Source organism: Streptococcus sp. HMSC062B01 (assembly GCF_001811085.1).
GTDB classification, from domain to species: Bacteria; Bacillota; Bacilli; order Lactobacillales; family Streptococcaceae; genus Streptococcus; species Streptococcus gordonii.
Map to the genome: position 1 here is coordinate 1 of NZ_KZ672807.1, position 57,249 is coordinate 57,249.

A 57,249-nucleotide genomic window follows, 5' to 3' on the forward strand; every position below is an offset into this window, starting at 1 on the left:
CATGTGTCGGCGGTTCGATTCCGTCTCGCGCCATTTTATTAATATGATTTTGGAAGGGTAGCGAAGAGGCTAAACGCGGCGGACTGTAAATCCGCTCCTTCGGGTTCGGGGGTTCGAATCCCTCCCCTTCCATAAACCTTTACGGGCATAGTTTAAAGGTAGAACTAAGGTCTCCAAAACCTTCAGTGTGGGTTCAATTCCTACTGCCCGTGTTTGATAATATGGCGGGTGTGGTGAAGTGGTTAACACACCAGATTGTGGCTCTGGCATGCGTGGGTTCGATCCCCATCACTCGCCTATTTATTAATATTGGGGTATAGCCAAGCGGTAAGGCAAGGGACTTTGACTCCCTCATGCGTTGGTTCGAATCCAGCTACCCCAGTTAAACTTGAGCCGGCGTGGCGGAATTGGCAGACGCGCTGGACTCAAAATCCAGTGTCCTCACGGACGTGCCGGTTCGACCCCGGCCGCCGGTATAGCTTAAGTTTACTAAAGAGATAAGGTTTTTGGACCTTGTCTTTTTTTTTTATTTTGGTTTTTTTAACTTTGTATTCTTTTAAATTTCTTATACTTTAAAACTTATCTATTTAATCTGTCAATTTTTTATTATTTAGATATATGTGTTAGTGGAAATTTGTAGTTCCATTTATAGAGGCGTAATTTATTCTTTCAAGATAGTTATTTGTTTCTTGATTTAATATTAGTGTATCGTTTGTATCCCAGAGATCATTATTTCTTTTTTTTTAGAATCATTAGATGAGGTTAGTATTTGAAAAATAAAAATGAGTTACTAATAAGAAGCTAGATGCTGAAAAAGGCCTTTTTTTGTAAAAAAACAAATGTTCTAAAAGTCTATTAAATCAACATGCTGCTACTTAGCAAGAATAGGGCTTGAAATCTATTGTCTTCATGGATGTGCCTCCGCCGTCAGTATAGCTTAAGTTTATTGGACTTTTTAACTCTTTTTTATTGTGTTTACTTTGTTGATTTTAAAGTAAATGATTTAGTTTGTATTAATTTTTTGATTCTAGTTTAACTTTTTATTTGATTCTTTTTTTAATTGTGTTATAATTAACCAGTGAAACATTAACCGGTTAAGTAAAAAGGGGAGGAAAATCATGTCACAGTTAGCTCATAAAATTGATTCTTTTTTAAATGAGATTATATTAAAGGCTGAGAACCAACATGAGATTTTAGTTGGTTCATGTACTAGTAATGTATCTTTAACGAATACGCAAGAACATATTTTGATGTTGTTAGCTGAAGAGATGTTGACCAATTCTGATTTAGCTAAAAAATTGAATGTAAGTCAGGCCGCTGTGACCAAGGCTGTTAAGTCATTAATAAATCAAGGGATGTTGGAGACTTTTAAAGATAAGAAGGATGCTAGAGTAACTTTTTATCGCTTAACTGAATTAGCACAGCCAATTGCTGATGAACATGAGCATCACCATGCTCATACCTTGGAAACTTATCAAAGTTTATTGGATAAATTTTCTCAAGATGAACAGCAAGCGATTGAAAAATTTTTGGAGGCCTTAGTGGGAGAAATTGGGAAATGAGATATATAACAGTGGAAAATTTATCTTTCTACTATGATAAAGAACCTGTTCTAGAGCATATTCATTATTTTTTGGATAGTGGAGAGTTTGTTACTCTGACAGGGGAGAATGGTGCTGCTAAGACGACACTTATCAAGGCTAGTTTGGGAATTTTACGACCTAAGAATGGGGAGGTTAAGATTTCTAAGACAAATACTCAAGGAAAGAAACTGCGGATTGCTTATCTACCTCAGCAGATTGCTAGTTTTAATGCTGGTTTTCCTAGTACGGTATATGAATTTGTCAAGTCAGGTCGTTATCCGCGTAAAGGCTGGTTTCGTCATTTGAATGAGCACGATGAGGAACACATCAAGGTAAGTCTTGAATCTGTAGGGATGTGGGAACATCGGGACAAGCGGATTGGTTCTCTTTCTGGCGGGCAAAAGCAGAGGGCTGTGATTGCTCGGATGTTTGCTTCAGACCCAGATATATTTGTCCTAGATGAGCCGACAACAGGGATGGATGCAGGCAGTAAGGATGAATTTTACAAGCTCATGCATCATAGTGCTCATAAGCATGGAAAAGCAGTTCTGATGATCACACACGATCCGGAAGAAGTCAAAAAGTATGCCGACCGTAATATTCATCTGGTTCGTAATCAGGACTCGCCTTGGCGCTGTTTCAATGTGCATGAAAGCGACAATGGACAGGAGGTGAGCCATGCTTAATCTATTTTCCTATGATTTTATGCAACGAGCCTTTTTGGCGGTTATTGCCATGAGTCTCTTCTCGCCGATTCTGGGGACTTTCCTGATTTTACGTCGGCAGAGTCTTATGAGTGATACGCTCAGTCACGTTTCACTGGCAGGTGTTGCTTTTGGCTTAGTTCTTGGTTTGTCACCAACTTTGACAACGGTGATTGTGGTCATGATAGCGGCAGTATTTTTAGAGTACTTGCGGACTATCTATAAGAATTTTATGGAAATCGGGACGGCTATTCTCATGTCTACGGGCTTAGCTATTTCTCTGATTGTTATGAGCAAAGGGAAGAGTTCTAGTTCCATGAGTCTGGATCAGTATCTATTTGGTTCCATTGTGACTATTAGTATGGAGCAGGTGATTTCTCTCTTTGTCATTGTTGCTGTGGTGCTCGTCTTGACCTTCCTCTTCATTCGTCCCATGTACATCTTGACCTTTGATGAGGATACGGCCTTTGTGGATGGACTTCCGGTGCGGACCATGTCTATTCTCTTCAATATCGTGACGGGTGTTGCAATAGCCCTCATGATTCCGGCTGCGGGAGCTTTGCTGGTTTCGACCATTATGGTCTTGCCGGCCAGTATTGCTCTGCGGATTGGGAAAAACTTTAAATCGGTTATTTTGCTAGCAAATATCATCGGTTTCTTTGGTATGATTGCTGGTCTGTATATTTCTTACTATGCAGAGACGCCAGCAAGCGCTAGTATTACAATTATTTTCGTTAGTCTGTTTTTAGTGGTCAATTTGATCAAAAAATTTGTGAAATAGGAGAAAAAAATGAAGAAAATTAGCTTACTATTAGTTGGTTTACTGAGTGTATTCTTGGTGGCTTGTTCCAATCAGAAAAAAGCGGATGGCAAGTTGAACATTGTCACGACTTTTTATCCCGTTTATGAGTTTACCAAGCAGGTGGCTGGAGATGAAGCCAACGTTGATCTTCTAATTGGTGCTGGAACAGAGCCACATGATTATGAACCTTCTGCAAAGGCGGTTGCGACGATTCAGGACGCGGATGCTTTTGTTTATGAAAATGAAAATATGGAGACTTGGGTTCCAGATTTGCTAAAAACATTGAAAAATAAGAAGGAAACAGTAATCAAGGCGACTGGAAAAATGCTCTTACTTCCTGGAGGAGAAGAGGAGGAAGACCATGAACATGGCGAAGAGGGACACCATCATGACTATGATCCCCATGTTTGGCTGTCTCCAAAGCGGGCCATTCAAATGGTGGAGCACATCCGTGATAGCTTGAGCAAAGCTTATCCTGAAAAGAAAGCTGCTTTTGAGAAAAATGCTGCAGCTTATATCAAGAAGCTGGAAGCCTTGGATAAGGAATTCGAAGCTGGCTTGGCTAACGCCAAACAAAAGAGCTTTGTTACTCAACACGCTGCCTTTAACTATCTGGCATTGGACTATGGCTTGAAGCAGGTTCCAATTTCTGGACTTTCACCAGACAGTGAGCCATCGGCTTCACGCTTGGCTGAATTGACCGAGTATATCAAGAAAAATAAAATCAAGTATATCTACTTTGAAGAAAATGCTTCTCAGGCATTGGCTTCCACTTTGGCTAAGGAAACAGGGGTAGAGCTTGATGTCTTGAATCCATTGGAAAGCTTGACTGAAGAACAGACCAAGGATGGGGCAAACTATATTTCAATCATGCAGGCTAATCTAAAAGCTCTTAAGAAAACGACAGACCAAGAGGGGGCAGAGATTGCGGCTGAGAAAGAAGAAGATACTAAGACTGTTCAAAATGGCTACTTTGAAGACAGTGCCGTCAAGGATCGGACCTTGTCTGACTATGCTGGTGAGTGGCAGTCTGTATACCCTTATCTGAAGGATGGTACCTTGGACCAAGTCTTTGACTACAAGGCTAAGCTGACTGGGAAAATGACAGCAGCTGAATACAAGGACTACTATGATAAAGGCTACAAGACAGATGTTTCCAATATCAATATCACAGATAAAACTATGGAATTTGTGGTAGATGGAAAATCCAAGAAATATACTTATAAATACGTTGGTAAGCATACTCTGACTTACTCTAAGGGAAATCGTGGAGTACGATTTATGTTTGAAGCGACAGATAAAGATGCTGGTCAATACAAGTATGTTCAGTTTAGCGACCACAACATTGCACCAACTAAGGCGGCTCATTTCCATATCTTCTATGGCGGTGAGAGTCAGGAAGCACTCTTTGACGAGCTGGAAAACTGGCCAACCTACTATCCAAGTAAATTGACCGGTCAAGAAATTGCCCAAGAGATGTTGACGCATTAATATGGACAAACTTGAGAAGACGGGATTATCCCGCCTTCTTTTTTGTATATCGGAAAATGACGATAAAAATACTTGACAAATTACGATTACAAATGTAAACTAATAAAGTATTGAATTACAAATGTAAATAATAAGGAAGTGTTAAACAATGGAACAGCAAAATATTAGCCAAGCAGAATGGCAAGTTATGCGCGTGTTATGGGCGTATCCGCATAGCCGTAGCACAGAGATTATAGCGCGTTTGGAGGCAGACTTCTCATGGAAGCCGGCAACTATCAAAACACTTTTGAATCGTCTCAAAACCAAAGAATTTATAGCTATGGAAAAAATAGAGGGTAAGTTCTACTATGATGCTCGTATTTTAGAATCAGATCATCTGGAAAGTACTTTGCAGGCTCTCTTTGATAATATCTGTAACACCAAGCATGGAGAGCTTTTAATTTCGATGATTGAGAGAAGTCAGTTCAGCCAAGGAGATTTGCAACTGCTTAGTCAGGCCATTGATAAGAAAAGGGCTTCAGCCCCACTAGAAATTGAATGCCATTGTCCGCAAGGTCAGTGTCGCTGTGGTCGTAGATAAGGAGATTATGATGGAGAAAAAAGAATACAAGCTATCAGGAATGACCTGTGCATCTTGCGCTATGACAGTTGAGATGGCGGTCAAGGATTTAGAAACGGTCGAGGATGTTAATGTCAATCTAGCCACAGAACGTCTCAGTTTAGTCCCTAAGGCGGGATTTGATAGTCAGCAAGTGCTAGATGCGGTAGCTGAGGCCGGTTATCAGGCAGAAGAAAAAGGCATAGCCAAACCGTCTGACGTAAACGAAGAGGCTGTAGCTAGAGTGCAAATTTTACGAAGAAAGAAACAAGAACTACTGATTCTTTTGATTACCGCTTTGCCCTTGCTTTATATCTCTATGGGTAGTATGGTCGGCCTTCCTCAGCCTAGCTTCTTGGACCATATGAAGCATCCCTTGCTCTTCGTCCTTTCTCAACTACTTTTAACGTTGCCTGCTGTGTGGATCGGTCGTGGTTTTTATCAGAGAGGATTTCGTAATCTTATCAAGCGACATCCCAATATGGATAGTTTAATTGCGGTGGGGACTAGCGCAGCATTTTTCTACAGTCTCTACTCGGTTAGTCAGGTTTTTCTAGGTCATCATCCCTTTGTTCATCAGCTCTATTTTGAGTCTGTAGCAGTGATTATTACCTTGGTTCTTCTGGGCAAATATCTGGAGAGTTCAGCTAAGGGGAGAACGTCTCAGGCGATTCAATCTCTGCTTGAGTTAGTGCCTAGTCAGGCGACAGTGATTCGTTATGGTGAGGCTGTGACCATTGATACAGAGGATATCCGAGTTGGAGACATTATCCGTATCAAACCAGGAGAGCGTATGCCGGTAGATGGCCTTGTGACAGACGGGCAGACCTTTGTGGATGAGTCCATGATGACTGGTGAAAGTGTCCCGATTGAAAAGAAGGTCGGCGACACTATTACTAGTGCAACGATCAATCAAAATGGTAGTATTGACTATCAAGCAACTAGGGTGGGTTCGGATACGACCTTAGCCCAGATTGTTAGATTGGTGGAGGAAGCGCAGGGGTCTAAGGCGCCGATAGCGGCTTTGGCCGATAAGATTTCGCTTTATTTTGTCCCAATAGTGCTGAGCTTGGCTACTTTGTCTGCGCTTTGCTGGTATTTTCTAGCTAGTGAGAGTCTTAGCTTTTCTCTATCAATCTTTATCGCAGTTCTGGTCATTGCCTGCCCTTGTGCGCTGGGGTTAGCCACTCCGACAGCCATCATGGTCGGGACTGGTAAAGGGGCTGAAAATGGCATTCTGATTAAGTCTGGACAAGCTTTGGAAGCGGCCTATCAGCTGGACACCATAGTTCTTGATAAGACTGGGACGATTACGGTTGGTAAGCCTAGTCTGACAGATCTGCTACCCTTGGGCGATTTGAATAGGTCTGACTTGTTGCAGCTAATAGCTAGTGCTGAGCAGCATTCTGAACATCCTTTGGCTCAGGCTATCTTAGAAGCTGCTAAAGAGGAGGGACTTGACTTGCTGCCTGTCAGTCATTTTGAGGCTATGGTTGGACGAGGCTTGGCAGCTCAGGTCGAGGGCAGACGTCTTCTGGTTGGAAATGAGTCTTTGATGAAAGAAAAGAACATTGACAGCAGTGCTTTTCAAGAACAGTTGTTGGAGCTTTCCCAAGAAGGAAAGACAGCTATGTTTGTCGCAATAGATGGACAGCTGGCTGGTATTCTAGCGGTAGCAGATGAAATGAAGTCCAGCAGCCTGTCGGCGGTGAGTGAACTCCAGTCTATGGGGCTGGAAGTTATCATGCTGACAGGAGATCGTGAAGAAACAGCGAAAGCTATTGCCCAGAAAGCTGGCATCCAAAAAGTTATCGCAGGTGTATTGCCAGATGGTAAGGCCACTGCTATCAAGGACTTGCAGGAAGCTGATAAAAAACTGGCCATGGTCGGAGACGGTATCAATGACGCACCAGCTCTGGTCCAGGCAGATGTGGGAATTGCCATCGGTTCAGGCGCCGATGTGGCTATTGAGTCTGCAGATGTAGTGCTCATGCATAGTGATTTGCAGGATGTGGTCAAGGCCATCAAGCTTAGCCAGGCGACCATTCGTAATATCAAGGAAAATCTCTTCTGGGCCTTTGCCTACAATACACTAGGCATCCCGATTGCAATGGGCCTATTGCATCTTTTTGGCGGTCCCTTGCTCAATCCGATGCTGGCTGGTCTGGCCATGAGCTTGAGCTCAGTATCAGTTGTCGTCAATGCTCTGCGTCTAGGACGCTTTAAAATGAACTAAATATACGGAGGAATGAATCTATGAAACAAACAGTCCAATTAGAAAACTTATCTTGTCAAAATTGTGTCAAACACGTCACCCAGCACTTCCTATCTATGGAGGGGGTGTCAGATGTGGTTGTGGACTTAGAAAAACAGACCGCTCAAGTGACAACGGATAAACTTTATAGTGTATCTGACTATGAAGCGGCTTTAGCTAAAACGATTTATAAGGTCTTATCAGTTGATTAATGCTTAATTTAAGATAAGATCTCACTTCCTTTTGAACCTGTTTGGTCTTTCATTGTAATATTTTGTAAAACATCTTGACTTAATGTTACAATTCTATTACAATGAAATAAAGAACCAGTTAAGGGGAGGAAATTATATGAGTAAGAAGCTACTTATTGGCTTAATCACAGCATTGTTTATCGTTATAGCAGTCGTGTTTATTTATTTTAAATTTTTTACCATTTCTGAAAATAAACCTTCCTCAACAACTTCACAGTCCAGAATTAGCACAAGTCAGTCTAGCCAAAGCTCAACCAAGAAGGAATCAAGTGAGGATTCTAGTAGCGTAACGACTAATTCGACCTCAGAGAAACCTTCAAATGAGACTGGAAAACCGAGTGACCAAGCAGAAGGTAAGGAGCAAATAAAGGCTCGTTCAACTGTATTTGATTTTAATGCGATGACTCATGGGAATTTTACAAGCGTAAAAGGGACATGGAAGAATGCTGAAGGTCAGACAATTACCTTTGATGAGAAGGGTATAGTGGCTGATGAAACTAGCATTTCTTCTTTCAACTATGATGCTGCAGGCAATTTGATCGTAAATGTTCAAACGGGATTAACGGGTTATTCAATCTGGTTTGTGATGAAGGGAAATGCCATTGTACCAGAAGGAGATGCTTCTGATACAAATCGTGATAGAATTTTTGCAGGCCAAGGAATGCCAGAAGATATCGCAAGTGCAGCTTACTATCGGGTTGATCAATAAGGGCGGTTGCTAAATCAATAGAAAAAAGATACAATAAGTCCTATACTAGAAAATAGAAAAGGGCTTTTTTTAAGCCTGACAATGAGGAAAAATATGAAAAAAAGAATATTGTTAATGACTATTTTAATAGCTTTAGGAGGAGGACTAGTCTTGTCAGGATGTTCTGGAAAAGGAGAAACAAAAGAGAGCTCAGCTTCTTCAAGTCAAATGGCATCTTCGAAGAGTTCAGCAACTTCGGCCAGCTCTGAATCCAGTAAGACTTCAGAAAGTTCTACAAGCCCTAGTCAGGAAGCGGATAAAAAAATGAACATTAGTGAATTGGCTGATGGAAATTTTGCAAGCATTCAAGGCACATGGCAAAATGATAAAGGGGAACAACTTGTATTTGATGAAAACGGTCTAGTTTCAGCTGAATATGAATTTGGTGGTGCTTCCTTAACCGACTACGGAACAGCAGCTGGCGGTGTATATGGTGGCCAAACAGGAGGTTTCTTGCTAGAATTTATTCCAAGTGGTGTCAAGCTTGCTGATACAGAAAACTTTAAAGATAGCTCTGATATTAGTCGTGACCGCCTTTGGACTGGGGTTGGTATCCAGTCCTTTGGTGAACAAGGTAGTTTTTACTATCGTATTAAATAAGAGAAGATTTTAAAAAGACAAGCATTTAAAGCTTGCCTTTTTTGCTTTTTCCAATCAGAATGGTAGCAGAAATGGTAATTTCTGTGAGATCAGACCAATCAATTTCTTCCTGTTTAATATGAAAGAGGAGGGGGGTCATGCCAATGAGAGCTTCCTTTTGGATTTCATTGATTGGATAGGTGACAGTAACCTCTTTTTGTTCAAGAATTTCAAATGAAGTCTTAAAATGGTCTAGTATATCCTGGTTAGAATAATCTTGCTTTTGCAGCTGCCCGGCAACCTTTTTGCGGATTTCCTGAACATGTTGACTGGTAGGAATGACCTTGATCAGGAGTCCTTGTTTAGTCAATACACGTTGGAATTCCTGGTAGTTTGCAGGAGAAAAAATATCTAAAATAAGATCAATACTATGATTCTTGATAGGAAGTTTGGCCAAATCTCCCACAAACCAATTGATAGAAAGGCTAGTATCAGTTTTGCTGGCTAGTTGGATGGAGTCTTTGGAAATATCAAAAGCATAAAAATCTTTGTCTGGGAATACTTTTTGCAATTCCAGACTATAGTATCCTTGGCCACAACCAACATCTAAAATAGTTTTAGTATCAGGTGATTGTTGCAAAAAAACTTCAATTTCCTGTAAAATATGTTGGTAAAAGCCGGCCTCTAAGATGATTTGGCGCTGAATAAAGTTGTCTTTATCATAGTCTTTTGATTGTCTTATCTGGGGTGCTAAGTTTACGTAACCGTATTTTGCAATGTCAAAAGAATGTCTGTTTGTGCAGACTAGGCTATGGTCCTGAAATTTGAGTGCTTCCTTACATAGAGGACAAGCAAAAGTTGAGGCTCTAGCAAATCGAGCGATTTTTGGTTTCATGAGTCGTTTCTTTCTGTGAAAATAGAAGATCTTGTTGAAGAAGATATGGAAAAGGAAACCCGTCTGTCTTTCGAGTTTCCTTTAGGTTTAATAAGTCAAGACAAAGTATTTTTTCTTACCACGGCGGATAACGGTCAATTCATTTTCTAATTTGTCTGCATCGCTCAGAGTATAGTCGAGGTCTTGGATGCGGTCTCCATTGATGTAGATAGCTCCGTTTTGGACATCTTCACGCGCCTGACGTTTGGAATTAACAACTCCAGCTGTAACAAGTAAATCAACAATGTTGAGGTTGTCTTCTGCTTGGACTTGATAATTTGGAACACCACGGAGTCCTTGTTTCAGCTCTTTAACAGAAAGGTTCTTAATATTTCCTGCAAATAGCTGTTCTGTAATATTTAAGGCTTCTTGGTAAGCTTTTTCGCCATGAACTAGAGTGACCACTTCACGTGCTAAGATTTTCTGAGCCAAACGTTCATGTGGTGCTGCCTCAAACTGCTTGCGGATCTCTTCAATTTCATCTAAGCTTAGGAAGGTGAAAATTTTAAGGAAACGAACGGCATCATCGTCCATGACATTCATCCAGAATTGGTACATTTCATATGGGCTTGTCTTGTCAGCGTTCAGCCAAACAGCATTTCCTTCTGATTTACCAAATTTCTTACCGCTAGCATCGGTGATAAGAGGAACAGTAATGACATGTCCAGTCTTGTCAGCTTTACGACGCAAGAGTTCTGTTCCAGCAGTCATATTTCCCCACTGATCAGAACCTCCGATTTGTAAAGTCACACCATGTTTTTGATTTAAGATGAAAAAGTCGTATCCTTGCATGATTTGGTAGGCAAATTCAGTATATGAAATCCCTGTTTCAATCCGTTTTTTAACAGATTCTTTACTCATCATGTAGTTGACTGTGAAGTATTTTCCAATGTCACGTAGGAAATCGATAAAACTGATATCTGAAAACCAGTCGTAGTTATTAACCATTTCAGCTTTGTTCTGACCGTTTTCAAAGTCAAGCAAGCCTGCAAGCTGCCCTTGGATACTTTTAACCCAGCCTTCTACGGTTTCTTTGGTTTGTAAACTGCGTTCAGCATCCTTAAAAGATGGGTCGCCAATAAGACCAGTTGCTCCTCCAACTAAGGCGTAAGGTTTGTGTCCAGCCAACTGTAGGCGACGGCTTGTTAAGATGGCTACAAGGTGACCAAGGTGCAGGCTGTCTGCTGTTGGGTCATATCCAGTATAATAAGAGACTTGACCTTCTTCTAGTTCTTGGCGCAGGGCTTCTTCATCAGTAGTTTGAAAAATCAACCCACGTTCTTTGAGCTCATCAAAAATGTGCATGTCTGTCTCTCCTTTTCAAAGTTTTAAATTCATTCTCCCATTGTATCACAAACCAGGAAAAGAGTGTAATAAAATTGCAAAAAAACTAGTAAAAAATCTCCCCAAGCTCTTGTAAATCGCGCTGTTCTTGTCATATGGACGAAGATTTTGATATAATAGGCAATACGAGGATATAATATGTTGGAACAAAAAGTAAAAAAGTTTCTTGAAATTTTAAAACCATTTATTAAAAAAATTCAGATCCTATGGAAAAAAGTGGCTGAAAAATCTCGCATTTTCTTTGGGAAAATTGGGAAGTGGCTGGAGTCTAAGCTGCAAACTGATGGAGAACCTTGGTCCCCTATGGATATTGGGGCTACTGTCTTGCGAACAATCAAGCTTCTTTCGAATACCCTGTTCGTCCTTCTGTTTCTGGGATTTTTATTTGGTGCGGGAATCGCGACAGGCTATGCCTTAAATTTATTTAATAATGTAGCAGTTCCGGAAAAAGATACTTTGATTCAGAAAGTTCAAGATATATCAGCTATTTCAGAATTAACGTATGCTGATGGTAGCCTGATTTCGACAATAGATAGTGACTTGATAAGGGTTACGGTGGATAGCTCGGCGATTTCTGAAAATGTTAAGAAGGCTGTAATTGCAACAGAAGATGAGAACTTCATGAGCCATAAGGGAGTCGTTCCTAAGGCTGTTTTACGGGCCACTCTGGGGTCAGTAGTTGGAATTGGTTCTGCTAGTGGTGGTTCCACTATTACGCAGCAGGTTATCAAACAGCAAGTTGTTGGAGATGCTCCTACCTTTAATCGTAAAGCAACAGAAATCATTGACTCCTTAGCATTAGAGCGCTATATGAGTAAGGATGAAATACTGACAACCTATCTCAATGTATCACCTTTTGGTAGAAATAATAAAGGCCAAAATATAGCTGGTGTTGAAGAGGCTGCTAAGGGAATTTTTGGTGTTAGCGCAAGTAAATTAACAGTGCCTCAAGCAGCTTTTATTGCGGGATTGCCTCAAAGTCCAATTGTATACTCTCCCTACACGGCAAAGGGGACTTTGAAAGATTCAAAGGACATGGCCTATGGTTTGGAGAGGGCTAAGGACGTTCTTTATAATATGTACCGGACAGGTGCTTTAAGCCAAGATGAGTACAATCTTTATAAAGATTATGATTTGACCAAAGATTTTTTACCTGCTGGAAATGTTGAAACGGCATCACGTGGCTATCTATATTATCAAGCCAAGTCTGAAGCTGAGGATGCCATGTATCAGTATCTCATCAAGAGAGATAATGTTTCCCAGCAAGATCTGAAAAATACAGCCACTGTTAAGGCTTATAAGGAATTAGCAGCAAAAGAACTAAGTGAAGGTGGCTATACCGTTAAAACCACAATTAATAAGGCAGTTCATAACGCCATGCAAAATGCCGTTGCTGCATATGGTGGAATCCTAGATGATGGAACTGGACAGGTTCAAGTTGGGAATGTTCTTTTAAATAACCAGACCGGTGCTATCCTAGGGTTTATCGGTGGGAGGAATTATGCCGAGAATCAAAATAATCACGCTTTTGATACGGAGCGTTCACCTGGTTCGACCATCAAGCCGATTTTAGCCTACGGGATTGCAATTGACCAGGGGCTGATGGGAAGTGCAAGTGTCCTATCTAATTATCCGACAACCTTCTCAAGCGGAGACCCTATCATGCATGCGGACAGTCGAGGGACGGGTATGATGGATTTGCAAGAAGCCCTGAATACTTCTTGGAATATTCCTGCCTACTGGACCTATAAGCTCCTGCGTGAGAAAGGAGTCAATGTCAAAGGCTACATGGATAAAATGGGCTATTCAATTCCTGACTATACAATTGAGAGTCTGCCATTGGGAGGAGGGATTGAAGTCTCTGTTGCCCAGCATACCAATGGTTTCCAGGCGCTAGCTAATAATGGGACTTATCAGAAGCGCTATATGATTGAAAAGATCAGTGATAGATCAGGTAAAGTTATTTATGAACATAAGGCTAGTCCAGTCCAGGTCTATACACCAGCGACAGCGACTATTATGCAAAGCTTAATGCGAGGAGTCTTGGAATCTGGGTCTACAACGACTTTTAAATCACGACTAGCGCAAGTAAATGGTGGTTTGTTGAGTGCTGACTGGATTGGGAAAACAGGAACTACCAATGTCAATGGTGATATGTGGCTGATGCTTTCAACGCCAAAGGTAACTTTGGGAGGCTGGATAGGACACGATGACAATACCTCAATGGGAGCTTTGACGGGTTATAATAACAATGCAAGCTACATGGCCAATCTTGTAAATGCCATCTATCAAGCCGATCCAAACGTCTTTGGTATTAGCGATCGATTTAACCTAGATTCTAGTGTTATCAGTTCGGAAGTTTTAAAAGCTACTGGTACAAAACCTGGTCGTACGACCGTTAATGGCCGTGATATTTCGTTGGGTGGTCAAACAGTCACTAGCTACTGGGCTAAGAATGGAGCGCCAGCTCTATCTTATCGCTTTGCTATCGGTGGTACAGATAGTGATTTACAGCAGGCCTGGGCGGCACTTGCTGGCAACCAAACTTCCGACCGTAGGGTTAGAGAAGACAAAGAAAAAGAGAGCGAGACAAGAAACGAAAAAGAGGAAAAAGAAACGAGCAGTTCGAGTAAAAAACAAGAAGATTCCTCTACAGATAAAAATTCTAGTCAAAGCCAGACAAATTAAAATAAAAAGGCTTTCATAATGCCGATAATCTTGCATTTTCAGGCAAAATAAGGTACAATATTATTAATAATTTGTCGTCTGCTTTTTTGAAATATTGTCCAAAAGAGCTTACAGCAGTTAAATCAAACTTTCATAAGTCAGATTTAGCTGCTCTTTTTGTGTCTATTTTTAGGAAAAATGAATCATGTAATCATAATTTAATTTTTCTGAAAATTAAACAAGAGGGACTGATTGTAGCTGTTTTGCAGTTTGACAAAACAGAATAGAGGAATTGCCTCTGAAAAGATTTAATTGAACTCGCCCTAAAAGAGCTGGTAAGAAGTTCCTGGTTAGAAAAGATTCATTTCTTTATCAATTCAAAATCTGGAATTTCTTTAAGCTTTGTTGATGGGCTATGTATCTTACTATAAAGGAGTAAAAACTTGGCAGGACATGACGTTCAATACGGGAAACATCGTACCCGTCGTAGTTTTTCAAGAATTAAGGAAGTTCTTGATTTACCTAACTTAATTGAGATTCAAACAGATTCTTTTAAAGACTTCTTGGATCATGGTTTGAAGGAAGTTTTTGAAGATGTACTTCCAATTTCAAACTTTACCGACACTATGGAGCTGGAATTTGTTGGTTATGAAATTAGGGAACCAAAATATACGCTGGAAGAAGCACGGATTCATGATGCTAGCTACTCAGCGCCAATTTTTGTGACTTTCCGTCTGATTAACAAGGAAACTGGTGAAATCAAGACACAAGAAGTCTTCTTTGGTGATTTCCCTATTATGACTGAAATGGGAACCTTCATCATCAATGGTGGTGAGCGGATTATCGTATCTCAGTTGGTACGTTCTCCAGGTGATTACTTCAACGATAAAGTCGATAAAAACGGGAAAATCGGCTATGGATCAACTGTTATTCCTAACCGTGGAGCATGGTTGGAGCTGGAAACAGATTCAAAAGACATTGCCTATACTCGTATTGACCGGACGCGTAAAATTCCATTTACGACTTTGGTTCGTGCGCTTGGTTTCTCAGGTGATGATGAAATCTTTGACATTTTTGGTGATAGCGACTTAGTGCGCAATACTATCGAAAAAGATATTCACAAAAATCCTATGGATTCCCGTACAGATGAAGCTCTGAAAGAAATCTATGAGCGTCTCCGTCCAGGTGAACCTAAAACTGCTGAGAGTTCTCGTTCACTTCTTGTAGCTCGCTTCTTTGATCCACATCGTTATGACTTGGCAGCTGTTGGACGTTACAAGATTAATAAGAAGCTCAACATCAAGACTCGTTTGCTGAACCAAACAATTGCTGAGCCTCTTGTGGATGCTGAAACAGGTGAAATCCTTGTTGAAGCGGGAACTCTTATGACTCGCAGTGTGATTGACAGTATTGCAGAGCAGTTGGACAATGGTTTGAACAAAATCACATATATTCCAAATGATTCAGCTGTTTTGACAGAGCCTGTAGAGCTTCAAAAGTTCAAAGTTGTGGCACCAAATGACCCAGACCGTGTTGTGACCATTATTGGGAACGCGAATCCATCTGACAAGGTTCGGACTGTAACCCCTGCTGACATTTTGGCTGAGATGAGCTACTTCCTCAACTTGGCAGAAGGTATCGGTCGTGTGGACGATATTGACCATTTGGGGAACCGTCGTATTCGTGCGGTTGGTGAGCTTTTGGCTAACCAAGTTCGTCTGGGACTTTCTCGAATGGAGCGTAACGTTCGTGAACGGATGTCTGTTCAGGATAATGAAGTTCTCACACCGCAACAAATCATTAATATTCGTCCAGTAACTGCGGCAATTAAAGAATTCTTTGGTTCTTCACAGTTGTCACAGTTCATGGACCAACACAATCCGCTGTCTGAGCTTTCTCACAAGCGTCGTCTGTCTGCCTTAGGACCTGGTGGTTTGACACGTGACCGCGCTGGTTATGAAGTGCGGGACGTGCACTATACTCACTATGGTCGTATGTGTCCGATTGAAACACCTGAAGGACCAAACATCGGTTTGATCAATAACTTGTCTTCTTATGGACACCTTAACAAATATGGATTTATTCAAACGCCATACCGCAAGGTAGATCGTGAAGCTGGTGTCGTAACCAACGAAATCGTTTGGTTGACAGCTGATGAAGAAGATGAGTTTATCGTAGCTCAGGCAAACTCTAAGCTTAATGAAGAAGGTGGTTTTGCAGAGCCTATCGTTATGGGACGCCACCAAGGTAACAACCAAGAATTCCCATCAGATCAAGTAGATTACATGGATGTATCGCCTAAGCAGGTAGTTGCCGTAGCGACAGCATGTATTCCTTTCTTGGAAAATGACGACTCCAACCGTGCCCTCATGGGTGCTAACATGCAACGTCAGGCCGTGCCTTTGATTGATCCAAAAGCGCCTTATGTTGGTACTGGTATGGAATACCAAGCGGCTCACGATTCTGGTGCTGCAGTCATTGCCCAGCATGATGGTAAGGTCACTTATGCAGATGCCGATAAGGTTGAAGTTCGTCGTGAAGATGGATCACTTGATGTTTATCATATTCAAAAATTCCGTCGTTCTAACTCAGGAACTGCATACAACCAACGTACCCTTGTTAAAGTTGGCGATGTCGTAGAAAAAGGTGACTTTATCGCCGACGGACCTTCTATGGAAAATGGAGAAATGGCCTTGGGACAAAACCCAATCGTTGCCTACATGACATGGGAAGGTTACAACTTCGAGGATGCGGTTATCATGAGCGAGCGTCTGGTGAAAGACGATGTCTACACCTCAGTTCACTTGGAAGAATACGAATCAGAAACACGTGATACAAAGCTTGGGCCTGAAGAAATTACCCGCGAAATTCCAAACGTAGGGGAAGATGCCCTACGCAATTTGGATGAAATGGGTATTATCCGTATCGGAGCGGAAGTTAAAGAAGGCGACATCCTAGTCGGAAAAGTAACTCCGAAGGGTGAAAAAGACCTTTCTGCTGAAGAGCGCCTCTTGCACGCTATCTTTGGAGACAAGTCTCGTGAAGTTCGTGATACTTCGCTTCGTGTACCTCACGGTGCTGACGGTGTCGTTCGTGATGTGAAGATCTTTACCCGTGCAAATGGTGATGAGCTACAATCTGGTGTTAATATGCTGGTTCGTGTCTACATCGCTCAAAAACGTAAGATCAAGGTCGGAGATAAGATGGCCGGTCGTCACGGAAACAAAGGGGTTGTATCCCGTATCGTTCCTGTGGAAGACATGCCATACTTGCCAGATGGAACACCAGTAGATATCATGTTGAACCCACTCGGGGTACCATCTCGTATGAACATTGGTCAGGTTATGGAGCTCCACCTTGGTATGGCGGCACGTAATTTGGGTATTCACATTGCAACTCCAGTCTTTGACGGAGCTAGCTCAGATGATCTTTGGGATACTGTTCGTGAAGCTGGTATGGATAGTGATGCTAAGACCGTTCTTTATGATGGTCGTACAGGTGAGCCATTTGACAACCGTGTATCTGTCGGTGTCATGTACATGATCAAGCTCCACCACATGGTAGATGACAAACTCCACGCCCGCTCAGTAGGACCTTACTCAATGGTTACCCAACAACCACTCGGAGGTAAAGCTCAGTTTGGTGGACAACGTTTTGGTGAGATGGAAGTTTGGGCCTTGGAAGCTTACGGTGCTTCGAACGTTCTGCAAGAAATCCTGACTTACAAGTCAGATGATGTCAACGGCCGTTTGAAAGCTTATGAAGCTATCACTAAAGGTAAACCAATTCCAAAACCAGGTGTGCCAGAATCCTTCCGTGTCCTTGTTAAAGAATTGCAATCTCTTGGTCTGGACATGCGCGTTCTCGACGAAGATGATAATGAAGTAGAACTGCGCGACCTAGACGAAGGAGAAGACGATGACGTGATTCACGTTGACGATCTTGAAAAAGCGCGCGAAAAAGCAGCTCAAGAAGCGAAAGCAGCCTTTGAAGCTGAAGGAAAAGAATAAGAATTCACACTGACTAGAAAATGAAGAAAGGTAAGAAATAGTGGTTGATGTAAATCGTTTTAAAAGTATGCAAATCACCCTAGCTTCTCCGAACAAGGTCCGTTCATGGTCTTATGGGGAAGTGAAGAAACCTGAAACAATCAATTACCGCACACTTAAACCAGAACGCGAAGGCCTCTTTGATGAAGTTATTTTTGGTCCAACCAAAGATTGGGAATGTGCTTGTGGTAAGTACAAACGGATTCGTTACAAGGGAATTATTTGTGACCGCTGTGGTGTTGAAGTAACCCGCGCTAAAGTTCGTCGTGAACGTATGGGGCACATCGAATTGAAGGCACCTGTTTCACATATTTGGTACTTTAAAGGAATTCCAAGCCGCATGGGACTCACTTTGGATATGAGTCCTCGTGCTTTGGAAGAAGTCATTTATTTTGCGGCTTATGTGGTCATTGATCCTAAGGATACACCGCTAGAGCATAAGTCAATTATGACTGAACGTGAGTACCGTGAACGTTTGCGTGAGTACGGTGCAGGCTCATTTGTAGCGAAAATGGGAGCGGAGGCTATTCAAGATCTCTTGAAACAAGTAGATTTGGAAGCTGAAATTGCTGTTCTCAAAGAAGAATTAAAAACTGCGACTGGACAAAAACGTGTGAAGGCAGTTCGTCGCTTGGACGTTTTGGACGCCTTCTACAAGTCTGGTAATAAACCAGAATGGATGGTTCTCAATATCCTGCCAGTCATTCCGCCAGATTTGCGTCCGATGGTTCAGCTGGATGGTGGTCGTTTTGCGGCTTCTGACCTTAATGACCTCTATCGCCGTGTTATCAACCGGAACAATCGTTTGGCACGCTTGCTTGAGTTGAATGCACCTGGTATCATCGTGCAAAATGAGAAGCGTATGCTTCAAGAAGCAGTTGACGCTCTGATTGACAATGGTCGTCGTGGTCGTCCGATCACAGGACCAGGTAGCCGTCCACTTAAATCATTGAGCCACATGCTTAAAGGGAAACAAGGACGCTTCCGTCAAAACTTGCTCGGTAAACGGGTTGACTTCTCAGGACGTTCTGTTATCGCCGTTGGACCAACTCTAAAGATGTACCAATGTGGTGTGCCACGTGAAATGGCGATCGAGCTCTTTAAACCATTTGTGATGCGTGAAATCGTTGCGCGTGATATCGTTCAAAACGTAAAAGCTGCTAAACGCTTGGTGGAACGTGGAGATGAGCGTATCTGGGATATCCTGGAAGAAGTAATCAAGGAACACCCAGTGCTCTTGAACCGCGCACCGACCCTTCACCGTTTGGGAATCCAGGCCTTCGAGCCAGTTCTAATTGACGGTAAAGCTTTGCGTCTGCATCCATTGGTCTGTGAAGCCTACAATGCCGACTTTGATGGTGACCAAATGGCTATCCACGTACCATTGTCAGAGGAAGCGCAAGCTGAAGCTCGTATCCTCATGCTAGCAGCTGAGCATATCTTGAACCCTAAAGATGGTAAGCCAGTTGTAACGCCATCTCAGGATATGGTCCTAGGTAACTACTACCTGACAATGGAAGAAGCAGGTCGCGAAGGCGAAGGTATGGTCTTCAAAGATATGGATGAAGCTGTCATGGCTCTTCGTAATGGTTATGTGCACTTGCATACTCGTGTAGGTATTACAACAGATAGCCTGGCGAAACCATGGACTGAGTCGCAAAAACATAAAATTTTGATGACCACAGTTGGTAAAATTCTCTTTAATGCGATTATGCCGGAAGAATTGCCATATCTGCAAGAGCCAACCAATGCTAACTTGACTGAAGGTGTTCCAGATAAGTATTTCTTAGAATCAGGAAAAGATATCAAAGAAGCCATCCAAGCTCTTGAATTGAATGTACCATTTAAGAAGAAAAATCTTGGGAATATTATCGCTGAAATCTTCAAACGCTTCCGTACAACAGAAACATCTGCCCTGCTTGACCGCTTGAAGAACTTGGGTTACCACCATTCTACTCTGGCTGGTTTGACAGTGGGTATTGCTGATATTCCGGTTGTCGAAGACAAGGCTGAGATTATCGAAGAATCTCACAAACGTGTAGAACAAATCACTAAACAATTCCGCCGTGGTATGATCACAGACGACGAACGCTACAATGCTGTCACTGCTGAATGGCGTGCTGCCCGTGAAAAACTTGAAAAACGTTTGGTTGCCAACCAAGATCCGAAGAACCCTATCGTTATGATGATGGACTCTGGAGCGCGTGGTAACATCTCAAACTTCTCACAGCTTGCCGGTATGCGTGGTTTGATGGCTGCGCCAAACGGACGTATCATGGAATTGCCAATCTTGTCTAACTTCCGTGAAGGTTTGTCAGTACTCGAAATGTTCTTCTCAACTCACGGAGCTCGTAAAGGTATGACGGATACGGCCCTTAAGACAGCCGACTCTGGTTACCTGACACGTCGTTTGGTTGACGTTGCTCAAGACGTTATCATCCGTGAAGACGACTGTGGAACAGATCGTGGACTCCTTATTACTTCTATCACAGATGGTAAGGAAATGATCGAACCTCTTGAAGAGCGTTTGGTTGGTCGTTATACTAAGAAATCTATTAAACATCCTGAGACAGGAGAAGTCCTAGTTCCTGCTGATGTTCTTGTAACTGAGGATATGGCACGTCAAGTGGTTAATGCTGGTGTGACGGAAGTCACAATCCGCAGCGTTCTAACATGTAACACTCGTCACGGTGTCTGCCGTCACTGTTATGGTATTAACTTGGCAACTGGTGATGCGGTTGAAGTGGGTGAAGCAGTCGGAACCATCGCTGCTCAATCTATCGGGGAACCTGGTACTCAGTTGACTATGCGTACCTTCCACACGGGTGGTGTTGCTTCAAGTTCAGATATCACGCAAGGTCTTCCTCGTGTCCAAGAAATCTTTGAAGCCCGTAATCCGAAAGGGGAAGCGGTCATCACTGAAGTCAAGGGTGAGGTTACAGCTATCGAAGAAGATGCATCTACTCGTACCAAGAAGGTCTTTGTTAAAGGTCAAACTGGTGAAGGTGAGTATGTGGTGCCATTTACAGCTCGAATGAAAGTTGAAGTGGGTGACCAAGTGTCTCGTGGTGCGGCTTTGACCGAAGGTTCTATCCAACCTAAGCACTTGCTGGCTGTCCGTGATGTCTTGTCTGTTGAAACTTACCTGCTTGCCGAGGTACAAAAAGTTTACCGTAGCCAAGGGGTAGAAATCGGAGACAAACACATCGAAGTAATGGTTCGTCAAATGATTCGCAAGGTTCGTGTCATGGATCCAGGTGATACAGATCTTCTCATGGGAACTCTTATGGATATTACAGACTTTACAGATGCTAACCGTGATGTAGTTATCTCAGGTGGTGTACCGGCGACAGCTCGTCCAGTCCTCATGGGAATTACCAAAGCTTCCCTTGAGACAAACAGCTTCCTGTCTGCAGCTTCCTTCCAGGAAACAACTCGTGTCTTGACTGATGCGGCTATCCGTGGTAAGAAAGACCATCTACTTGGTCTTAAGGAAAATGTTATCATCGGTAAGATTATCCCTGCTGGTACTGGTATGGCTCGCTACCGTAACTTGGAACCACAAGCTATCAATGAAGTAGAAATTATTGATGAAGTTGTGGTGACTCCAGAAGAAGTAGAGTCTACTGAAACACTAGTAACAGAATAAGATGAAAGAAACTCGTTTTAAAAACGGGTTTCTTTTTATGTAGAAGATAAGCTTGGTTGATCTCTAAAAGATCAGATTTTGGTATTGGCAAGATGAGAGCATGTAACCCATTTTAGCTGAATTGATTGACAATAGAGTATAAAATAAAGCATCTCCATTGATTTTGTCTAAAATATAGAACTAACCATGAGCAAATTAGTTTCATTATCAAAGGATTTCATATATAATATACGATACAAAGGAAGAAAATATGTACCGAGTAGTAGAAATGTATGGGGACTTTGAACCCTGGTGGTTTTTAGATGGTTGGGAAAATGATATTATTCAAGAACAGCGGTTTGAAAAGTACTATGATGCTTTGAAATTTTATAAAATTCAATGGCTAAAATTAGAAACAGAATTTAAAGAATATAAGAGTCGCAGTGATTTGATGACCGTTTTTTGGAATGAAAAGGATCAGAGATGGTGTGAAGAATGTGACGAATACGTTCAGCAATATAGATCAATTATCTTGTTGGAAGATGAAAAGGTCATCCCAAAAAGCAAATACCGTCCAGGTTATGCCAAACAAAACGGGCCTGATAAGCATCGATCATGCCGAATAAAAGAAAGAAAATAAAAAACCGATAAATTTAATCGGTTTTTTATTGTGTTTACGAATAAATAGTTGAAGAAAGGCTTGAAAAAAACTTTTCGACAAAATTTATTTAAGGGAGGTCTTATGGTTCAAGAAATTGCCCAGGCGATTGTCCGGCAAGCTAAGGAAGAGTGTGCTCAGGATATTTATTTTGTACCCAAGGATGATTGCTATGAACTTTATATGAGGATTGGCGATGAGCGACGCTTCATACAGACTTATGATTTTGACCAGCTAGCTGCTGTAATTAGTCATTTTAAATTTTTAGCTGGGATGAATGTAGGAGAAAAACGTCGCAGTCAGCTGGGGTCCTGTGATTATCGTTATGATGATAAGGAAACGTCGATTCGCCTATCGACAGTAGGCGATTATCGCGGTTATGAAAGTTTAGTTATTCGACTTCTGCATGACGAAGAGACAGAATTGAAGTTTTGGTTTACTCATTTTCCTGAATTGAGAGAGAAGTTTAAGGACCGAGGGCTGTATCTTTTTTCGGGACCAGTAGGGAGTGGCAAGACCACTCTCATGCATCAATTAGGTCAACTAAAATTTAAGGGTCAGCAGGTTATGTCCATTGAAGATCCTGTTGAAATCAAGCAAGAGGATATGCTTCAGCTTCAGCTGAATGAAACGATTGGTCTGACCTATGAAAGTCTGATTAAGCTTTCCCTGCGTCACCGTCCTGACTTGCTGATTATTGGAGAAATTCGGGATAGTGAAACCGCTAGAGCAGTGGTTCGAGCTAGCTTGACGGGAGCTACAGTTTTTTCAACGATTCACGCTAAGAGCATTCCTGGTGTTTACGAGCGTTTGTTGGAGCTGGGTGTCAGCGAAGAGGAGTTGAAAATTGTTTTACAGGGTATTTGCTATCAGCGCTTGATTGGGGGAGGAGGTGTGATAGACTTTGCGAGCGACGACTACCAAGAACACGAGCCGACCGTCTGGAATCAGCAGATTGATCAGCTTCTTGCAGCAGGACATATCCATCCTGAGCAAGCAGAAGCAGAAAAAATTAGGAACTAGCAAGCAAAAGCAGGTCATTGAACTGTTTAATAATTTATTCTCTAGTGGTTTTCATTTGGCTGAGACTGTGGATTTTTTAGGACGAAGCGCTCTTTTGGAGCAAAACTATGTTCAGCAAATGCGTCATGGCCTAGCTAATGGACAAGCATTTTCAGAGATTATGGCTGGACTTGGTTTTTCTGACGCAGTAGTAACCCAGCTGTCATTGGCTGAGTTACATGGGAATTTATCGCTTGCTTTGCTAAAAATAGAGGAATATCTGGATAATCTTGCTAAGGTAAAAAAGAAGCTAATTGAAGTAGCGACCTATCCCATGATGCTTCTTAGCTTTTTGGTATTAATTATGATGGGCTTGAGAAATTACCTTTTACCCCAACTTAGCAGTCAAAATTTTGCAACTCAACTCATTGGCCATTTGCCGACTATTTTTCTACTAACCGTCTTAATGTTACTTGGATTAACAGGAGCGATTTATCTGATTTTCAAAGGCCAGAAACGGATCCCTGTATACTCTTTCTTGGCTCGCCTGCCTTTTGTTGGATCCTTTGTAAGGATTTACCTAACCGCCTATTATGCGCGTGAATGGGGCAATATGATTGGGCAAGGCTTGGAGCTCAGTCAGATTTTTCAGATTATGCAAGAGCAACGCTCGGTTTTATTTCAGGAAATTGGTCAAGATTTAGGTCAAGCTTTACAAAACGGTCAAGAATTTTCAGATAAAATTGCTTCGTATCCTTTTTTCAAAAAGGAATTGTCTCTAATCATCGAATACGGGGAAGTCAAATCTAAGCTGGGAAGCGAACTAGAAATCTATGCTCTTAAGACTTGGGAAGAATTTTTTGGTAGGGTCAATCGGACCATGAATCTGATTCAGCCCCTAGTCTTTGTCTTTGTAGCCTTGATGATTGTCTTATTGTATGCGGCAATGCTATTGCCCCTTTATCAAAATATGGAGGTTCATCTATGAACAAATTAAAAAAATTACGTGTGAAAGCTTTTACTTTGGTGGAAATGTTAGTCGTCCTTCTGATCATCAGTGTCCTTATGCTCTTATTCGTCCCTAATCTAACCAAGCAAAAAGAGGCTGTTTCGGATACTGGAAATGCTGCGGTGGTTAAGGTAGTTGAGAGCCAGGCTGAGCTCTATGAACTCAAAAATACAGGAGATCAAGCAACCCTCAGCAAACTAGTCGCAGCTGGGAACATTAGTCAAAAGCAAGCAGACTCTTACAAGGCTTATTATGGTAAGAACAATAGTGAGACTCAGGCAGTTGCCAATTAAGGCCTTTACAGTTTTGGAAAGCCTCTTGGTCCTGATGATTAGCAGTTTTATCTTGCTGGCTTTATCAAGCTCTGTTCAAGCTACTTTTGAGCAGATTCAGGCAAAGATCTTCTTTTTAGAATTTGAGCATTTTTATCAGGAAAGTCAGAAGATTAGCGTATCTTCTCAGAGAAAGCTGGTGCTAGAAATCTCAAACCAAGAGATTTCAAACGGCTATGCTCGTCTTCCAATTCCTAAAGGAATCCAAGCACCTGAATCTACACAGATCTATTTTGATAAGGCTGGAGGTAATTCTTCACTCAGTAAAGTTCAGTTTCAAACCAAGGAAGGACTGGTGACCTATCAACTCTATATTGGAAATGGCAAATTTAAGAAAACGACAAATTAAAGGGACTATCTTACTGGAAGCCTTACTAGCTTTGGGAGTTTTTGCTGTAATTGCAAGTTTGCTACTAGGTCAAATCACGCAATCACGCAAAGAAGCAGCTGTCATTTTACAAAAAGAAGAGGTCCTGCGGGTGGCCCAAATGGCCCTCCAAACAGGGCAGGACCATCTTTCTTTAAATGGCATTGAAATTCGGATTCAGAGAACAAAGGATCAGATTCGAGTGTTCCATCAGGGGGAGGAATTGATTGATGTTGAAAAAAGGTAAACTAGCAGCCTTTACCCTGCTGGAAGCCTTAGTGGCCCTCTTGGTCATCAGTGGTGGCCTCTTGGTTTTCCAGGCAATGACCAAGCTTCTAGCTAGTGAGATTCAGTATCAAGAGCAAACTAAGGCCAAGGAATGGCTCTTGTTTGCGGACCAGTTAGATGCAGAATTATCCCGGAGCCATTTTGAAAAAGTCGAGCAAAATAGGCTCTATGTCAAACAAGATGGCAAGTCGATTGCATTTGGTAAGTCTAAAAGCGATGATTTTAGAAAAACAGATGCGAATGGCCGTGGTTATCAGCCCATGATTTATGGACTAGAAGCTGCTCAAATACATAAAGAAGGTCAGATAGTTCATTTGCTTCTGCAGTTTAGAGATGGCCTAGAAAGAGAGTACATCTATCGTGTTGAAGAAGAACATTAGGGCTGGAGTCATGCTTTATGCCCTGCTTATGGCTGCCGTTTTTAGTCTGCTGTTGCAGTTTTATCTCAATCGTCAGACGGCTCATCAGCGTAATCTTTTTGCCCAGCAAGAAAGACAGGAAGCTTACGCTATAGCCTTGCTGACAAAAGAACAGAAGCTAGCTGATAGTGGACAATTTTCTTTTAATAAAGGCCAAAGTCAATACCAGAAAGAAAAGGACCAGTTGGTTGTCAATGTAGTGATCTCTGACCGGACTTACGATTTTACCTTTGCTATCAAGGAGCCATCAGTCAGGTTGGATAAGGATCAGGATAAAGATAAAAAGTCTGAACTGGAAAAAGAAGAAAAGAAAGAAGCAGAGCCTGCCCGTGAAAAAGAGGAAGCCAAAGACGATAATGGCAAAAAAGATTAAATTTTGATAAGATAAGGAGCGGAGGAAACTATGAATTTTGAAAAAATTGAAGAAGCCTATACGCTCCTTTTAGAAAATGTCCAAGTCATTCAAAACAAGCTTTCAACTAATTTTTATGATGCCTTAATCGAGCAAAACGGTATCTATTTGGATGGGCAAACGGACTTAGAAATTGTCAAAAAGAATCATCAAACTTTGAAGAGCTTAAAGCTAAGCAGAGAAGAGTGGCGGAGAGCCTATCAGTTCATTCTGATGAAGGGTGCTCAGACAGAGCCTTTGCAAGTCAACCATCAGTTTACACCAGATGCCATTGGTTTTCTGCTGATTTTTATCATTGACCAGCTGATGGTAGCATCAGATATTACTCTTCTTGAGATGGGAAGTGGAACCGGAAATCTTGCAGAGACAATCCTGAACAATAGTCAGAAAGAGATTGATTATCTAGGATTAGAAATCGATGATTTACTGATTGACCTATCTGCCAGTATTGCCGAAGTGATGGGTTCTAAAGCTCATTTTGCTCAAGGGGATGCAGTGCGACCTCAAGTTCTAAAAGAGAGCGACTTGATTATTAGTGATCTGCCTGTCGGTTACTATCCGGATGATCAGATTGCCAGTCGCTACCAGGTAGCCAGTCAGACGGAGCATACCTATGCTCATCATCTATTGATGGAGCAGGCTTTAAAGTATTTGAAGGCCGATGGCTATGCTATCTTCTTAGCTCCTAATCACCTCTTAACCAGCCCGCAGAGCGGCTTACTTAAATCCTGGCTCAAAGACAATGCCAGCTTGGTTGCGATGATTGCTTTGCCAGAAAAACTTTTTGCATCAGCCTCTCAGGCTAAGACGGTTTTTGTTTTGCAAAAACAAAAAAATATAAAAGCGGAACCTTTTGCCTATGCATTGACAGATCTACAAAATCATGATGAAATTACTCGCTTTCGCGAAAGTTTTCAAAAATGGCGCAAAGTTAGTGAAAACTGATCAAAATTCTGGTATAATGAGAACTGAAAACGCTTAAAAGAGGTAAATTATGTCTAAAACAATCGCAATAAATGCAGGAAGTTCTAGTTTAAAATGGCAGCTCTACTTGATGCCAGAAGAAAAAGTATTAGCTAAAGGTTTGATTGAGCGGATTGGACTCAAAGATTCTATTTCAACAGTGAAATTTGATGGTCGTACTGAAAAACAGGTGCTTGATATTACTGACCACACTCAAGCTGTAAAGATTTTGTTAGACGATTTGATGCGTTTTAATATCATAGCGTCTTTCGATGAAATTACAGGAGTAGGCCACCGTGTCGTTGCGGGTGGTGAGTATTTCAAAGATTCTGCTCTAGTTGATGAAGAAGTCATTCAAAAAGTTGAAGAACTTTCTCTCTTGGCCCCTCTTCATAATCCAGCAAATGCCGCAGGGATTCGTGCTTTTAAGGAACTTTTGCCTGACATTACAAGTGTGGTAGTGTTTGATACTTCTTTCCATACGACTATGCCAGAAAAAGCTTATCGTTATCCATTGCCAACGAAATATTATACGGAAAACAAGGTACGTAAATATGGCGCACATGGTACTAGCCATGAGTATGTAGCACATGAAGCAGCTAAACTTTTGGGCAAACCGATTGAGGAGTTGAAGCTTATCACCTGTCATATTGGTAATGGTGCTTCTATTACAGCTGTTGATAAAGGTTTGTCTGTTGATACTTCGATGGGCTTCACACCTCTGGGTGGTGTCATGATGGGAACTCGGACTGGTGACATTGATCCTGCAATTATTCCTTATCTGATGCAACATACAGATGATTTTAAAACTCCCGAAGATATCAGCCGAATTTTGAATCGTGAATCTGGTTTACTGGGGGTTTCCGAGAAATCAAGCGATATGCGTGATATTCATGAAGCGATGCGGGCAGGTGATGCCAAGGCTCAATTAGCTAACGACATTTTTGTAGACCGGATTCAAAAATACATTGGTCAGTATCTTGCCGTTTTGAATGGAGCGGATGCCATCATCTTTACCGCAGGAATTGGCGAAAATTCTGTGACTATTCGTAGACTGGTTATTGAAGGAATTTCTTGGTTTGGCTGTGATATTGATCCAGAAAAGAATGTCTTTGGGCAATATGGGGATATCTCAACACCAGAAGCCAAGGTCAGAGTATTAGTTATTCCAACAGACGAAGAGCTAGTCATTGCGCGTGATGTAGAACGTTTTAAAAAATAATAGGGGGCAAGGCGTTAGCCTCCCTTTTTTATAGATTGGGAAAGAAATGGGATTCTATTTAAAAAAACTAAAATATTGTTTAATTGTGTTGGTGATAGTAGTCTTGACACAAGTTCCTTTCATTGCAATGAGGTATTTAGAAGACAAACAATCACCAATTAGTGTAGGTGGAATAATCATCCTGTACCTATTTATTATTCTTTTAACGCTCTTTCTTGCTAAAAGAGAAGGAATCCTCACATTTGATTTCAGCTTTTTTAGTTGGTCTTCAGTGGGACTTTTGGCCTTATCTTATTTCCTATCGATTCTCATCGGTGCTTTAGGGTTTGTTGTCATGAGATTGGAAGGGGGCTCGCTTATTCCTCGTAATCAAGAGAGAATTCAAGAGGCGATGAGCGAGATCCCACAGATTGTCATGATTATCGCAACAGTGATTGGAGCTCCAGTTCTAGAGGAAGTCATTTTTCGTGGCTTTATTCCCAAGAAACTTTTTCCTAAGCATCAACTGGTGGGATTTGTGATAGGTGCGATACTTTTTGGCCTTTTCCATGGTCCGACTAATATTGGTAGTTTTATCGTTTATGGAGGAATGGGAGCAGTCTTTGCCTATGTAGCCTATACGACAGAAAGGTTAGAAATGTCTATTATGGCCCATATGCTTCGAAATGGAATTGCCATATTCCTCATGTTATTTGTAAATAATCAAGCTTGACGAGAAATTTTCTCGTCTTTTTTCTGAGGAAAATATGATAAAATGTTAGTAATTAAGAATTAGTGAGAGAAATAAGATGGCTCAAAAAAAGATTGATGTTCGAAAACTAGTCCCAGACGGTAAGACAGGTTTGTGCGGGATTCTTAATGTAACCCCAGATTCTTTTTCAGATGGTGGAAAATATAACACTGTAGAATTTGCTTTAGAGCAAGCTCAGTATCTGATTCAAGAAGGTGCCCAGATGTTGGACATTGGTGGGGAGTCTACGAGACCCGGTAGCCATTATATTGAGATTGAAGAAGAAATTGAACGAGTGGTTCCAGTGATTGAGGCTATTCGTAAGCGAAGTGATGTCTTGATTTCAGTCGATACTTGGAAAGCGCCCGTAGCAAAAGCAGCCCTAGCAGCCGGTGCAGATATAATTAATGATATCACCGGATTTTTAGGTGATGAAGGAATGGTGCAAGTGGTGGCTGAGTCTTCTGCTGGAGCTATTCTGATGTTCAATCCGGTTATGGCTCGACCTCATCATGCTAGCTCATTGATCTTTCCCAAGTTTGGCTTTCAAGATGTTTTCACAGACCAGGGATTATCAAAGTTTGCGCATTCAGAAATTGTAGATTTGATGTGGGCCTTTTTTGATAAATCCTTGTCTAGAGCAAAAGCGGCAGGAATAGAGAAGAACAGCCTCATGCTGGATCCGGGTATCGGTTTTGGTCTTACTAAACGAGAAAACCTAATTCTGTTACAGCATCTTGAAGATATTCATCGGGCTGGTTTTCCAATCTTTCTTGGCGTTTCTCGCAAGCGCTTTGTTGTGAATATACTGGAAGATGCAGGCATTGAGGTTGATCCAAAGACAGATTTGGGCTACCAAAATCGTGATATAGCCTCTAGTCATTTGACCAGTATTGCGGCCAGTCAAGGGGTAGAAATGCTACGAGTTCACGATATTCCTTATCATAAAATGGCGGTGGAGATTGGTGATGCGATTCGTTTAGCTAACCGCGCTGAAGATTTAACCTTGGGACAATACAAATAAGATGATAGATAGAAACGAAAAACCAGATTTGAGCTGGATTGCAAACTATCGGACGGATACTCCGAACTTTGGCCTAGAACGAATGGAAGCCCTGCTGGCTCATCGAGAAGATCCTCATAAGCAGCTTTCAGTCATTCATATAGCAGGAACCAATGGCAAGGGGTCAACGATTGCGACTCTTCGAGAACTTCTTCAGTTAAGAGGATTACGAGTTGGAACCTTTACCTCTCCGTATATTGTTTCTTATAATGAGCAAATTGCTATAAACGGACAGGCTATTTCCAATCAAAAATTGAACCAGCTCTTGCAGATTTATAAAGATTTGTTTGTCCATCAAGGACATCATTCGGCTTTCAAGGGAGTGACTGAGTTTGAAATTATCACGGCCTTGGCCTATGATTATTTTGCTCAGGAAGAAGTGGATGTGGCGATCATTGAGGTCGGTATGGGCGGACTTCTAGACTCGACAAATGTTTGTCAGCCGGATCTAACTGCGATTAGCACGATTGGATTGGATCATATGGCTCTTTTAGGCTCTACTCTTGGGGAAATAGCGGAGCAGAAAGCTGGAATCATCAAGACTTCAATTCCAATAGTCACTGGTAAGATTGATAGAGAAGCCCTGGAAGTTATCCTGCGCGTGGCAACAAGTAAACAGGCTCCAACATATTTGTATGGGCAGTCCTATCAGGTTGACTGGCTTGGAAGTGAAGAAACTGGCGAAGTCTTTTCACTGGAAAATGAATGGAGAGAATCCAGTATTTACCAAACATCACTCCTAGGATCTTATCAAACAGATAATGCGGCCTTGGCTATTGAGATTTGTGATCTATATTGCCAACAAAAGGGTTTGCCTCTTCTGACAAAAGAAGAAATCGACCGTGGACTTCTAGCAGTTGCTTGGCCAGCTAGGATGGAAAAAATTTTGGAGCAACCTTTGATTTTTTTGGATGGGGCACATAATCCGCATGCTTTAAGTCCTCTATTAGCTTCCTTCCAAGAACGCTTTGCTTCAAAAGATAAGAAGATTTTATTTACCTGTATTCGGACCAAAGCACTAGATGAGATGTTGCAGTTGTTTGCTCAAGCAGATGTATCTGTCACATTGACATCTTTTGCGGATGAGCGAGCAGTTTCTGAAGAGGAAATGAAGAGACAAGCCTTCCAAACGGGGCTAACCTATCAACCTTGGAAGCAGTATGTAGATAGCTATTTACAAGATGCGCATAAGGATCAAGAGGTGCTTCTGATTACTGGCTCCTTGTATTTTTTAGCTCAAGTTAGAGCCTATATATTGACAAAGAAAGAGGAAATAGATGGATCAGTTAAGAATTAAAGATTTGGAAGTCTATGCTTATCATGGGGTTTTTGCGGCTGAAAAAGAATTGGGTCAGCGTTTTGTGCTGGATCTGATTTTGGATTATGATATGACTCGGGCTGCTAAAACAGGTGATCTGACAGCTTCTATCCACTATGGTGAGCTGGCTCAGGAGCTAGTTAAGTGGTGTCAGGAAAGCAAGGAAGATTTGATTGAAACGCTGGCTTATCAGCTGATTGGCAAGATTTTTCAATCCTATGACCTGGTTGAGAAAGTCAGTTTAGAGGTCAAGAAACCTTGGGCTCCTGTTCCTCTACCTTTGGACACATGCTCAGTCAAGCTAGTTCGTCAAAAGCGGAAAGCTTTTATCGCTCTGGGAAGCAATCAGGGCAGCCCAGTTGCCAATCTGGATGCGGCTCTGGAAAAAATGGCTGAGCAAAATATAAGAATTTTGCAGGCATCAAGTCGTATCGAGACAGAGCCCTGGGGTGGAGTTGAGCAGGATCCGTTTCTCAATCAAGTTGTTGAAGTTGAAACCTGGCTCAATCCTGAGGAGTTGATGCAGACGCTCTTGGCTATTGAAGCGGATTTAGGACGCGTGCGAGAGATCAAATGGGGACCGCGCGTGATTGATCTGGATATTCTTTACATAGGACAAGAAGAGATATACAGTCCAAGCCTGATTGTTCCTCATCCTTATGTGGCTGAGCGGGCTTTTGTCTTGCAATCTCTGGTGGAAATCGCCCCACACTTTGTCGATCCCGTGCAGAAAAAAAGCATCCGCCAGCTCTGGGATGCAGTTGAAAAATGAGAAAAGAAGCTTGTCGCCAGGCAAGTTCTTTTGTTGTCTGAACTTTCTCTGAACTTGCCCCTGTATACTAAAGAAAAATCAAAAGGAGTTCAGTATGGAACATATTGTAAAAATTGATCGTGTTTCTAAAAAATATGGAGACAAGCAAATTTTAAAGGATATTTCTTTTACAGCTAGGAGTGGTCGCATTACAGCTTTTCTAGGACATAATGGTGCAGGAAAAAGCTCGACTTTGAGGATTTTGTTGGGGTTAGATCGGGCGACAGCAGGGACTGCGACTTTTGATGGGCAAACCTATCAGTCAATGACCTATCCGCTCAGAACGGTAGGTGCAGCGTTTGACGGCATTGGCGGTCTGCCAAATCGAAAGGTCTATGACCACCTGAGAATTATTGCGGCGAGTAATGCTATTTCCAAGTCTCGAATCGATGAGGTTTTAGAGATGACTGGAATTGCTCATAAGAGGAAGGACCTTTTGTCAAGCCTGTCTCTGGGGGAAGGTCAACGCTTGGGTTTGGCAGCAGCTTTGCTGGGTGATCCTCAGTTTCTTATATTAGATGAGCCGACCAATGGACTGGATCCAAGCGGGATTAAGTGGTTTAGAAAGTTCATCCGTCAGCAGGCTGATTTAGGGAAAACGGTACTTCTATCCTCTCATATCCTGTCTGAGGTACAAATGGTAACAGATGATGTAGTCTTGATTCATCATGGGCAAATTATCGAACAGGGAACTCTAGAAGATGTATTACAAGGAACAGATAGTTTAGAAGAGCTCTTCTTCGACTTAACAGAGGAGGTTTAAGATGAAAGAAACGATGTCCTTATTGCATTCAGAGTGGTTGAAAATCCAATCAACCAAGGCTTTCAGGGTAAGCATGGTTTTCATGCTGTTATTGGTACCTGCCGTATCCTGGCTAGAGGGACGCCAGTATCTGTCTATCGGTTTAGATGCGACCCCTGATACGGTTCCTGGTCTGGCAGAAGCTATTGATCCACTGGAATATCTAGGTCTTAATGGCGCTTCTATGGGTGGTATGGTTTTAGTCATCTTAGCTGGAATTTTGGGAGCAACGGAATTTCAGTCTCATAGTTTGCGAACCAGTCTATTGGCCTGTAATAACCGTTTGAAGCTACTCGTGGGTAAAATATTGACCTTTGGTTTGTTTTCACTCATCATTAGCTTGTTATCCATTTATTTGAGCTATATTGTCATGCACCTGGCTTTAGGAAAGGAAGGGCTACATCCAATTTTACTTAATCAAGCTGCCTGGAGTCATCTTTTATGGAAGGCACTAGCTACTGCATTGCTAGGTCTCCTGTCCTTTTTATTGGGATTGCTTGGGCGGACGATGTTGCTTCCCTTACTCTTTCTCGTTCCCCAGATCTATAATCTGGGAAACTACCTAGCTGCTCACACGAGTTGGGGAGCTTATCTGCCACAGCCCGCAGGAGAGTTATTTGTTGCAACGCCGACTTCTCAATATGCTAATAATCCCTTGCAAGGACTCTGGATACTAAGCGTGTGGTTGCTAGTCATTGGTGGAGCGACATCTCTGCGCTTTTTGAAGACGGATTTAGGAGGGCGGTACTAATGATAAAAGCTCTGCTTAGAAGTGAATGGATTAAGTTCCGTTCTTACTATCTCGCTCTTGGTGCCGCCTTGGTGGCTCTGGTAGTCGTTCCTTTTTTTCTGATGAATCTTGACTACAGTCAAACAGCAGTTGGCCAGACAAAGGCTCTGAGTGAGGCTTTGCATGCCCTCTATCTGGCACAGCCTGTCATCGTCATCTTCACTTCTCTCTATTTTTCGCAAGAGTTTGTCAAGTCTGGGATGCGAACGAATTTTCTAACCGTATCAAATAGAAGGGCTTGGTTGGCTGGGAAAATCCTTTTTCTGTTCTTGCTGCTCTTGGTTCTCTATAGTGTCATTATAAGTAGCTGTTTCCTTGTTATGCTGGCTCGTTTTGCCCTAGACTTTAGCTGGTCCTTACTGGGGAAATTCCTTTATTACAGCTCTTTTGGTCTTCTCAGTAATCTTTTTCTGGCTTTTTTAACTGCCGGCCTCGCTTTGTTCTTTCAATCTTGGGTTGTGCCGGTGTCGGTGCTCTTTCCTCTCTTGATTGGTCTTAGCCGTTTGTTGGCAACTTTCATCAAAGAAGCAAAGTACCTGCCCGATCTGGCTACGCTAAATCTTTTTGAGTATGAAGGGCTTCAGCATTCAATAGATCTATCAGGGCTGGGAATACAGCTGTTATGGTTAGCTTTGGTTTGGGGCTCTGCTATATTCTTAACCTTGAAACGAGATGTTCGCTAGAGGTATGCTATAATGGAACTCATGAGACAGTATCGTATTTTGGTGGTTGATGATGACTGGAGCATTTTGAAGCTGGTGAAAAATGTCCTAGAGCTTGATGCTTATGATGTGATGACACTTGATCGGATAGAAGAGCTAGAGCTGACGCATTTTGTCGGATATGACTTGATTCTGCTGGATGTGATGATGGAGCCTGTTAATGGTTTTGAGCTGTGTTCTTACATTCGTCCTCATCTTTCGTGTCCAATCATCTTTCTGACGGCCAAGGAGTTGGAGGCGGACAAAGTGGAAGGGCTCTTTCGTGGTGCAGATGACTATATTGTCAAACCTTTTGGGACCAAAGAATTGCTGGCGCGTGTCAGAGCTCATCTTCGGCGGGAGGAAAGACGTGAGGAGCGCTATTCTGAAATTGCTTCTTGTCAATTTTATCCTGAGCGCTATGAAGTTGCCTGTTTTGGTAAAGTCTTGAAATTTTCAGAGCGAGAGTTTAAGTTGCTGCATTTACTAGCTAGCAATCCCAAGCAGACCTTTTCAGCTGAACGCCTGCATACCTTGCTTTACCCAGAAAGTTCAGAAACACAGCTTCGCTCCATCTCAGAATACGTATATCAGATTCGCCAAAAATGCAAACAAGAAGGGCTGCAAGCAATTGCAACAGTGAGAGGAGTAGGCTATAGATGGCAATTAGAACCCGAAATTTCAAAAGCCTAGTCTGGACAACCAGTTTAAAAGTCGTCTTTTTTCATGTTTTGATTTTTGTGCTTATAGGCTATGAATTTACGCAAGGAAGTAATCACGTTCTTTTCACCTTGTTCTTTTGGGCGGGGAGCTTGCTGCTGATTACTTTTTATCATATTTTGAAATTGCTCCGAAAAATCGACAGGGAAATAAAAATGCTAAAGAGCAAGAAGCTTTTAGAAGAAAATCAAAGCCAGTTTTTTCGGATCGAGGAAATGCTAGAAGTCTATAGCGATTTACGGAGCAGCCACCAAGAAAATGCTCGTCTTCTAGAAAGAGAGCAGCAGCATAATCAGGAGTTGATTTTACAGCTATCAGCGACATCGCACGATTTGAAGACGCCCCTAACTGTGATTAAGGGGAATGCTGAGCTCTTGGAGTTGGCGCAGTTGGGTCAGCCACAGGCAGACTATGCTACTGAGATTTTGCAGGCTAGTCACAAGATGGAAGAGTATTGTGGCTCTTTGATTGATTACGCTAAGACCTTTCAGATTGATTCTAATCAGTTCAGTCAGCTTTCCTTAGGGAGCTTTTTGGTTTCTCTACAGGACGATTGGGCACTGTTCAGCAAACAAGAAAGCCATCGTTTTTCTCTCCAAGAAGATTGTGATCCTAGCTTAAGCTTGTCTATTCATTTGGACTATCTCAAGCGGGCTTTGCTCAATATCTTACTAAATGCGCTTGAACATGCAGACCAGGATCAAAAGGAAGTCAAGCTAACGGTATCAGTGCAGCAGGACCAGTTAGTTTTTGCTATCTGGAACAATGGTCCTGCATTTTCAGAGGAGATGCTGCTAGGAGCAGAACAGCTCTTTTACCAGAGTGACCAAAGCCGCAATTCAGCTAATCCCCATCATGGCATCGGCTTAGCCTTTTCTAAGCAGGTAGCTCTCTTGCACGGTGGTCGTCTGACCCTGCTCAATCCAGACCAAGGAGGAGCTTGTGTCGAGTTGACTGTAGCTTTGGAAAGCAAATAACAAAGGAAGTCAATCAAGATGATAAAAGAGAGTGGGACAGAAATCGGTAATTCGTTAGAATTCGATTTCGTCGTCCCACCTCCGCACAGTTGAGTAGGGCTGTAAAAGCTGATGGAATCAGCGTAGTAGAGCCCACTCAACCACTGCGTCTTGCTCGACAATCCAAAGACAATTGAGAGGCTAGGACTTTTGTCCCAGCCTCTTTTTTGCCGCTTTCTTCTTGACAAAAGATGTAAAGGGAGCTATACTATATTTGAAAAGTAAAGTTTGTTTTACATTGTGAAAAGGAGTCGGCCTTGGAAAATCGAATTCAAGAATTACGAAAAAGAAAAAAGCTCAGCCAGGAAGAACTGGCTGAGAAGTTAGAAGTAACTAGACAAACAATTATTTCTTTGGAAAAGGGCCGCTACAATGCTTCGCTCCTTTTGGCTCATAAAATTGCATCCTTTTTCAATTTAAGGATTGAAGAAGTGTTTCTCTTTGAGGAGGATGAATCATGAAATGGACTTATATGCTCAAATGGGGACTAGGTTTTTTAGTAGTACTTGTCTTAATCTTTCTTCATTTACAGTTCGATTTTATCCCTAAGGAAATCCTGCCTTTTGTGGGAATGTTCCTGATTGTGGTGATCTTGAAAATTTTTCAAGCGTATGAAAAATAGGAGGCCGACATGGAAACATTAACTAAACAAGAATTTCGGAAAAAACTTCAAAGGAAAGTTATCGTGGGACGTATCTTAACTTTTATCATCTTGGTAGGATTGGCCTGGAGCCACTTTCATTCTCTGGATGATAAGCAGGAAGGAGTCATGGTCGGCATACTGCTGGGGCTTTCTTTGATGACTATTCGGTATAATCTTGCCCTAAGACGGGAGGAAAATTTTGAGCGGCTCTACATTCTGGTGACTGATGAGCGCAATCGCATGATTGACGAAAAGACTCGCACTTTGCTTTTTAATATCCTTTTGCTGCTGGCAGCGTGCTTGAGCGTTTTGTCTATGGTTTTCCCAATCATCTTAAGTCTCAATCAGTTTCTGACCTTGACCATTATCCTGGTTTTGGGACTTTACTATCTCTTGCGCTTTCTCCTGTCCAAGTGTTATTAACAAAAAAAGCTGGCAGAGCCAGCTTTCTAAACAAGCTTTTAACAGAGCTTGTTTTTATTTTCTATAAAGTCGATCATACTGGTAAACGGGGTCCATGGTCACATGGATGCCTAGTTTGCGCAGGACGTTTTTGTCTTCATCAGTCAGAGTGACAGTGGAGTGGGCCTCGCTACCTTTGAGATTACCGAGTTGCTGCATAGCATTTGCTGCATCTTGATTTTCCATGGCTGTGATTGCCAGAGCCATCAAGATTTCGTTTGAGTGGAGGCGCGGATTGCGGCTGCCCAGATGATTAATTTTCAGGCCTTGGATTGGCTTGACATACTCAGGCTCGATCAGCTTAGTCTCTTTGGCAATATTGGCTAATTTCTTAATAGCATTAATCAATACAGCAGCCGTAGGGCCAAAGAGTTCAGAGGTTTTACCAGTTACTATTTCACCGTTTGGCAATTCCAAGGCCAGAGCTGGCTCGCCAGTGCTTTCAGCCTTATCGCGTGCTATAACTGTTACCTTACGGTCCAGCGGTGTGATGCCCAAGTCGTTCATCAAGAGTTCGATTTTCTTGATAGCAGATTCAGAAACGCGCTCCGCCTTGAAATCCAGAATCGTCTGGTAGTAGCGACGGATGATTTCCTGCTGAGATGCCTCGATAGCTGCATCATTATCTACAATAGCAAAGCCGACCATGTTGACGCCCATGTCCGTTGGAGAAGCATAAGGTGATTTACCTAGGATGCGCTCCAGCATACGCTTGAGGACTGGGAAAATTTCGATATCACGGTTGTAGTTGACTGTGGTTTTTCCGTAGGTCTGCAGGTGGAATGGATCAATCATGTTGACATCGTCCAGGTCTGCCGTCGCTGCCTCATAAGCTAAATTGACTGGATGGTGCAGGGGCAGATTCCAAACTGGGAAGGTCTCAAACTTGGCGTAGCCTGATTTGATGCCATTGATTTGGTCGTGGTACATATTGGATAGGCAAGTAGCCAATTTACCAGAACCAGGACCAGGTGCGGTCACTACGACTAGATTACGGCTGGTTTTGATGTAATCGTTTTTCCCCATACCTTCAGGTGAGATGATATGGTCCATGTCGGTCGGGTAGCCCTTGATTGGGTAGTGGATGTAGGATGCGATGCCATTCTTTTCCAGCTGGCTACGGAAGAGGTCAGCTGCTGGCTGGCCAGAATACTGGGTGATGACCACGGAGCCTACATAAATATCTAGCTCGTTAAAGGTATCGATTAGTCGTAGCACTTCCTGGTCGTAGGAAATGCCCAAATCGCCACGCGCCTTAGAGTGTTCAATGTTGTTGGCATTGATAGCAATGACAATCTCTACTTGGTCTTTAAGTTCTTTGAGAAGTCTGATTTTATTGTCCGGCTCATAGCCTGGCAGGACGCGGGCAGCATGGAAGTCTTCCAGCATTTTACCACCGAATTCCATGTAAAGTTTGCCCTCAAATTGATTAATGCGCTCCAAGATATGGTCGCGCTGCAGGTTTAAGTATTTGTCAGAATCAAAAGCAATTTTTTTCATTTTCATTTTTACCTCTGCTAAGCATTATAACAAAAAAGAGACATTTTTGGGAGCAAAAGTAGTATCTGAGGACAAATAAAAAGAACCGATCAGAAGAAAAAATTTTAAATAGAACGATAAAAAAACCAAGGCTATTCAGCCAAGGTTCTTAATAGAAAAGAAAGGAAAAGTGGGAGTTTTAGAAAGGAAGTTCCTCTTCTTCCAAGACTAGGTCAGCCAAATCGGCTCCAGAATTATTTTCACGAATAGCCCGCTGGGCACGACTTTCAAGAAGCTGGAAACCATGTCCAAGGACTTCTGTAACATAGTGAGTCACACCGTCTTTTTCATAACGACGGGTCCGTAGTTCGCCGTCCAGAGAGATCAAGCTTCCTTTGCTGGCATAACTAGCCAGAGTCTCAGCCAATTTGCCCCAAAGGACAATATTGATAAAGTCTGCTTCACGTTCACCATTTTGGTCCTTAAAACGACGGTTAACAGCAATTGTTGCGCGTGTGACAGATTTTTCATTGCTAGTTTTGTGCAATTCTGGTGTGGCCGTCAAACGACCGATAATAATGACTTTATTGTACATATAATTTCCTCCTACTTATTTATTCGTAAGAGAAAGAAAAAAATCGTGATTTTCACGATTTTTTTACCCTTGCCAATGTTTTGCTGGATCAAACGCAGTTCCGACGACTTCAGAGTCGGCTAATTCGATAATGCCACGTTTTTGAGGAGCGTTTGGTAGTTGCAATTCACGTGGACTGCACATCATACCAAAACTTTTCTCACCCCGTAGTTCACCAGGAAAGATAAGGTTTCCCTTAGGCATCATAGCGCCAGGAAGGGCAACGATTGTTTTGAGACCTACTCGAGCATTGGGGGCACCGGCTACGATTTGAAGAGTCTTATCTGCTGCGACCTGTACTTGACAGATGTTGAGATGGTCACTATCTGGATGTGCAATCATTTCGACGATTTCTCCGACGACAAATTTCGGTTGGAGATCATTGATCAGAGTTTCAGAGAAGCCTTCTTTAGCCAACTCTTGGTTGAGCAAGGCAACCTCTTCGTCAGTAAGGAAGATTTGACCGTTTTGTTGGATATTAAGAATATCTGATACTTGGAAAATGTTCCAAGCTACGGTTTCGGCTGTATCTTGTCGGAAAATACGAGCAACATTTCCTTTGCGTTCAACAGAAAGTTTTGCATCTTCGTTGTTGGCAACAATCACCATCAAAACATCGCCAACAAATTCTTTGTTATAAGTAAAAATCATTCTTTTCTCCATTTGATTAGTTTAATGACGCTAAAAAATCATTGATTTCAGACTTGGTTTTTCGATTACGATTGACTAGCCGACCTATTTCGTGTCCTTTTTCCAGTACAACCAGACTAGGAATCCCATAGACATCCCAGCGTTTAGCAAGATCAAGATAAGCATCGCGGTCTACTTGGATGAAGGTAAAATTTGGATTCCTTGCCTCAATCTCTGGTAGGGAGGGCTGGATGAAACGACAGTCTCCACACCAGTCTGCTGTGAAAAAGAAGACAGTCTTACCCTCTGATTGGACGTAAGTTGCCAATTCTTCTATATTTTCAGGAATAATCATCATTTTTCCTCATAACTTAGCTGGCCGTTTTCGTAGACAAAGGTAAAGTGGCGGTCATCTTCAAGGACTACTCCACCAACCAGTTTATCTTCGTTGGACTCATAGAGTTGCACATAGACAGTGGCAATCTGTCCTTGACTAGCAAAGAAGCTGCGGACTAGGTTAATAATCTCTTCTCTCTTTTTGGCTAGCTGTTGTTCTTTGACGACTTTTCGAGCGCCCAAGGCAAGACTTCCTGCTCCAAGAAGAGCAGCTGTTGTTAAAATGATTTTTTTAGCTTTCATGACAATATTTTAACACAAAAAAGAAGGGGGAACAATGGCCAAGATAGAAAAGGAGAAATTGACAAGCGAGAGGACTTAACTGAAATTTTTTTACTTGGATATTTCTCCTGTAGAGAGTTAGGCTTTTGCTACCTATCTTTCCCAAAAAGTGATAAAATAGGGGGCAGAAAGAAGGTAAATATGACAGACTTATTTTCAAAAATCAAAGAAGTAACTGAGATTTCTGCAATCTCAGCTCATGAAGGTCCTGTAAGGACTTATTTGCGGGAGAAAATGACTCCGCATGTGGATGAAATGGTGACGGATGGCTTGGGTGGCCTCTTTGGTATCAAGCATTCAAACTTAGCAGATGCGCCTCGAGTTTTAGTGGCCTCTCATATGGATGAAGTTGGTTTCTTGGTCAGTGAGATTAAAGCAGACGGTACTTTTCGTGTAGTTGAAATCGGTGGCTGGAATCCTCTTGTGGTCAGCAGTCAGCGCTTCAAATTGTTTACTAGAGAAGGTCGGGAAATTCCAGTGATTTCTGGCTCTGTTCCACCTCACTTCCTACGTGGAGCTGGTGGGACACCAACCCTGCCACAAGTCAGCGATATTGTTTTCGACGGTGGATTTGCCAATAAGGAAGAAGCAGAAAGTTTCGGAATTCGTCCAGGAGATGCTATTGTGCCAGATAGCTCAGCTATTTTAACAGCTAATGGTAAAAATGTTATTTCCAAATCTTGGGATAATCGTTACGGGGTTCTCATGGTCAGTGAATTGGCTCAGGCTTTATCAGGACAATCTTTAGGCAATGAGCTATATGTCGGTGCTAATGTCCAAGAAGAGGTTGGTTTGCGTGGAGCTCACGCCTCAACAACTAAATTTGAGCCTGAATTATTCTTTGCTGTAGACTGTTCTCCAGCTGGTGATGTATATGGTGGTCAAGGTGCTATTGGTGACGGAACACTGATTCGTTTCTTCGACCCTGGTCATCTCATGCTGCCTAATATGAAAGACTTCCTGCTTACTACGGCTGAAGAAGCTGGTATCAAGTACCAATACTATTGTGCAAAAGGTGGAACAGATGCTGGTGCAGCCCATCTCCAAAACGGTGGTGTGCCATCTACAACTATCGGAGTTTGTGCTCGGTATATCCACTCCCATCAGACACTTTATGCAATGGATGACTTCTTACAAGCTCAGGCATTCTTACAAGCAATTGTGAAGAAGTTAGATCGTTCAACAGTCGATTTGATTAAAAATTACTAAACTGATACTTGTCTTTTGTGATACTGCAATCAGTCAATAAAACCGCTCCGCAGTTACCTGAAGCTCCATGATTCTATTTTGGTCATGGAGCTCTTTTAGTGGGGAAGACTAGATTGGAAGTATAGAAAAATTTTGATTTTAGCGATGAAAGGATAGTTGGCTTTTTAGAGCAGATTTTGATTTTTTCTCGCTTTGTAATATAATAATTCTGTATATAAGTGTAGCCTACTAGATAGATTGGGGGTATAAATAGTAGTGAAAACAGAAAAGCAAAGAAGTCGTATGCATTATAAAAATACTTTGTGGCCCCTCTTAGCTCTACTTGTACTGGCTTTATCTTTTGTGTATTTTAAGGGGATTCTTCCGGATCCAAAACAGGTCAAGATTGGGGTGACCTACATGACCATGAATAACGACTTTTACAAGACCTTGAATGCGGAGTTAGAGAAAAAAACTAATCAGCAGGGGAGTCGGCTCTATGTTCGAGATCCTGAGCTGGATGAGGGCAAGCAGAGCCAACAGATTGACTTTTTCGTCCGAGAAAAGGTAGATGTCATTGTGATTAATCCGGTGAAGAGTAATAGTCCAAGTATCATTTCTTCTCTTCAAAAGGCCAAGAAAGCTGGGATTAAAATCATCGTAGTGGATGCGCCAGTCAGCAAGGAAGTGGCAGTCGATACGACAATTGTTTCAGATAATTACCAAGCTGGTGTTTTAATTGCTAAAGATATGATGAAACGTTTGCCAGCTGCGAATATCCTTCTGCTAGAACATCGAAATGCAGTTTCTGCTATGGACCGTATTCGAGGTTTTGTAGAGACAATAAAAAATCAACCTCAGTACAAGATTGTTTCCCAAAAAGAGACGCTTGGACAGACTGAAGAAGCAATGCCTCAAGTAAAAAGTGCCTTAGATGAAGGAATGGACTTTAATGTGGTCATGGCTCTCAATGATCGGGCAGCGATTGGTGCCCTAGCGGCGATTAAAAATGACGGCTTGAACCGAAAGCTTTCTATTTATGGCGTGGATGGCTCACCAGATATCAAAAACTTTTTGGCTACAACAAACGATATAGAGGGGACTGTAGCCCAATCGCCCATTCAGATGGGACGCAAGGTGGCGCTGGTAATTGAGCTGATGCAAGAGGGGAAATCCTACGACAGCCAATACTTGATTCCAGTTCACTTAGTCAACAGGGATAATATCAGTCAATACACAGTTACAGGGTGGCAATAATGAGACCTCAAAAAAGTATATTTTACAGCAAAATAGCCCTGATGGTCATCAATCTGGTTGCCATTGTCTATAATGCGTCTATCTATCTCTTTGCGACCAACTATGTAGCGGCTAAGGGCTTCAGTCACTCGCTCTTGGAGCGTTTGGATGCCATTCCGGGCTCTCCTAGCTTGATTTTCTGGGTATCAATTAGCTTGTATGCTTGCTTGCTCTTGGTCATGTACTATCGCGAGCGCCACCCTAATCAGCTGTCCGTCTATGACAAGGCGACCATTATTGAAATCCTGCTTATGTTGGTCATCTTTTCTGTCTTGCATTCGTCTTACAATGGCTTGCTTCTCTTAGTGTTTGCGGATATTTTCTATGGCTCTAAGGAGTTCAATTCTTCCAAAGACAAGAAGTACTGGTTTTCTTTTATCATTTTGAGTTTTGGCATGTTGCTCTTGTCCAACTATGACCTTATGTCGCTCTTTATCAAGTTGCCTTCTCTAGATACCTATATTCGTTTTTACCCAGAGTCCGTCCGGCTGTTGCTACTTTTTGGTAAGAACTTCCTCTATTCCCTCAATATTGTTGTCTTTATGATTTCCTTGCTCTTCTATATCTTGTCGGCCATTACGGAGCGTCACCGGATTGAGGAGGAGCTGCGCATGGCTTCTCAGGCCAATCGCGAGTTGAACTCTTATCTGGCCTTGTCCGAAAAAATAGCAGAAGACCGAGAGCGGAAGCGGATTGCCAGAGAAATTCATGATACATTGGGCCATGCCCTGACAGGAATTTCAGCGGGTATTGATGCGGTCAAGGTCTTGGTCGATATTGATACCAACCGAGCTAAGGAGCAACTCAATAATGTTTCAGTCGTTGTTCGAGACGGTATCCGTGATGTCCGAGGCTCGCTCAATAAAATGCGGCCGGGAGCTCTGGAAAACAACACTTTGAAGGAAGCTCTGATTAAGATTATTCGTGAGTATGAAGCCATCTCCAACTTGGAGATTCATCTCCGCTACGAATGGGATAATATTGACTTGGATATTGCAAAGGAAGACATTGTGTTTCGGGTGATTCAGGAGTCTATTACCAACTCTGTCCGCCACGGCCATGCCAAGACCATCTGTATTGAGCTACTGGAGGAAGAAGAAGCTTATGTAATGACCATTCAGGATGATGGTATTGGTTTTGATGAACTCCACTATGGCTATGGCCTCAAGCAGATGCAGGAGCGCCTAATGATTATTGGCGGAAGCGTTCACTTTGAAAATCGGGACGGCTTCTACACGCATATCGAAATCCCAAAAATAGGAGGAAGACATGATTAAGGTTTTAATTGCAGACGATCAGGCCTTGATTCGCGAGTCTCTGCAAATCATCCTGTCAGCCCACGCAGATATTGAGGTGGTCGGGACAGTTGGAGACGGCAAGGAAGTGCTGGAAAAGCTTCATCGGGTACGCCCAGATGTGATTCTAATGGATATTCGCATGCCAGTCATGGACGGTGTTCTCTGTACCAAGGCTGTCAAGGAGCAGTATCCAGATGTTAAGATTATCATTCTGACGACCTTTGATGACGATGAATTTATCTTCTCCGCTCTTAAATACGGTGCGTCTGGTTATATTCTCAAAGGGGTTTCGACAGAAGAGCTTCACGAAGCCATTCAGACAGTCTATCGAGGCGGAGCTATGATCAATCCCAATATTGCCACCAAGGTCTTCAAAATCTTTTCACAGATGGCCCAGTCCAACTTTGCTATCACGGTGACTGAGGAAAATGTTGAGGATATGAGCCGGACAGAGTGGAAGATTATCCAGCAGATTGGCTTTGGGATTTCCAATAAAGAAATTGCTGCTAAGCTCTTTCTATCAGAAGGGACAGTCCGAAATTACCTGTCAGGCATCCTAGCTAAGCTCAACTTGCGCGATCGAACCCAGCTGGCTATCTGGGCTGTGCAGACCGGAGTCACCCAGAGAGATTTTAGTAAGGAAAGCGACAAATGAAGTGGAGACTGAGACATTTGGCCCTACTGGTTGTCCTGATTATATCTGTTGCTTTGGCTTTTGTCTTTTGGGCCTCAGCTCAGGAAAAAGTCCTGCGTATCGGGGTCTATGCTGGCTCTAGCTGGGATGTGCCTAACAGCCGGGAAAACAAGGTCTTGGACAGCCTGATTAAAAAATTTGAAAAGACGCATCCTCATGTCAAGGTCGTCTATGAAAGCGGGATTCCCAAGGATGATTACGCTGACTGGCTGGCAGAGCAAGTCTTGAAAGGCGAGCAGCCGGATCTCTTTATGGTACCGGAAAACGACTTTAGCATGTTGGCTTCGACTGGCGCGCTTAAATCCTTGGATACCCTCCTAACGGATGATGAACGAAAGGCTTTTTATCCGGTGGCTTATGAAGCTGGGCGATATCAGGGAGTCAGCTATGCTCTTCCAGTTGAGAGCAATCCTATCATGATGTGTGTCAATAAAGACCTGCTTGAAAAAGAAGGGATTAGCATTCCTGAGTCAGGTTGGACCCTGGCGGATTTCTATGCGATTTGCAAGAAAGTAACCAAGGATACCAATGGCGATGGTGTGGTGGATCAGTACGGAATAACAGATTACACTTGGCAGCAGGCTCTGGTAGCTTACGGCGGCCATCTTACCGATAAATCCGGTATCAATGTAGACAGCTCAGAGATGCACCAAGCCCTGTCCTTTATGAGCAAATTAGATATGCTCAGTCGGCACTATAAGGTGACTTCTAATGACTTTGATGAGGGACGGGTGGCCTTCTATCCTATGAGTCTGGCCCAGTATCGGACCTACAAGCCCTATCCTTACCATGTTTCCAAATATTCTAGCTTTTCTTGGACCTGTATCCCGATGCCTACAGCCAACAATCAGGTGATGGGAACTCAGGTCAAGACCTCGCTCTTTGCCATGTCTTCTAATACCAGTCAAGAAAAACTGGCATGGGAATTTATGCTTTTGTTGTCGCAGGATAAAGAAAGCCAACAGGCTCTATTTGAGAAATCTCAAGGGACTTCGGTCTTGCCATCGGTAGTGAAAAGTCAGAAGTCTATAGCAATCCTACAGGCAGATGATTTTGGCTTGGATTCTTTGACTTCTGAGAGGTTGGATCGCATGATGAATCGCTCTATCATTGATATCAGTCTAGAAGTAGATCAACATACGATGGAGCGGATGGACTATCTGATTCAAAATGCGATGCAGAATCAAGAGATTGATAGTGCCCTACCTAGTATTCAAAAGGAAATAGAAAGCGGAAAATAATCTGCTTTCTTTTTTTGCATTTCAATCACAGAATAAACAAAGTTGACTAGACCAATATGACAATTGTCATATTCTTCCTAACAAATGTCATCTAACTTACGTGACATTTGACAATATGAAACCGGTTCCATATCTTGTACAATAAAGTCATAAAGAAACCTTCATCATTTAAAGTCTGAATTGGCTAAGAAGTAGAAGGATAAGGAGGCAGGAAAGATGAAATATCTTGTATTGGTCAGCCATGGTGGCTTGGCCGAAGGGGTGCAAAGTTCTTTAGGAATGTTTGCCGGCGACAAGACAGATCAAGTAATTGCTGTTGGTCTTAAAGCAGGTAAGTCAGTAGACGATTTTGCCTTGGAGTTTCGCCAAGCTTTAGCGGGCTTAGCTGAGGAAGATCAGGTTCTTGTGTTGGCAGATATTGTTGGGGGAAGCCCTCTTACTACTGCCTGCAATGTCTTAGCTGAACTTGGAAAACTAGACACAGCAGTTGTCCTAGGTGGCTTAAACCTGACCATGGCTTTAACAGGACTAGTGATGAAAGATATGTTAGAAGGCAAAGAACTAGCTACGACCATTCTTTCAGAAGCTTCAGCTGCTCTTCAAGAATTCGAAGTCGCAACGGATAGCGACGAAGAAGATGACGACGATATTTAAATACTTAAAGGAGATTTATCATGACAATTTCATTTGTACGGATTGATGACCGCATGATCCACGGTCAGACAGTTACTCGCTGGGCTAAGGAATATCCTTGTGATGGCTTAATTGCGGTCAATGATGCAGCTGCAGGGAATGCCGTGTTAAAACAGGCTTATAAAGCTGCTTCAGATAAGAAAACTTTTGTTTGGACTAAGGAAGCTTTCAAAGAAAAATCACAAAAGGTCTTGGATTCAGATAGTCGCTATTTCTTAATCACAAAGAATCCAATTGATATGAAAGAAATTTTAGTAGACCAAGGCTTTGTTCCAGCTGATGTCAAAGAAATTATCGTCGGGCCTGCTAATGATCGCCCAGGAGCAACGAAATTAGGAAACAATCAGTCCATTACTCAGGAAGAAGCAGAGGCAATTGAAGCAATTGAAAAGGCTGGTTATAAGGTGAAATTCCAATTATTGCCAGATGTTTCCATCGGCTACTGGAGTGATTTCAAGTCTAAGTTTGGTTTTTAATAATACTATAAGCGTTAAAGGAGGCTTATTATGACAATTTCTTGGTTACAGGCCGCTTTGCTGGGATTGTTTGCGTGTTTGTCATCCATGCCTGGTCTAGGTGGTACATCAATTGGTAACTATACTCTGGGACGCCCGCTTGTTGGTGGACTTGTTTCAGGGCTTATCTTAGGAGATATTAAACTAGGTATAGTCTGTGGGGTTGCCATGCAATTGGTTTATATTGCTCTGGTTACTCCTGGTGGTACAGTTTCAGCAGACGTTCGTGCGGTTTCTTATATCGGTATTCCGCTAGCGATGGTAGCTATTACGACACAAGGCTTAGCCCTCGATTCTTCAGATGCAGCAAACTTGGCTAAATCAATGGGAACTTTGGTAGGGACAGTTGGTACCGTTCTATTTTATGGTACAGCAACAATGAACTTGCTCTGGCAACATATTGGTTGGAAAGCTGTTGAAAAGGGAGAATTTAAACGTTTATACGCAGTAGACTGGGGCTTCCCATGGATTTCACACATTGTCTTCTCCTTCTTGCCAACTCTAATCATGTGTAAATTAGGGGCAGATGCAGTTACAGCTTTGAAATCAGCCCTTCCTTTGGATGGAATTCCAATGAAAACCCTCTTTACAGTGGGCTCTCTCCTTCCATGTGTCGGAATCGCTATTTTGTTAAAACAAATTGTTGAAAAAGCTGTCGACTTTATTCCTTTCTTTGTCGGTTTTACTCTTGCAGCTTCTCTAGGATTAAATCTAGTTTCTTGTGCAGTCATTTCATTGATTTTCGCTGTTCTATTCTATGAAATTCAAATGGCTAAAAACGTCAGAGCTCAAGCAGTAGCAAGTACAGGCGTGATTGATGACGATGATGAGGAGGATATCTAAAATGGCAAAATTAACGAAAAAAACATTAGGAAAATCTTTCCATCATTGGTACTATGGTAACTTGACTTGCTTCTCACAAGAGCACATGCAGACTTTTGGTTATCTTGCGTCTATGCTACCAATTGTGGAAGAACTTTATTCGAAAAAAGAAGATCAAGCAAAGGCAATGCATACTTATACAGCCTTCTTCAATACTGAACCTCAGCTAGGTGCCTTGATTGTCGGGATTACAGCAGGGCTCGAAGAAGCGCGTGCAAATGGTGCTGACGGAGTGGATGATGAAACAATCAATGGACTTCGTGCTGGTTTGATGGGACCTGTTGCAGGTATTGGGGACTCACTGATTGTTGGGACCCTGATCCCGATTATCTTGGGGATAGCCCTTGGTTTGTCAAATGGAGGATCTCCACTAGGTGCTATCTTCTACATCGTTGTCTGGAACTTGCTAGCTTACTTCGGTATGAAATTTGCCTATTTTAAAGGATACGAACTGGGCGACAAAGCGGTTGAATTTCTTGTTGGTCCTCAAGGACAAGCTATCCGTAAATCTGTATCTATCATTGGTGGTATGGTTATTGGTGCGGTAGCAGCTACTTGGGTGCCTGTTAAAACAGCTTTCCAATTAAAAGACTCATCCGGAAAAGCATTCTTGGTTCTGCAAGATCAATTGGACGGAGTTTATCCAGGACTTTTGACTGCATTATTTATCGTCTTTTGCTGGTGGTTGATGGCTAAGAAAAATCTATCTCCAATCAAAGTGATGCTGCTTCTTGTAGTTGTTGCATTTATTGGTGTATTACTTGGCTTCTTTAATCCAGGTTTGAAATATTAAAAGGAGAAATCATGACAGAACAAGAATTGATTCAAGGGTATGAAACAGAAATTCACTATCAAAAACATATGATTGAAAATCTAGGACGTTGGTTTAGTCTCTTCTTTACCATTGCGAGTATCGGTCTTGTTCTGATTTATTTCTTCCGCCAAACCAATATGATTCTTTTCATTGTTGGAATTATCCTAGCAGTGATAGGCATTCTTGCCATGTTAGTATTTGGTTATGGTATCTACAAAGGCCGACTCAATCTTCAAAAAGTCATTGATGATTTTGAAGCTAAAATTCAAATAAAATATTAAGCTAGATGCCCCTGATAAAAGATTATCGGGGGTTGATTATTAAAAATTTTCAGAAATTTTCTAAAAAAGTCTTGACATTGTATGAAATTAAGGGTATAGTATTAAACAATAAAAACAAGGAGAAATAAAATGGTTAAACAAACGTCATCACAGACAATTAATTTAAATACCTACTTTTACTTTAGTTTCTTTAGATAGACGTTTGTAGCCAAAAGGATACAAACGTTCCCCGTTTGTATCTATGAAGCTAAAGCATTTTATGATGAATCCAGCTGATTAGATATCTTTTCTAACTGACTGGATTAAAGTGGATGATTGATTTCATCTATATCAGCACTTAAAAGCCAGTTAGAATAAAATCTAATTGGCTTTTTGTTTTTGAAAAAAATTAAGGAGCATGATATGAAAAAAACACTACTTTCCTTGGTTAGTTTGGCGATGGCCTTACTTCTTGTAGCAGGATGCAGTTCTTCAAAGAAGTCGGAAAAACAGGTCCACATCGGGATTCTTCAATATGTGGAGCATGAGTCCCTGACAGCTGCTCGAAAAGGCTTTGAGAATGAGTTGAAAGACCAAGGGTATATTGATGGTAAGAATATCAAGATTGACTACCAGAATGCCCAAGGGGATCAGTCCAATCTCCAAACGATTTCTACGAGTCTACTTTCTAAGAATGACTTGGTTCTAGGGATTGCAACACCAGCAGCCCAATCATTAGTCAATCTATCGACTGATACCCCTATTCTCTTTACGGCGATTACAGATCCTGTCTCTGCAAAGCTTGTGAAGTCTATGGACAAGGTTGGCGGTCTAGCAACTGGTACCAGTGACCGAGTTTCTGCAAAGAAACAAGTGGCTCTACTGAAAAAAGTCATGCCCAATCTGAAAAAAGTTGGGATTATGTATACGACTAATGAACGAAATTCAGAGATTCAGGTGCAAGAGGCAGAAGTAGCATTTAAAGAAGCTGGTATTGAGACAGTTGTCAAGGGGATTTCCTCCACTAATGATGTGCAAGATACTACAAAAAGCCTGATGAGTCAGACGGAAGCCCTCTTTATCCCCGCTGATAATACCATCGTTTCAGCGATCACCTTGGTGACAGACTTATCTAAAGAAATGAAGGTGCCAGTAGTGGGTGGTTCTGTTGACGTGGTAGATGATGGGGTGCTCTTCACCTACGGTGCTGATTTTGAAGCTTTGGGTCGTCAAACTGCTAAAATGGCTATTCGAATTATGAATGGAGAAAAGGTCGATGATATTTCAGCCGAAGATCCTGAGACGCTAAAGGCAGTCGCTAATAAAGAAATGGCTCAGCTTCTAGGAATCGACATCAGCGCCATTGAGCAAGAGGAGCAGGCAAATGCTCAAGCGAAAAAAACAACTCAGAAAAGCTCTTCTACTAAAAATACTGCAAATCCGAAAGTGAATTCTCTTTCTAAATCTAAGCCGTCTGATTCATCTGGTGGTCTTCTAGATATTGTACTCTCTGCTCTATCTCAAGGTTTGCTCTGGTCCATTATGGCTATTGGAGTCTTCATTACCTTCCGGATTTTAGATATTGCAGACCTGACTGCAGAAGGATCCTTCCCACTTGGTGCAGCAACTACAGCCATTTTGATTATGAAAGGCCTGAATCCTCTTCTAGCCACCATTGGCGGTTTCATTGCTGGAATGCTGGCGGGGGCAGTGTCTGGTTTTCTACATACCAAGATGAAGATTCCAGCTCTTCTGACTGGGATTATCACCCTGACTGCCCTTTACTCTGTTAACTTACTTGTACTAGGAAGTTCTAATCTTTCTCTTTCTGGGCAAAAGACCCTGGTAACTATGATGACAAGTTTACTTAGTCTATCCAAGACTGCTTCTGTCATTGTATTAGGGCTTGCTTTCGTTGCCTTTGTTATCTTACTTTTAATTGTCCTACTCAATACCCAGCTTGGCTTAGCTTTGCGGGCGACCGGAGATAATTTGACTATGGGTGCAGCCAATGGAATTAAAGTTGACCGTATCAAAATTTTAGGTTATATGCTTTCAAATGGTCTAATCGCTCTTGCTGGTTCCCTTTTAGCTCAAAATAATGGCTACGCGGATATGAATATGGGAACAGGAACTATTGTAAATGGCTTGGCATCGATTATCTTGGCCGAAGTCATCGTTAAATACCTTCCACTTGGAAAACGTCTCTGGTCCATTGTGGTCGGATCCATCTTATATCGCTTAGTTCTAGTAGTTATTCTGGCTATGAATGTGGATGCTCAAATGCTTAAATTAGCTTCAGCTATTCTTCTTGCTCTCATTCTTTATGTCCCAGAAATTCGTCAGAAATTGCAAATTAAAGCAAACAAAACCTTAACACCAGGAGGTGACAGCTAATGCCTTTATTAACATTAACAAATATTCATAAGACCTTTGAAAAAGGAACAATCAATGAGAATCCTGTTCTCCGAGGCTTGGATCTCGAAATCGAACAGGGAGACTTTATTTCCGTAATTGGTGGGAATGGAGCAGGGAAATCAACCTTGATGAACTCTATTGCAGGTGTCGTAGAGATTGATGATGGAGATATCTTGCTTGATGGTCAGTCTATCAGAAAATTTTCAGTAGCTGATCGATCGAAAAGTATTAGTCGTGTTTTTCAAGACCCGCGGATGGGGACAGCCACCAATTTAACGATAGAAGAAAACATGGCCATTGCCTACCGTCGTGGGAAGAAGCGGAGCTTTTTCAAACGCTCGATTACGGAAGAAGAACGCCAAATCTTTAAGGGCGCACTGGAACATCTTGGCCTAGGTCTTGAAAATAGAATGAAGACGGATGCTAATTTCTTATCTGGCGGTCAAAGACAGGCTTTGACTCTTTCGATGGCGACTCTGGTTCGGCCTAAGGTTCTCTTGCTGGACGAACATACCGCAGCTCTTGATCCAAAAACAAGTGATATGGTGATGAACTTAACGAAAAAAGTAGTAGAGGAGCAAAAGCTAACAACCCTCATGGTCACTCATAATATGGAACACGCCATTGAGTATGGTAATCGCTTGATCATGCTCTTCCATGGGAAGATTGTCGTGGATGTTAAGGGTGAAGAAAAGGAAAATCTGACGGTAGCCCAGCTCATGGATCTCTTCCATAAAAACAGTGGTCAAGTACTGAATGATGATGCTCTAGTCTTAGGGTAAGACAAAAAGACTGATTGGTTTTTCCAATCAGTTTTTTTAAATTCTTTAAAGAAAAAATAGTATTTTTTTCTTGACTATTTTTGACCAAGTGATAAAATAATAACTATAGATTAGCACTCGGTATAAGAGAGTGCTAAAATTCAATCTCAGGAGGGATACTATGTTAAAACCATTAGGTGACCGAGTGGTCCTAAAAATAGAAGAAAAAGAAGAGAAAGTTGGCGGTTTTGTTATCGCTGGTAACAGTCATGCAGCGACTAAGACAGCCGCAGTTATAGCAGTTGGCCAAGGAGTTCGTACCTTGACCGGTGAATTGGTAGCACCATCTGTCAAAGCTGGAGACAAGGTTCTCGTTGAAAGTCACGCAGGAGTAGAAGTGAAAGACGGTGAAGAAACCTACCTTCTAGTCAGCGAAGCCAATATTCTAGCAATAGTTGAGTAAGATTAGAAAAGAGGGATAAAAAATGGCAAAAGACATTAAATTTTCAGCAGATGCAAGAAGTGCAATGGTACGAGGAGTCGATATTTTAGCGGATACAGTCAAAGTAACCTTGGGACCTAAAGGTCGCAATGTTGTTTTGGAAAAATCTTTTGGTTCTCCCCTTATCACCAATGACGGTGTGACCATCGCTAAAGAAATTGAATTGGAAGATCATTTTGAAAACATGGGCGCTAAATTGGTTTCAGAAGTTGCTTCCAAAACCAACGATATCGCAGGTGACGGAACAACAACAGCAACTGTTTTAACGCAGGCTATCGTTCGCGAAGGAATCAAAAACGTAACTGCCGGTGCCAATCCAATCGGTATCCGTCGTGGGATTGAAGCAGCCGTTGCAACAGCTGTTGAAGCTCTAAAAGAAACTGCTATTCCAGTTTCTAACAAAGAAGCGATTGCTCAGGTTGCTGCTGTTTCTTCTCGTAGCGAGAAAGTTGGTGAATACATTTCTGAGGCTATGGAAAAAGTTGGCAACGACGGGGTTATCACTATCGAAGAGTCCAAAGGGATGGAAACTGAGCTGGATGTCGTAGAAGGAATGCAGTTTGACCGTGGTTATCTGTCTCAATACATGGTAACAGACAGTGAAAAAATGGTAGCTGATCTGGACAACCCTTATATTTTGATTACAGACAAGAAAATTTCTAACATTCAAGAAATTCTGCCATTGTTGGAAAGCATCTTGAAAACCAACCGTCCGCTTTTGATCATTGCAGATGATGTAGATGGCGAAGCTCTGCCAACGCTTGTTCTTAACAAGATTCGTGGGACTTTCAACGTTGTAGCTGTCAAAGCACCAGGCTTTGGTGATCGTCGTAAGGCTATGTTGGAAGATATTGCCATCTTGACAGGTGGAACAGTCATTACAGAAGATCTCGGATTGGAACTCAAGGATGCGACCATTGAAGCACTTGGACAAGCATCTAAAGTCACTGTTGACAAGGACAGTACTGTAATTGTAGAAGGTTCTGGAAATCCTGAAGCTATTGCTAACCGTGTAGCTGTTATCAAATCTCAAATTGAAAGTGCAACTTCAGAATTTGACAAGGAAAAACTTCAAGAGCGTCTGGCTAAATTGTCTGGTGGTGTAGCTGTGATTAAGGTTGGAGCTGCCACAGAAACAGAACTCAAGGAAATGAAACTCCGCATCGAAGATGCCCTTAATGCAACCCGTGCCGCAGTAGAAGAAGGAATCGTATCCGGTGGTGGTACAGCCTTTGTTAGCGTTTTAGATGCAGTTGCTGGTCTCGAATTAACAGGAGATGAAGCGACAGGTCGTAATATTGTTCTCCGTGCCTTAGAAGAGCCTGTCCGTCAAATCGCTTTCAATGCAGGCTTTGAAGGTTCAATTGTCATCGACCGTCTGAAAAACTCTGAAGCTGGTACAGGTTTCAATGCAGCAACTGGCGAATGGGTTAACATGATTGAAGCTGGAATCATTGACCCAGTTAAGGTGACTCGTTCAGCCTTGCAAAATGCGGCTTCTGTTGCTAGCTTGATCTTGACAACCGAAGCAGTAGTAGCGAATCAACCAGAGCCAGCTAGTCCAGCACCAGCCATGGATCCAAGCATGATGGGCGGCATGATGTAATACAAAAAGATAGTGAGGACTGAGATGAAAATCTCAGTCTTTTTATTCTAGAATCATTTTAATCAAGATTGTTTGAGTCAATTTTCTATGGTAAAATAGAATGAGAAACTAAAGGAGCGGCTTATGATTGATGTAGAAGAAATTCTGAGCAAGATGAATCCCAATCAGAAGATTAACTATGACCGTGTCATGCAGAAAATGGTTCAGGATTGGGAAAAGGATCAGAAACGCCCGACCATTCTTATGCATACTTGTTGTGCCCCTTGCTCGACCTATACCCTAGAATATCTCAGTCAATATGCGGATGTAACAATTTACTTTGCCAACTCCAATATTCATCCTAAGGCGGAGTATCAGAGACGAGCTTATGTGACTCAAAAGTTTGTCAGTGACTTCAATGAGAAAACAGGCTACACAGTTCAGTATTTAGAAGCCCCTTATGCACCTCAGGAATTTTTCCGAAAAGTTCATGGTTTGGAGGATGAACCTGAAGGAGGCGATCGTTGCAAGGTTTGCTATGACTATCGTTTAGATAAAACTGCTGAGGTAGCGGTAGAACTTGGTTTTGATTATTTTGGAAGCGCATTGACGATTAGTCCTCATAAAAATTCTCAGACCATTAATAGTGTCGGTATTGAGGTGCAAAAGGTCTATGCGACTCATTATTTGCCGAGTGATTTTAAGAAAAATCAAGGTTATAAACGCTCCGTGGAGATGTGCGAGGAATATGATATTTATCGCCAGTGCTATTGTGGCTGCGTTTTTGGTGCTCAAGACCAGGGAATCGACCTAGTAAAAGTAAAGAAGGAAGCTGCGGCCTTTATGACGGGCAAGGATTTAGAAAAGGACTACTCTCATATCAAGTTCACAGTGATAGATTAGTTCTTGATAGACTCATAGTCTGTGGCCTATAAAAAAAGAACTGCTCTAAGATAGATTGTTCTGTCTTGGGGCAGTTCTTTTAACTATGTAAGTGTTTAAAAATGTAAACTTGGCTGATCATTATCCAATCGCGTAGCTGTTTGGTAGGCTAAGAAGAAGGTAAAAATAGCTAGGGCAGATAGGATGGGTCTTACAAGCGGTATTTCGGTTTCAATAGCTGAAAACGGTGAGTTCCAGATAAAATGTAGGATAAAAGCCGCTAGGAAGTAGATAAGTCCTGTTTTGAAGTTGCTAGCATTCTTTTTGCGATAGCGAATCATCAAGGTCAAGCCGAAAGCAGTCAAGCCTGTGTAGAGCCAATGTGAGGCGATTGAGCCAACCACGCGTCCCAAAATTCCTGAGATAGCGAAAGAGAAGCCTTCTGACATATCAGATAAGATATAAGAGAAGTCCTCACTGATTTGGAAACCAAATCCCGCTACAATTCCTAGAAGTAAGATAGACTTCAAGTTTTTTACAGGAACTAAGTAGAGAGCAAAGGCTACACCGATCAATTTGAGAGGCTCTTCGACAAGTGGCGCTACGATAGCACTTTCTAAATCATTAATAAAAGAAATAGATAAAGTAGAAACACCGTCATGGATATAAGTGTTGGCAAGACCAGAAGTCCATCCCGCGATGAATAGCCCGCCCAAGAAGGCGATGATTAAGCTGGCAAGTGGAGTCTTCCATTTTTTTTGAACGTGTAAAATGATTAAGCTAGCTGGAACGATATAAAGCAAGGCTAATAAGGCAGCCAGTCCAATAATGCCGTATGCTTTGCCGGATAATTCGCCTAGAGTATAGGTCTTTGTTTCGTACTCGATTCCAATACAGATTAGAGCCAGAAATAGGAGAAATACTAATTTTTTCTTCATAAACTTCTTTCTAAGGTGAGCATAATGTGTTGAGTGATAAGAGGGAATTAGTCGTGATGAATCATGGACAAGATTTCCTGTCTCTGATGAACATTTTCTTTGTAAATTCCTTTTGCAACAGTCGTGACAGTCTTACTACCAGGTTTTTTGATTCCTCGCATAGTCATGCACATATGTTCAGCTTCAACCATGACAAATACACCCTCGGGTGACAAAGCTTCATCTAAGGCCGTTGCAATTTGGGCAGTAAGGCGTTCTTGTAGTTGAGGACGTTTGCTAGCCACTTCAACTGCACGGGCTAATTTGCTCAGCCCGGTGACTTTGCCATTGCTTGGTAGGTAGGCGACATGAGCAACACCATAAAAAGGTAAGAGATGATGTTCACACATAGAATGAAATGGAATATCTTTTACAAGAACGACTTCTTCATGACCTTCCGAAAATACAGCAGTAAATTCATCCTTAGGATCTCGACCAAGTCCAGAAAATACTTCCTGATAC

General features: G+C 42.1%; 58 protein-coding genes and 5 tRNA genes (1 of these 63 only partly in view). 54 read left to right on the forward strand and 9 right to left on the reverse strand.

Annotation, left to right across the window (positions count from 1 at the left end):
- Positions 1-51 precede the first annotated feature (51 nt).
- The 14 genes from HMPREF2780_RS10325 to HMPREF2780_RS10390 all read left to right on the forward strand — a co-directional run bounded on the left by HMPREF2780_RS10325 (position 52) and on the right by HMPREF2780_RS10390 (position 9,031).
- Positions 52-132, forward strand: a tRNA-Tyr gene (locus tag HMPREF2780_RS10325).
- A 9-nt stretch (positions 133-141) separates the two neighbouring features.
- Positions 142-212, forward strand: a tRNA-Trp gene (locus HMPREF2780_RS10330).
- Positions 213-224: 12 nt separating this feature from the next.
- Positions 225-297, forward strand: a tRNA-His gene (locus tag HMPREF2780_RS10335).
- Positions 298-310: 13 nt separating this feature from the next.
- A tRNA-Gln gene (locus HMPREF2780_RS10340) sits at positions 311-382 on the forward strand.
- 10 nt (positions 383-392) lie between these two features.
- Positions 393-476: transfer RNA gene (locus HMPREF2780_RS10345), tRNA-Leu, on the forward strand.
- Positions 477-1,118: 642 nt separating this feature from the next.
- A complete protein-coding gene (locus HMPREF2780_RS10350; protein ID WP_061597064.1) occupies positions 1,119-1,562 on the forward strand; it encodes a zinc-dependent MarR family transcriptional regulator in 444 nt (147 codons plus the stop codon).
- Positions 1,559-2,269, forward strand: a complete 711-nt coding sequence (locus HMPREF2780_RS10355) for a metal ABC transporter ATP-binding protein (RefSeq protein ID WP_105026572.1) — start codon at positions 1,559-1,561, stop codon at positions 2,267-2,269. The genes HMPREF2780_RS10350 and HMPREF2780_RS10355 overlap by 4 nt, the downstream gene beginning before the upstream one ends.
- Entirely contained in the window at positions 2,262-3,068 is an 807-nt protein-coding gene (locus tag HMPREF2780_RS10360; RefSeq protein ID WP_105026573.1) for a metal ABC transporter permease, read from the forward strand. Before HMPREF2780_RS10355 ends, HMPREF2780_RS10360 begins: the two co-directional genes overlap by 8 nt.
- 9 nt (positions 3,069-3,077) lie before the next feature.
- Positions 3,078-4,580 carry a zinc ABC transporter substrate-binding protein AdcA gene (locus tag HMPREF2780_RS10365; RefSeq protein WP_105026574.1) on the forward strand — a complete coding sequence of 501 codons (1,503 nt, stop codon included), beginning with the start codon at positions 3,078-3,080 and terminating at the stop codon, positions 4,578-4,580.
- A gap of 148 nt (positions 4,581-4,728) precedes the next feature.
- A complete protein-coding gene (locus tag HMPREF2780_RS10370; RefSeq protein ID WP_008810077.1) occupies positions 4,729-5,160 on the forward strand; it encodes a CopY/TcrY family copper transport repressor in 432 nt (143 codons plus the stop codon).
- A gap of 7 nt (positions 5,161-5,167) precedes the next feature.
- On the forward strand, positions 5,168-7,414 hold the full coding sequence (locus HMPREF2780_RS10375) for a heavy metal translocating P-type ATPase (protein ID WP_105026575.1): 2,247 nt from the start codon (positions 5,168-5,170) through the stop codon (positions 7,412-7,414).
- A gap of 20 nt (positions 7,415-7,434) precedes the next feature.
- A complete protein-coding gene (locus HMPREF2780_RS10380; RefSeq protein WP_060553788.1) occupies positions 7,435-7,644 on the forward strand; it encodes a heavy-metal-associated domain-containing protein in 210 nt (69 codons plus the stop codon).
- Positions 7,645-7,780: 136 nt separating this feature from the next.
- Positions 7,781-8,392, forward strand: a complete 612-nt coding sequence (locus tag HMPREF2780_RS10385; protein WP_105026576.1) for a DUF6287 domain-containing protein — start codon at positions 7,781-7,783, stop codon at positions 8,390-8,392.
- A gap of 93 nt (positions 8,393-8,485) precedes the next feature.
- On the forward strand, positions 8,486-9,031 hold the full coding sequence (locus HMPREF2780_RS10390; RefSeq protein ID WP_045634169.1) for a DUF6287 domain-containing protein: 546 nt from the start codon (positions 8,486-8,488) through the stop codon (positions 9,029-9,031).
- A 25-nt stretch (positions 9,032-9,056) separates the two neighbouring features.
- On the opposite strand, the gene HMPREF2780_RS10395 is transcribed toward HMPREF2780_RS10390, so the two are convergent.
- Together HMPREF2780_RS10395 and tyrS are read right to left on the reverse strand one after the other, a co-directional pair.
- A complete protein-coding gene (locus tag HMPREF2780_RS10395) occupies positions 9,057-9,905 on the reverse strand; it encodes a putative RNA methyltransferase (protein WP_105026577.1) in 849 nt (282 codons plus the stop codon).
- 87 nt (positions 9,906-9,992) lie between these two features.
- Positions 9,993-11,249, reverse strand: coding sequence for a tyrosine--tRNA ligase (gene tyrS, locus HMPREF2780_RS10400; protein WP_105026578.1), 1,257 nt, complete (start codon positions 11,247-11,249; stop codon positions 9,993-9,995).
- A 177-nt stretch (positions 11,250-11,426) separates the two neighbouring features.
- On the opposite strand from tyrS, the gene pbp1b reads away from it, so the two are divergent.
- From pbp1b to HMPREF2780_RS10535, 25 genes are all read left to right on the forward strand, one after another.
- Positions 11,427-13,976, forward strand: a complete 2,550-nt coding sequence (gene pbp1b, locus HMPREF2780_RS10405) for a penicillin-binding protein PBP1B (RefSeq protein WP_199774064.1) — start codon at positions 11,427-11,429, stop codon at positions 13,974-13,976.
- Between the two features lie 422 nt (positions 13,977-14,398).
- Positions 14,399-17,965 carry a DNA-directed RNA polymerase subunit beta gene (gene rpoB, locus HMPREF2780_RS10415; protein ID WP_105026579.1) on the forward strand — a complete coding sequence of 1,189 codons (3,567 nt, stop codon included), beginning with the start codon at positions 14,399-14,401 and terminating at the stop codon, positions 17,963-17,965.
- Positions 17,966-18,005: 40 nt separating this feature from the next.
- The gene (gene rpoC / locus HMPREF2780_RS10420) at positions 18,006-21,653 is read left to right on the forward strand and encodes a DNA-directed RNA polymerase subunit beta' (RefSeq protein WP_105026580.1); all 3,648 of its coding nucleotides are present in this window, start codon (positions 18,006-18,008) and stop codon (positions 21,651-21,653) included.
- A gap of 250 nt (positions 21,654-21,903) precedes the next feature.
- On the forward strand, positions 21,904-22,272 hold the full coding sequence (locus tag HMPREF2780_RS10425) for a DUF1033 family protein (RefSeq protein WP_061601798.1): 369 nt from the start codon (positions 21,904-21,906) through the stop codon (positions 22,270-22,272).
- A gap of 102 nt (positions 22,273-22,374) precedes the next feature.
- The gene (gene comGA / locus HMPREF2780_RS10430) at positions 22,375-23,313 is read left to right on the forward strand and encodes a competence type IV pilus ATPase ComGA (RefSeq protein WP_061601797.1); all 939 of its coding nucleotides are present in this window, start codon (positions 22,375-22,377) and stop codon (positions 23,311-23,313) included.
- Entirely contained in the window at positions 23,246-24,280 is a 1,035-nt protein-coding gene (gene comGB, locus HMPREF2780_RS10435; RefSeq protein ID WP_105026581.1) for a competence type IV pilus assembly protein ComGB, read from the forward strand. The genes comGA and comGB overlap by 68 nt, the downstream gene beginning before the upstream one ends.
- Positions 24,277-24,594 carry a competence type IV pilus major pilin ComGC gene (gene comGC / locus HMPREF2780_RS10440; protein ID WP_012130940.1) on the forward strand — a complete coding sequence of 106 codons (318 nt, stop codon included), beginning with the start codon at positions 24,277-24,279 and terminating at the stop codon, positions 24,592-24,594. Before comGB ends, comGC begins: the two co-directional genes overlap by 4 nt.
- Positions 24,554-24,982 (forward strand): competence type IV pilus minor pilin ComGD, encoded by a 429-nt coding sequence (gene comGD / locus HMPREF2780_RS10445; protein WP_105026582.1) that lies wholly within the window; start codon positions 24,554-24,556, stop codon positions 24,980-24,982. The genes comGC and comGD overlap by 41 nt, the downstream gene beginning before the upstream one ends.
- Complete coding sequence (gene comGE / locus HMPREF2780_RS10450; protein ID WP_045504498.1) at positions 24,954-25,247, forward strand: competence type IV pilus minor pilin ComGE; 294 nt, start codon at positions 24,954-24,956, stop codon at positions 25,245-25,247. The genes comGD and comGE overlap by 29 nt, the downstream gene beginning before the upstream one ends.
- Positions 25,231-25,668, forward strand: coding sequence for a competence type IV pilus minor pilin ComGF (comGF, locus tag HMPREF2780_RS10455; protein ID WP_105026583.1), 438 nt, complete (start codon positions 25,231-25,233; stop codon positions 25,666-25,668). Before comGE ends, comGF begins: the two co-directional genes overlap by 17 nt.
- The gene (gene comGG, locus HMPREF2780_RS10460; RefSeq protein ID WP_233994395.1) at positions 25,649-26,080 is read left to right on the forward strand and encodes a competence type IV pilus minor pilin ComGG; all 432 of its coding nucleotides are present in this window, start codon (positions 25,649-25,651) and stop codon (positions 26,078-26,080) included. The genes comGF and comGG overlap by 20 nt, the downstream gene beginning before the upstream one ends.
- Positions 26,081-26,110: 30 nt before the next feature.
- Positions 26,111-27,064 carry a class I SAM-dependent methyltransferase gene (locus HMPREF2780_RS10465; RefSeq protein ID WP_105026584.1) on the forward strand — a complete coding sequence of 318 codons (954 nt, stop codon included), beginning with the start codon at positions 26,111-26,113 and terminating at the stop codon, positions 27,062-27,064.
- Between the two features lie 49 nt (positions 27,065-27,113).
- A complete protein-coding gene (locus HMPREF2780_RS10470; protein WP_045634156.1) occupies positions 27,114-28,304 on the forward strand; it encodes an acetate kinase in 1,191 nt (396 codons plus the stop codon).
- Positions 28,305-28,584: 280 nt separating this feature from the next.
- Positions 28,585-29,016 (forward strand): CPBP family intramembrane glutamic endopeptidase, encoded by a 432-nt coding sequence (locus HMPREF2780_RS11810; RefSeq protein ID WP_233994396.1) that lies wholly within the window; start codon positions 28,585-28,587, stop codon positions 29,014-29,016.
- 76 nt (positions 29,017-29,092) lie between these two features.
- Positions 29,093-30,058 carry a dihydropteroate synthase gene (gene folP, locus HMPREF2780_RS10480; RefSeq protein WP_105026586.1) on the forward strand — a complete coding sequence of 322 codons (966 nt, stop codon included), beginning with the start codon at positions 29,093-29,095 and terminating at the stop codon, positions 30,056-30,058.
- A 4-nt stretch (positions 30,059-30,062) separates the two neighbouring features.
- The gene (locus tag HMPREF2780_RS10485; protein ID WP_233994399.1) at positions 30,063-31,394 is read left to right on the forward strand and encodes a bifunctional folylpolyglutamate synthase/dihydrofolate synthase; all 1,332 of its coding nucleotides are present in this window, start codon (positions 30,063-30,065) and stop codon (positions 31,392-31,394) included.
- Complete coding sequence (gene folK, locus HMPREF2780_RS10490; protein WP_105026588.1) at positions 31,375-32,187, forward strand: 2-amino-4-hydroxy-6-hydroxymethyldihydropteridine diphosphokinase; 813 nt, start codon at positions 31,375-31,377, stop codon at positions 32,185-32,187. Before HMPREF2780_RS10485 ends, folK begins: the two co-directional genes overlap by 20 nt.
- A gap of 94 nt (positions 32,188-32,281) precedes the next feature.
- Positions 32,282-32,989 carry an ABC transporter ATP-binding protein gene (locus HMPREF2780_RS10495; protein ID WP_105026589.1) on the forward strand — a complete coding sequence of 236 codons (708 nt, stop codon included), beginning with the start codon at positions 32,282-32,284 and terminating at the stop codon, positions 32,987-32,989.
- A 1-nt stretch (position 32,990) separates the two neighbouring features.
- Positions 32,991-33,779, forward strand: a complete 789-nt coding sequence (locus HMPREF2780_RS10500; RefSeq protein WP_105026590.1) for a lantibiotic ABC transporter permease — start codon at positions 32,991-32,993, stop codon at positions 33,777-33,779.
- Positions 33,779-34,501: an ABC transporter permease gene (locus HMPREF2780_RS10505; RefSeq protein ID WP_105026591.1), complete on the forward strand. Its 723-nt coding sequence runs from the start codon at positions 33,779-33,781 to the stop codon at positions 34,499-34,501. Before HMPREF2780_RS10500 ends, HMPREF2780_RS10505 begins: the two co-directional genes overlap by 1 nt.
- Positions 34,502-34,513: 12 nt before the next feature.
- Positions 34,514-35,212, forward strand: a complete 699-nt coding sequence (locus HMPREF2780_RS10510; RefSeq protein WP_105026592.1) for a response regulator transcription factor — start codon at positions 34,514-34,516, stop codon at positions 35,210-35,212.
- Positions 35,179-36,216, forward strand: coding sequence for a sensor histidine kinase (locus HMPREF2780_RS10515; RefSeq protein ID WP_061582703.1), 1,038 nt, complete (start codon positions 35,179-35,181; stop codon positions 36,214-36,216). Before HMPREF2780_RS10510 ends, HMPREF2780_RS10515 begins: the two co-directional genes overlap by 34 nt.
- Before the next feature lie 296 nt (positions 36,217-36,512).
- Positions 36,513-36,716, forward strand: a complete 204-nt coding sequence (locus HMPREF2780_RS10525) for a helix-turn-helix transcriptional regulator (protein WP_002896748.1) — start codon at positions 36,513-36,515, stop codon at positions 36,714-36,716.
- Positions 36,713-36,877, forward strand: a complete 165-nt coding sequence (locus tag HMPREF2780_RS10530; protein WP_105026593.1) for a hypothetical protein — start codon at positions 36,713-36,715, stop codon at positions 36,875-36,877. Before HMPREF2780_RS10525 ends, HMPREF2780_RS10530 begins: the two co-directional genes overlap by 4 nt.
- A 9-nt stretch (positions 36,878-36,886) precedes the next feature.
- Positions 36,887-37,321, forward strand: coding sequence for a hypothetical protein (locus HMPREF2780_RS10535; RefSeq protein WP_105026594.1), 435 nt, complete (start codon positions 36,887-36,889; stop codon positions 37,319-37,321).
- A gap of 54 nt (positions 37,322-37,375) precedes the next feature.
- Here the strand turns inward: HMPREF2780_RS10535 and HMPREF2780_RS10540 are convergent, their stop codons facing one another.
- From HMPREF2780_RS10540 to HMPREF2780_RS10560, 5 genes are all read right to left on the reverse strand, one after another.
- The gene (locus HMPREF2780_RS10540) at positions 37,376-38,860 is read right to left on the reverse strand and encodes a DUF1846 domain-containing protein (RefSeq protein ID WP_105026641.1); all 1,485 of its coding nucleotides are present in this window, start codon (positions 38,858-38,860) and stop codon (positions 37,376-37,378) included.
- Positions 38,861-39,038: 178 nt separating this feature from the next.
- The gene (locus HMPREF2780_RS10545; protein ID WP_046164720.1) at positions 39,039-39,434 is read right to left on the reverse strand and encodes a single-stranded DNA-binding protein; all 396 of its coding nucleotides are present in this window, start codon (positions 39,432-39,434) and stop codon (positions 39,039-39,041) included.
- A gap of 63 nt (positions 39,435-39,497) precedes the next feature.
- Positions 39,498-40,124 (reverse strand): YtpR family tRNA-binding protein, encoded by a 627-nt coding sequence (gene ytpR, locus HMPREF2780_RS10550; protein ID WP_045504470.1) that lies wholly within the window; start codon positions 40,122-40,124, stop codon positions 39,498-39,500.
- A gap of 16 nt (positions 40,125-40,140) precedes the next feature.
- Positions 40,141-40,458, reverse strand: a complete 318-nt coding sequence (locus tag HMPREF2780_RS10555; RefSeq protein ID WP_105026595.1) for a thioredoxin family protein — start codon at positions 40,456-40,458, stop codon at positions 40,141-40,143.
- Entirely contained in the window at positions 40,458-40,742 is a 285-nt protein-coding gene (locus HMPREF2780_RS10560; protein ID WP_061412250.1) for a DUF4651 domain-containing protein, read from the reverse strand. Before HMPREF2780_RS10560 ends, HMPREF2780_RS10555 begins: the two co-directional genes overlap by 1 nt.
- Before the next feature lie 180 nt (positions 40,743-40,922).
- Here HMPREF2780_RS10560 and pepA point away from each other — a divergent pair, with 180 nt between their 5' ends.
- From pepA to HMPREF2780_RS10635, 15 genes are all read left to right on the forward strand, one after another.
- Positions 40,923-41,990, forward strand: a complete 1,068-nt coding sequence (gene pepA, locus HMPREF2780_RS10565) for a glutamyl aminopeptidase (protein ID WP_045504464.1) — start codon at positions 40,923-40,925, stop codon at positions 41,988-41,990.
- Between the two features lie 249 nt (positions 41,991-42,239).
- Positions 42,240-43,226 (forward strand): substrate-binding domain-containing protein, encoded by a 987-nt coding sequence (locus tag HMPREF2780_RS10570; protein WP_199774067.1) that lies wholly within the window; start codon positions 42,240-42,242, stop codon positions 43,224-43,226.
- Positions 43,226-44,542, forward strand: coding sequence for a sensor histidine kinase (locus tag HMPREF2780_RS10575; RefSeq protein ID WP_105026597.1), 1,317 nt, complete (start codon positions 43,226-43,228; stop codon positions 44,540-44,542). Before HMPREF2780_RS10570 ends, HMPREF2780_RS10575 begins: the two co-directional genes overlap by 1 nt.
- Positions 44,535-45,218, forward strand: coding sequence for a response regulator transcription factor (locus HMPREF2780_RS10580; RefSeq protein WP_012130913.1), 684 nt, complete (start codon positions 44,535-44,537; stop codon positions 45,216-45,218). The genes HMPREF2780_RS10575 and HMPREF2780_RS10580 overlap by 8 nt, the downstream gene beginning before the upstream one ends.
- Positions 45,215-46,498, forward strand: coding sequence for an ABC transporter substrate-binding protein (locus tag HMPREF2780_RS10585; RefSeq protein WP_105026598.1), 1,284 nt, complete (start codon positions 45,215-45,217; stop codon positions 46,496-46,498). Before HMPREF2780_RS10580 ends, HMPREF2780_RS10585 begins: the two co-directional genes overlap by 4 nt.
- A 216-nt stretch (positions 46,499-46,714) precedes the next feature.
- Positions 46,715-47,152, forward strand: a complete 438-nt coding sequence (locus HMPREF2780_RS10590; RefSeq protein WP_105026599.1) for a PTS sugar transporter subunit IIA — start codon at positions 46,715-46,717, stop codon at positions 47,150-47,152.
- Between the two features lie 20 nt (positions 47,153-47,172).
- The gene (locus tag HMPREF2780_RS10595) at positions 47,173-47,667 is read left to right on the forward strand and encodes a PTS sugar transporter subunit IIB (RefSeq protein WP_008810035.1); all 495 of its coding nucleotides are present in this window, start codon (positions 47,173-47,175) and stop codon (positions 47,665-47,667) included.
- A gap of 30 nt (positions 47,668-47,697) precedes the next feature.
- Positions 47,698-48,549 (forward strand): PTS mannose/fructose/sorbose/N-acetylgalactosamine transporter subunit IIC, encoded by an 852-nt coding sequence (locus HMPREF2780_RS10600; protein ID WP_008810034.1) that lies wholly within the window; start codon positions 47,698-47,700, stop codon positions 48,547-48,549.
- A gap of 1 nt (position 48,550) precedes the next feature.
- Positions 48,551-49,381, forward strand: coding sequence for a PTS system mannose/fructose/sorbose family transporter subunit IID (locus HMPREF2780_RS10605; RefSeq protein ID WP_008810033.1), 831 nt, complete (start codon positions 48,551-48,553; stop codon positions 49,379-49,381).
- Positions 49,382-49,392: 11 nt separating this feature from the next.
- Positions 49,393-49,683, forward strand: coding sequence for a hypothetical protein (locus tag HMPREF2780_RS10610; protein WP_012130909.1), 291 nt, complete (start codon positions 49,393-49,395; stop codon positions 49,681-49,683).
- Between the two features lie 402 nt (positions 49,684-50,085).
- Entirely contained in the window at positions 50,086-52,059 is a 1,974-nt protein-coding gene (locus tag HMPREF2780_RS10615) for an ABC transporter substrate binding protein (protein ID WP_045634145.1), read from the forward strand.
- On the forward strand, positions 52,059-52,862 hold the full coding sequence (locus HMPREF2780_RS10620; RefSeq protein WP_045634144.1) for an ABC transporter ATP-binding protein: 804 nt from the start codon (positions 52,059-52,061) through the stop codon (positions 52,860-52,862). The genes HMPREF2780_RS10615 and HMPREF2780_RS10620 overlap by 1 nt, the downstream gene beginning before the upstream one ends.
- A gap of 160 nt (positions 52,863-53,022) precedes the next feature.
- A complete protein-coding gene (gene groES / locus HMPREF2780_RS10625; RefSeq protein WP_045634143.1) occupies positions 53,023-53,304 on the forward strand; it encodes a co-chaperone GroES in 282 nt (93 codons plus the stop codon).
- Between the two features lie 22 nt (positions 53,305-53,326).
- Positions 53,327-54,949: a chaperonin GroEL gene (groL, locus tag HMPREF2780_RS10630; RefSeq protein ID WP_045634142.1), complete on the forward strand. Its 1,623-nt coding sequence runs from the start codon at positions 53,327-53,329 to the stop codon at positions 54,947-54,949.
- Between the two features lie 123 nt (positions 54,950-55,072).
- On the forward strand, positions 55,073-55,831 hold the full coding sequence (locus HMPREF2780_RS10635; protein ID WP_045634141.1) for an epoxyqueuosine reductase QueH: 759 nt from the start codon (positions 55,073-55,075) through the stop codon (positions 55,829-55,831).
- A 95-nt stretch (positions 55,832-55,926) separates the two neighbouring features.
- On the opposite strand, the gene HMPREF2780_RS10640 is transcribed toward HMPREF2780_RS10635, so the two are convergent.
- Both HMPREF2780_RS10640 and folE read right to left on the reverse strand, forming a co-directional pair.
- The gene (locus HMPREF2780_RS10640) at positions 55,927-56,748 is read right to left on the reverse strand and encodes a PrsW family glutamic-type intramembrane protease (RefSeq protein ID WP_045773435.1); all 822 of its coding nucleotides are present in this window, start codon (positions 56,746-56,748) and stop codon (positions 55,927-55,929) included.
- Between the two features lie 47 nt (positions 56,749-56,795).
- Positions 56,796-57,249: the 3' portion of a GTP cyclohydrolase I FolE gene (gene folE / locus HMPREF2780_RS10645; protein ID WP_008810025.1), read on the reverse strand. It continues 110 nt past the right edge of the window; only the last 454 of its 564 coding nucleotides appear in the window; the start codon falls outside the window, past its right edge; it ends in the stop codon at positions 56,796-56,798.

Bases quoted from the DNA above. Each gene is read 5' to 3' on its own strand.
- HMPREF2780_RS10350 (WP_061597064.1), top strand. From the start codon at position 1,119: ATGTCACAGTTAGCTCATAAAATTGATTCTTTTTTAAATGAGATTATA.
- HMPREF2780_RS10355 (WP_105026572.1), top strand. From the start codon at position 1,559: ATGAGATATATAACAGTGGAAAATTTATCTTTCTACTATGATAAAGAA.
- HMPREF2780_RS10360 (WP_105026573.1), top strand. From the start codon at position 2,262: ATGCTTAATCTATTTTCCTATGATTTTATGCAACGAGCCTTTTTGGCG.
- HMPREF2780_RS10365 (WP_105026574.1), top strand. From the start codon at position 3,078: ATGAAGAAAATTAGCTTACTATTAGTTGGTTTACTGAGTGTATTCTTG.
- HMPREF2780_RS10370 (WP_008810077.1), top strand. From the start codon at position 4,729: ATGGAACAGCAAAATATTAGCCAAGCAGAATGGCAAGTTATGCGCGTG.
- HMPREF2780_RS10375 (WP_105026575.1), top strand. From the start codon at position 5,168: ATGATGGAGAAAAAAGAATACAAGCTATCAGGAATGACCTGTGCATCT.
- HMPREF2780_RS10380 (WP_060553788.1), top strand. From the start codon at position 7,435: ATGAAACAAACAGTCCAATTAGAAAACTTATCTTGTCAAAATTGTGTC.
- HMPREF2780_RS10385 (WP_105026576.1), top strand. From the start codon at position 7,781: ATGAGTAAGAAGCTACTTATTGGCTTAATCACAGCATTGTTTATCGTT.
- HMPREF2780_RS10390 (WP_045634169.1), top strand. From the start codon at position 8,486: ATGAAAAAAAGAATATTGTTAATGACTATTTTAATAGCTTTAGGAGGA.
- HMPREF2780_RS10395 (WP_105026577.1), bottom strand. From the start codon at position 9,905: ATGAAACCAAAAATCGCTCGATTTGCTAGAGCCTCAACTTTTGCTTGT.
- tyrS (WP_105026578.1), bottom strand. From the start codon at position 11,249: ATGCACATTTTTGATGAGCTCAAAGAACGTGGGTTGATTTTTCAAACT.
- pbp1b (WP_199774064.1), top strand. From the start codon at position 11,427: ATGTTGGAACAAAAAGTAAAAAAGTTTCTTGAAATTTTAAAACCATTT.
- HMPREF2780_RS10425 (WP_061601798.1), top strand. From the start codon at position 21,904: ATGTACCGAGTAGTAGAAATGTATGGGGACTTTGAACCCTGGTGGTTT.
- comGA (WP_061601797.1), top strand. From the start codon at position 22,375: ATGGTTCAAGAAATTGCCCAGGCGATTGTCCGGCAAGCTAAGGAAGAG.
- comGC (WP_012130940.1), top strand. From the start codon at position 24,277: ATGAACAAATTAAAAAAATTACGTGTGAAAGCTTTTACTTTGGTGGAA.
- comGD (WP_105026582.1), top strand. From the start codon at position 24,554: ATGGTAAGAACAATAGTGAGACTCAGGCAGTTGCCAATTAAGGCCTTT.
- comGE (WP_045504498.1), top strand. From the start codon at position 24,954: ATGGCAAATTTAAGAAAACGACAAATTAAAGGGACTATCTTACTGGAA.
- comGF (WP_105026583.1), top strand. From the start codon at position 25,231: ATGTTGAAAAAAGGTAAACTAGCAGCCTTTACCCTGCTGGAAGCCTTA.
- HMPREF2780_RS10465 (WP_105026584.1), top strand. From the start codon at position 26,111: ATGAATTTTGAAAAAATTGAAGAAGCCTATACGCTCCTTTTAGAAAAT.
- HMPREF2780_RS10470 (WP_045634156.1), top strand. From the start codon at position 27,114: ATGTCTAAAACAATCGCAATAAATGCAGGAAGTTCTAGTTTAAAATGG.
- folP (WP_105026586.1), top strand. From the start codon at position 29,093: ATGGCTCAAAAAAAGATTGATGTTCGAAAACTAGTCCCAGACGGTAAG.
- folK (WP_105026588.1), top strand. From the start codon at position 31,375: ATGGATCAGTTAAGAATTAAAGATTTGGAAGTCTATGCTTATCATGGG.
- HMPREF2780_RS10495 (WP_105026589.1), top strand. From the start codon at position 32,282: ATGGAACATATTGTAAAAATTGATCGTGTTTCTAAAAAATATGGAGAC.
- HMPREF2780_RS10500 (WP_105026590.1), top strand. From the start codon at position 32,991: ATGAAAGAAACGATGTCCTTATTGCATTCAGAGTGGTTGAAAATCCAA.
- HMPREF2780_RS10505 (WP_105026591.1), top strand. From the start codon at position 33,779: ATGATAAAAGCTCTGCTTAGAAGTGAATGGATTAAGTTCCGTTCTTAC.
- HMPREF2780_RS10510 (WP_105026592.1), top strand. From the start codon at position 34,514: ATGGAACTCATGAGACAGTATCGTATTTTGGTGGTTGATGATGACTGG.
- HMPREF2780_RS10515 (WP_061582703.1), top strand. From the start codon at position 35,179: ATGGCAATTAGAACCCGAAATTTCAAAAGCCTAGTCTGGACAACCAGT.
- HMPREF2780_RS10530 (WP_105026593.1), top strand. From the start codon at position 36,713: ATGAAATGGACTTATATGCTCAAATGGGGACTAGGTTTTTTAGTAGTA.
- HMPREF2780_RS10535 (WP_105026594.1), top strand. From the start codon at position 36,887: ATGGAAACATTAACTAAACAAGAATTTCGGAAAAAACTTCAAAGGAAA.
- HMPREF2780_RS10540 (WP_105026641.1), bottom strand. From the start codon at position 38,860: ATGAAAAAAATTGCTTTTGATTCTGACAAATACTTAAACCTGCAGCGC.
- HMPREF2780_RS10545 (WP_046164720.1), bottom strand. From the start codon at position 39,434: ATGTACAATAAAGTCATTATTATCGGTCGTTTGACGGCCACACCAGAA.
- ytpR (WP_045504470.1), bottom strand. From the start codon at position 40,124: ATGATTTTTACTTATAACAAAGAATTTGTTGGCGATGTTTTGATGGTG.
- HMPREF2780_RS10555 (WP_105026595.1), bottom strand. From the start codon at position 40,458: ATGATTATTCCTGAAAATATAGAAGAATTGGCAACTTACGTCCAATCA.
- HMPREF2780_RS10560 (WP_061412250.1), bottom strand. From the start codon at position 40,742: ATGAAAGCTAAAAAAATCATTTTAACAACAGCTGCTCTTCTTGGAGCA.
- pepA (WP_045504464.1), top strand. From the start codon at position 40,923: ATGACAGACTTATTTTCAAAAATCAAAGAAGTAACTGAGATTTCTGCA.
- HMPREF2780_RS10575 (WP_105026597.1), top strand. From the start codon at position 43,226: ATGAGACCTCAAAAAAGTATATTTTACAGCAAAATAGCCCTGATGGTC.
- HMPREF2780_RS10580 (WP_012130913.1), top strand. From the start codon at position 44,535: ATGATTAAGGTTTTAATTGCAGACGATCAGGCCTTGATTCGCGAGTCT.
- HMPREF2780_RS10585 (WP_105026598.1), top strand. From the start codon at position 45,215: ATGAAGTGGAGACTGAGACATTTGGCCCTACTGGTTGTCCTGATTATA.
- HMPREF2780_RS10590 (WP_105026599.1), top strand. From the start codon at position 46,715: ATGAAATATCTTGTATTGGTCAGCCATGGTGGCTTGGCCGAAGGGGTG.
- HMPREF2780_RS10595 (WP_008810035.1), top strand. From the start codon at position 47,173: ATGACAATTTCATTTGTACGGATTGATGACCGCATGATCCACGGTCAG.
- HMPREF2780_RS10600 (WP_008810034.1), top strand. From the start codon at position 47,698: ATGACAATTTCTTGGTTACAGGCCGCTTTGCTGGGATTGTTTGCGTGT.
- HMPREF2780_RS10605 (WP_008810033.1), top strand. From the start codon at position 48,551: ATGGCAAAATTAACGAAAAAAACATTAGGAAAATCTTTCCATCATTGG.
- HMPREF2780_RS10610 (WP_012130909.1), top strand. From the start codon at position 49,393: ATGACAGAACAAGAATTGATTCAAGGGTATGAAACAGAAATTCACTAT.
- HMPREF2780_RS10615 (WP_045634145.1), top strand. From the start codon at position 50,086: ATGAAAAAAACACTACTTTCCTTGGTTAGTTTGGCGATGGCCTTACTT.
- HMPREF2780_RS10620 (WP_045634144.1), top strand. From the start codon at position 52,059: ATGCCTTTATTAACATTAACAAATATTCATAAGACCTTTGAAAAAGGA.
- groES (WP_045634143.1), top strand. From the start codon at position 53,023: ATGTTAAAACCATTAGGTGACCGAGTGGTCCTAAAAATAGAAGAAAAA.
- groL (WP_045634142.1), top strand. From the start codon at position 53,327: ATGGCAAAAGACATTAAATTTTCAGCAGATGCAAGAAGTGCAATGGTA.
- HMPREF2780_RS10635 (WP_045634141.1), top strand. From the start codon at position 55,073: ATGATTGATGTAGAAGAAATTCTGAGCAAGATGAATCCCAATCAGAAG.
- HMPREF2780_RS10640 (WP_045773435.1), bottom strand. From the start codon at position 56,748: ATGAAGAAAAAATTAGTATTTCTCCTATTTCTGGCTCTAATCTGTATT.